Annotated in this window: 44 protein-coding genes, 2 tRNA genes, 1 other RNA gene and 2 pseudogenes (2 of these 49 running past the window's edge); 20 read left to right on the top strand and 29 right to left on the bottom strand. The window is 58.6% G+C overall.

Going from position 1 to position 57,671, the window contains the following annotated elements; translation table 11 throughout:
• From ACLH0J_RS08705 to ACLH0J_RS08655, 11 genes and pseudogenes are all read left to right on the top strand, one after another.
• Window positions 1-2,378, top strand: partial view of a sensor histidine kinase gene (locus tag ACLH0J_RS08705; protein WP_411391637.1) — the 3' portion only. Its footprint begins 577 nt before the window's first position; 2,378 of the gene's 2,955 nt are visible here — the last part of the coding sequence; the start codon falls outside the window, past its left edge; it ends in the stop codon at window positions 2,376-2,378.
• Window positions 2,379-2,400: 22 nt separating this feature from the next.
• The gene (locus ACLH0J_RS08700; protein WP_411391636.1) at window positions 2,401-3,831 is read left to right on the top strand and encodes a sigma-54-dependent transcriptional regulator; all 1,431 of its coding nucleotides are present in this window, start codon (window positions 2,401-2,403) and stop codon (window positions 3,829-3,831) included.
• Between the two features lie 697 nt (window positions 3,832-4,528).
• Entirely contained in the window at window positions 4,529-5,932 is a 1,404-nt protein-coding gene (locus ACLH0J_RS08695; protein ID WP_411391635.1) for a polynucleotide adenylyltransferase PcnB, read from the top strand.
• A gap of 2 nt (window positions 5,933-5,934) precedes the next feature.
• Window positions 5,935-6,429 (top strand): 2-amino-4-hydroxy-6-hydroxymethyldihydropteridine diphosphokinase, encoded by a 495-nt coding sequence (gene folK / locus ACLH0J_RS08690; RefSeq protein ID WP_411391634.1) that lies wholly within the window; start codon window positions 5,935-5,937, stop codon window positions 6,427-6,429.
• 214 nt (window positions 6,430-6,643) lie between these two features.
• Complete coding sequence (panB, locus tag ACLH0J_RS08685; protein ID WP_411391633.1) at window positions 6,644-7,444, top strand: 3-methyl-2-oxobutanoate hydroxymethyltransferase; 801 nt, start codon at window positions 6,644-6,646, stop codon at window positions 7,442-7,444.
• Window positions 7,441-8,292, top strand: a complete 852-nt coding sequence (panC, locus tag ACLH0J_RS08680) for a pantoate--beta-alanine ligase (protein WP_411391632.1) — start codon at window positions 7,441-7,443, stop codon at window positions 8,290-8,292. Before panB ends, panC begins: the two co-directional genes overlap by 4 nt.
• A 212-nt stretch (window positions 8,293-8,504) precedes the next feature.
• Window positions 8,505-10,169, top strand: a complete 1,665-nt coding sequence (gene pgi / locus ACLH0J_RS08675; protein WP_411391631.1) for a glucose-6-phosphate isomerase — start codon at window positions 8,505-8,507, stop codon at window positions 10,167-10,169.
• 105 nt (window positions 10,170-10,274) lie between these two features.
• A complete protein-coding gene (acs, locus tag ACLH0J_RS08670) occupies window positions 10,275-12,212 on the top strand; it encodes an acetate--CoA ligase (RefSeq protein ID WP_411391630.1) in 1,938 nt (645 codons plus the stop codon).
• A 17-nt stretch (window positions 12,213-12,229) separates the two neighbouring features.
• The gene (locus ACLH0J_RS08665) at window positions 12,230-13,117 is read left to right on the top strand and encodes an oxygenase MpaB family protein (RefSeq protein WP_411391629.1); all 888 of its coding nucleotides are present in this window, start codon (window positions 12,230-12,232) and stop codon (window positions 13,115-13,117) included.
• A gap of 7 nt (window positions 13,118-13,124) precedes the next feature.
• Window positions 13,125-13,880 (top strand): annotated as a pseudogene (locus ACLH0J_RS08660) (class I SAM-dependent rRNA methyltransferase); the annotation flags it as partial.
• An 89-nt stretch (window positions 13,881-13,969) separates the two neighbouring features.
• The gene (locus tag ACLH0J_RS08655; protein WP_411391628.1) at window positions 13,970-16,900 is read left to right on the top strand and encodes a DUF748 domain-containing protein; all 2,931 of its coding nucleotides are present in this window, start codon (window positions 13,970-13,972) and stop codon (window positions 16,898-16,900) included.
• 147 nt (window positions 16,901-17,047) lie between these two features.
• On the opposite strand, the gene ACLH0J_RS08650 is transcribed toward ACLH0J_RS08655, so the two are convergent.
• From ACLH0J_RS08650 to rlmE, 17 genes and pseudogenes are all read right to left on the bottom strand, one after another.
• Complete coding sequence (locus ACLH0J_RS08650; protein ID WP_411391627.1) at window positions 17,048-17,665, bottom strand: BON domain-containing protein; 618 nt, start codon at window positions 17,663-17,665, stop codon at window positions 17,048-17,050.
• A gap of 313 nt (window positions 17,666-17,978) precedes the next feature.
• Window positions 17,979-18,783, bottom strand: a pseudogene (locus ACLH0J_RS08645) (reverse transcriptase domain-containing protein).
• Between the two features lie 480 nt (window positions 18,784-19,263).
• Window positions 19,264-21,369, bottom strand: a complete 2,106-nt coding sequence (gene pnp, locus ACLH0J_RS08640) for a polyribonucleotide nucleotidyltransferase (protein WP_010562683.1) — start codon at window positions 21,367-21,369, stop codon at window positions 19,264-19,266.
• Window positions 21,370-21,563: 194 nt separating this feature from the next.
• Complete coding sequence (gene rpsO, locus ACLH0J_RS08635; protein WP_003176135.1) at window positions 21,564-21,833, bottom strand: 30S ribosomal protein S15; 270 nt, start codon at window positions 21,831-21,833, stop codon at window positions 21,564-21,566.
• Between the two features lie 115 nt (window positions 21,834-21,948).
• Window positions 21,949-22,866, bottom strand: a complete 918-nt coding sequence (gene truB / locus ACLH0J_RS08630) for a tRNA pseudouridine(55) synthase TruB (RefSeq protein ID WP_014719950.1) — start codon at window positions 22,864-22,866, stop codon at window positions 21,949-21,951.
• A 3-nt stretch (window positions 22,867-22,869) separates the two neighbouring features.
• The gene (gene rbfA, locus ACLH0J_RS08625; RefSeq protein WP_411391626.1) at window positions 22,870-23,265 is read right to left on the bottom strand and encodes a 30S ribosome-binding factor RbfA; all 396 of its coding nucleotides are present in this window, start codon (window positions 23,263-23,265) and stop codon (window positions 22,870-22,872) included.
• A 159-nt stretch (window positions 23,266-23,424) separates the two neighbouring features.
• Complete coding sequence (gene infB / locus ACLH0J_RS08620; RefSeq protein WP_411391625.1) at window positions 23,425-25,950, bottom strand: translation initiation factor IF-2; 2,526 nt, start codon at window positions 25,948-25,950, stop codon at window positions 23,425-23,427.
• Window positions 25,951-25,977: 27 nt separating this feature from the next.
• On the bottom strand, window positions 25,978-27,459 hold the full coding sequence (nusA, locus tag ACLH0J_RS08615; RefSeq protein ID WP_008057419.1) for a transcription termination factor NusA: 1,482 nt from the start codon (window positions 27,457-27,459) through the stop codon (window positions 25,978-25,980).
• A 47-nt stretch (window positions 27,460-27,506) separates the two neighbouring features.
• On the bottom strand, window positions 27,507-27,965 hold the full coding sequence (gene rimP, locus ACLH0J_RS08610; protein ID WP_411391624.1) for a ribosome maturation factor RimP: 459 nt from the start codon (window positions 27,963-27,965) through the stop codon (window positions 27,507-27,509).
• Window positions 27,966-28,105: 140 nt separating this feature from the next.
• A tRNA-Met gene (locus tag ACLH0J_RS08605) sits at window positions 28,106-28,182 on the bottom strand.
• Between the two features lie 96 nt (window positions 28,183-28,278).
• A tRNA-Leu gene (locus ACLH0J_RS08600) sits at window positions 28,279-28,364 on the bottom strand.
• A gap of 21 nt (window positions 28,365-28,385) precedes the next feature.
• Window positions 28,386-28,769 carry a preprotein translocase subunit SecG gene (secG, locus tag ACLH0J_RS08595; RefSeq protein WP_411391623.1) on the bottom strand — a complete coding sequence of 128 codons (384 nt, stop codon included), beginning with the start codon at window positions 28,767-28,769 and terminating at the stop codon, window positions 28,386-28,388.
• 4 nt (window positions 28,770-28,773) lie between these two features.
• Complete coding sequence (gene tpiA, locus ACLH0J_RS08590) at window positions 28,774-29,529, bottom strand: triose-phosphate isomerase (RefSeq protein WP_411391622.1); 756 nt, start codon at window positions 29,527-29,529, stop codon at window positions 28,774-28,776.
• A 66-nt stretch (window positions 29,530-29,595) separates the two neighbouring features.
• Complete coding sequence (glmM, locus tag ACLH0J_RS08585; RefSeq protein ID WP_411391621.1) at window positions 29,596-30,933, bottom strand: phosphoglucosamine mutase; 1,338 nt, start codon at window positions 30,931-30,933, stop codon at window positions 29,596-29,598.
• Between the two features lie 16 nt (window positions 30,934-30,949).
• Window positions 30,950-31,801, bottom strand: coding sequence for a dihydropteroate synthase (gene folP, locus ACLH0J_RS08580; RefSeq protein ID WP_411391620.1), 852 nt, complete (start codon window positions 31,799-31,801; stop codon window positions 30,950-30,952).
• An 8-nt stretch (window positions 31,802-31,809) separates the two neighbouring features.
• Window positions 31,810-33,720, bottom strand: a complete 1,911-nt coding sequence (gene ftsH, locus ACLH0J_RS08575) for an ATP-dependent zinc metalloprotease FtsH (protein WP_010562674.1) — start codon at window positions 33,718-33,720, stop codon at window positions 31,810-31,812.
• A gap of 200 nt (window positions 33,721-33,920) precedes the next feature.
• Window positions 33,921-34,571 carry a 23S rRNA (uridine(2552)-2'-O)-methyltransferase RlmE gene (gene rlmE, locus ACLH0J_RS08570; protein WP_017847417.1) on the bottom strand — a complete coding sequence of 217 codons (651 nt, stop codon included), beginning with the start codon at window positions 34,569-34,571 and terminating at the stop codon, window positions 33,921-33,923.
• 105 nt (window positions 34,572-34,676) lie between these two features.
• Here rlmE and ACLH0J_RS08565 point away from each other — a divergent pair, with 105 nt between their 5' ends.
• Window positions 34,677-34,985, top strand: a complete 309-nt coding sequence (locus ACLH0J_RS08565) for a YhbY family RNA-binding protein (RefSeq protein ID WP_411391619.1) — start codon at window positions 34,677-34,679, stop codon at window positions 34,983-34,985.
• A gap of 9 nt (window positions 34,986-34,994) precedes the next feature.
• On the opposite strand, the gene ACLH0J_RS08560 is transcribed toward ACLH0J_RS08565, so the two are convergent.
• From ACLH0J_RS08560 to grpE, 8 genes are all read right to left on the bottom strand, one after another.
• Entirely contained in the window at window positions 34,995-35,399 is a 405-nt protein-coding gene (locus ACLH0J_RS08560) for an MFS transporter (RefSeq protein ID WP_411391618.1), read from the bottom strand.
• A gap of 28 nt (window positions 35,400-35,427) precedes the next feature.
• Window positions 35,428-35,904 (bottom strand): transcription elongation factor GreA, encoded by a 477-nt coding sequence (gene greA, locus ACLH0J_RS08555; RefSeq protein WP_411391617.1) that lies wholly within the window; start codon window positions 35,902-35,904, stop codon window positions 35,428-35,430.
• Window positions 35,901-39,122 (bottom strand): carbamoyl-phosphate synthase large subunit, encoded by a 3,222-nt coding sequence (gene carB / locus ACLH0J_RS08550; protein WP_411391616.1) that lies wholly within the window; start codon window positions 39,120-39,122, stop codon window positions 35,901-35,903. The genes greA and carB overlap by 4 nt, the downstream gene beginning before the upstream one ends.
• 105 nt (window positions 39,123-39,227) lie before the next feature.
• Window positions 39,228-40,364: a glutamine-hydrolyzing carbamoyl-phosphate synthase small subunit gene (gene carA / locus ACLH0J_RS08545; protein WP_411391615.1), complete on the bottom strand. Its 1,137-nt coding sequence runs from the start codon at window positions 40,362-40,364 to the stop codon at window positions 39,228-39,230.
• A gap of 259 nt (window positions 40,365-40,623) precedes the next feature.
• Window positions 40,624-41,430, bottom strand: a complete 807-nt coding sequence (gene dapB, locus ACLH0J_RS08540; RefSeq protein ID WP_411391614.1) for a 4-hydroxy-tetrahydrodipicolinate reductase — start codon at window positions 41,428-41,430, stop codon at window positions 40,624-40,626.
• A 10-nt stretch (window positions 41,431-41,440) separates the two neighbouring features.
• Window positions 41,441-42,565, bottom strand: coding sequence for a molecular chaperone DnaJ (gene dnaJ / locus ACLH0J_RS08535; protein WP_411391613.1), 1,125 nt, complete (start codon window positions 42,563-42,565; stop codon window positions 41,441-41,443).
• Between the two features lie 316 nt (window positions 42,566-42,881).
• Window positions 42,882-44,798: a molecular chaperone DnaK gene (gene dnaK / locus ACLH0J_RS08530; RefSeq protein ID WP_411391612.1), complete on the bottom strand. Its 1,917-nt coding sequence runs from the start codon at window positions 44,796-44,798 to the stop codon at window positions 42,882-42,884.
• A gap of 102 nt (window positions 44,799-44,900) precedes the next feature.
• Entirely contained in the window at window positions 44,901-45,461 is a 561-nt protein-coding gene (gene grpE / locus ACLH0J_RS08525; protein ID WP_321366165.1) for a nucleotide exchange factor GrpE, read from the bottom strand.
• Window positions 45,462-45,715: 254 nt separating this feature from the next.
• On the opposite strand from grpE, the gene recN reads away from it, so the two are divergent.
• On the top strand, window positions 45,716-47,389 hold the full coding sequence (gene recN, locus ACLH0J_RS08520; protein ID WP_411391611.1) for a DNA repair protein RecN: 1,674 nt from the start codon (window positions 45,716-45,718) through the stop codon (window positions 47,387-47,389).
• An 86-nt stretch (window positions 47,390-47,475) separates the two neighbouring features.
• Here the strand turns inward: recN and fur are convergent, their stop codons facing one another.
• On the bottom strand, window positions 47,476-47,880 hold the full coding sequence (gene fur, locus ACLH0J_RS08515) for a ferric iron uptake transcriptional regulator (RefSeq protein WP_010562662.1): 405 nt from the start codon (window positions 47,878-47,880) through the stop codon (window positions 47,476-47,478).
• Window positions 47,881-47,978: 98 nt separating this feature from the next.
• Between fur and ACLH0J_RS08510 the strand changes: the two genes are divergently transcribed.
• A complete protein-coding gene (locus ACLH0J_RS08510) occupies window positions 47,979-48,506 on the top strand; it encodes an outer membrane protein assembly factor BamE (RefSeq protein WP_411391610.1) in 528 nt (175 codons plus the stop codon).
• A gap of 63 nt (window positions 48,507-48,569) precedes the next feature.
• Here the strand turns inward: ACLH0J_RS08510 and ACLH0J_RS08505 are convergent, their stop codons facing one another.
• Both ACLH0J_RS08505 and ACLH0J_RS08500 read right to left on the bottom strand, forming a co-directional pair.
• Window positions 48,570-48,872 (bottom strand): RnfH family protein, encoded by a 303-nt coding sequence (locus ACLH0J_RS08505; RefSeq protein WP_411391609.1) that lies wholly within the window; start codon window positions 48,870-48,872, stop codon window positions 48,570-48,572.
• Window positions 48,865-49,299: a type II toxin-antitoxin system RatA family toxin gene (locus tag ACLH0J_RS08500; RefSeq protein ID WP_321375120.1), complete on the bottom strand. Its 435-nt coding sequence runs from the start codon at window positions 49,297-49,299 to the stop codon at window positions 48,865-48,867. The genes ACLH0J_RS08505 and ACLH0J_RS08500 overlap by 8 nt, the downstream gene beginning before the upstream one ends.
• A gap of 168 nt (window positions 49,300-49,467) precedes the next feature.
• On the opposite strand from ACLH0J_RS08500, the gene smpB reads away from it, so the two are divergent.
• The gene (gene smpB / locus ACLH0J_RS08495; RefSeq protein WP_048724498.1) at window positions 49,468-49,950 is read left to right on the top strand and encodes an SsrA-binding protein SmpB; all 483 of its coding nucleotides are present in this window, start codon (window positions 49,468-49,470) and stop codon (window positions 49,948-49,950) included.
• A gap of 34 nt (window positions 49,951-49,984) precedes the next feature.
• Here smpB and ACLH0J_RS08490 read toward each other — a convergent pair whose 3' ends face one another.
• Entirely contained in the window at window positions 49,985-50,752 is a 768-nt protein-coding gene (locus ACLH0J_RS08490; RefSeq protein WP_411391608.1) for an FCD domain-containing protein, read from the bottom strand.
• A gap of 260 nt (window positions 50,753-51,012) precedes the next feature.
• On the opposite strand from ACLH0J_RS08490, the gene ACLH0J_RS08485 reads away from it, so the two are divergent.
• From ACLH0J_RS08485 to ACLH0J_RS08465, 5 genes are all read left to right on the top strand, one after another.
• Window positions 51,013-52,707: a lactate permease LctP family transporter gene (locus tag ACLH0J_RS08485; RefSeq protein ID WP_411391607.1), complete on the top strand. Its 1,695-nt coding sequence runs from the start codon at window positions 51,013-51,015 to the stop codon at window positions 52,705-52,707.
• A 117-nt stretch (window positions 52,708-52,824) separates the two neighbouring features.
• Window positions 52,825-55,635: an FAD-binding and (Fe-S)-binding domain-containing protein gene (locus ACLH0J_RS08480; RefSeq protein ID WP_411391606.1), complete on the top strand. Its 2,811-nt coding sequence runs from the start codon at window positions 52,825-52,827 to the stop codon at window positions 55,633-55,635.
• 137 nt (window positions 55,636-55,772) lie between these two features.
• Window positions 55,773-56,054, top strand: a complete 282-nt coding sequence (locus ACLH0J_RS08475; RefSeq protein ID WP_411391605.1) for a hypothetical protein — start codon at window positions 55,773-55,775, stop codon at window positions 56,052-56,054.
• Between the two features lie 102 nt (window positions 56,055-56,156).
• Window positions 56,157-56,550: a transfer-messenger RNA gene (gene ssrA, locus ACLH0J_RS08470) on the top strand.
• Window positions 56,551-56,723: 173 nt separating this feature from the next.
• On the top strand, window positions 56,724-57,671 hold the 5' portion of the coding sequence (locus ACLH0J_RS08465) for a tyrosine-type recombinase/integrase (RefSeq protein WP_023109106.1). Its footprint extends 258 nt past the window's final position; the window shows 948 of its 1,206 coding nt (coding positions 1-948); its start codon is at window positions 56,724-56,726; the stop codon falls past the right edge of the window.

Below are 57,671 nucleotides of genomic sequence, written 5' to 3'. Positions count from 1 at the left end.
CGGTGATCAAGCTGATCGCCATCGGTGGCGTCGGCTTCTATGCGCTTTATGGCGTATTCGATGGCCCGCAACAGTTGGAACTGTGGTTACTGCAAAACCAGACTGCCCTTGCCGCGCTGCACACGCCGCTGCAGGAAGGCCCATGGCGCACGCTGCTGCTGGTGTTCTTCGCCTCGGCCATCGTGATGCCGCACATGTACCACATGACGTTCACCGAGAACCTCAACCCGCGCTCGCTGGTCAGCGCCAGTTGGGGCTTGCCGCTGTTCCTGCTGTTGATGAGCCTGGCGGTGCCGCTGATCCTCTGGGCCGGCCTCAAGTTAGGCGCCACCACCAACCCCGAATACTTCACCCTCGGCGTCGGCATTGCCGCCAACAGCCCGGCCCTGGCGCTGCTGGCCTATGTCGGTGGTTTGTCGGCAGCCAGCGGCTTGATCATCGTCACGACACTGGCCCTGTCGGGCATGGCGCTCAATCACCTAGTGCTACCGCTGTACCAGCCACCCGCCGAAGGCAATATCTACCGCTGGCTGAAATGGACCCGCCGCGCGCTGATCGTCGCGATCATCATGGCTGGCTACGGGTTCTACCTGCTGCTGGGCGCCGGGCAAGACCTGGCCAACCTGGGGATCGTCGCGTTTGTCGCCACCTTGCAGTTCCTGCCGGGCGTGTTGTCGGTGCTGTACTGGCCGACTGCCAATCGCCGCGGCTTTATCGCAGGGCTGCTGGCCGGGATCCTCGTGTGGCTGGTCACCATGTTGCTGCCGTTGGTCGGTAACCTGCAGGGTTTCTACATCCCTCTGCTGAACATGATCTACGTACTCGACGACACCAGTTGGCACATGGCCGCGATTGCGTCGCTGGCCGCCAACGTACTGATGTTCACCCTGATCTCGCTGTTCACCAACGCCAGCCCCGAAGAGACCAGCGCTGCGGAAGCGTGCGCGGTGGATAACGTGCGTCGCCCGCAACGCCGCGAGCTGCACGCCGCCTCGCCTCAGGAGTTCGCCACGCAACTGGCCAAGCCCCTGGGCGCCAAGGCCGCGCAAAAGGAAGTCGAACAAGCGCTGCGCGATCTCTATCTGCCGTTCGACGAGCGCCGGCCCTACGCCCTGCGCCGCCTGCGCGACCGAATCGAAGCCAATCTGTCCGGCCTGATGGGCCCCAGCGTGTCCCAGGACATGGTGGAAACGTTCCTGCCCTACAAGGCCAGCGGCGAAAACTACGTCACCGAAGACATCCATTTCATCGAGAGCCGGCTGGAGGATTATCACTCACGCCTCACCGGCCTCGCCGCCGAACTCGACGCCCTGCGCCGCTACCACCGCCAGACGCTTCAGGAGCTACCGATGGGTGTGTGTTCCCTGGCCAAGGATCAGGAAATTCTGATGTGGAACAAGGCCATGGAAGAACTCACCGGCATCGCCGCTCAGCGAGTGGTGGGTTCACGCCTGAATACCCTCGCCGATCCATGGAAAGAACTGCTGCAGGGTTTTATCAACCTGCCCGATGAGCACTTGCACAAGCAGCACCTGGCCCTCGACGGCCAGACCCGCTGGCTCAACCTGCACAAAGCGGCGATCGACGAACCCCTGGCCCCCGGTAATAGCGGCCTGGTGTTGCTGGTCGAAGACCTGACCGAAACCCAGATGCTAGAAGACAAGCTGGTGCATTCCGAGCGCCTGGCCAGTATTGGTCGCCTGGCCGCCGGCGTGGCCCATGAAATCGGCAACCCGATCACCGGTATCGCCTGCCTGGCGCAGAACCTGCGCGAAGAGCGCGAGGAAGACGGCGAAATCACCGAGATCAGCGGGCAGATCCTTGAACAGACCAAGCGCGTGTCGCGCATCGTGCAGTCGCTGATGAGCTTCGCCCACGCCGGCGCCCATCAGAACCATGACGAAGCGGTGTGCCTGGCTGAAGTCGCGCAGGATGCCATTGGGCTGCTGGCCTTGAACCGGCGCAATTTCGAAGTACAGTTCTTCAACCTGTGCGATCCGGACCACTGGGTCGACGGTGACTCCCAACGCTTGGCGCAGGTGTTGATCAACCTGCTGTCGAACGCCCGCGACGCCTCCCCGCCGCACAGTGCGGTACGCGTCAAGAGCGAGGCTTTCGAGCACACGGTCGACCTGATCGTGGAGGACGAAGGCAGCGGCATTCCACAGAACATCAAGGACCGTTTGTTCGAACCCTTCTTCACCACCAAGGACCCCGGTGAAGGCACCGGTCTGGGCCTTGCACTGGTCTATTCCATCGTTGAAGAGCATTATGGACAAATCACCATCGACAGCCCGGCTGACACAGAAAGCCAACGCGGCACCCGTATTCGGGTGACCTTGCCGCGTCATGTCGAAGCGACGTCCGCTGTGAACTGAGACCGTCGAGAGAATTGAATCAATGCCGCACATTTTGATCGTCGAAGACGAAACCATTATCCGCTCTGCCTTGCGTCGCCTGCTTGAACGTAATCAGTACCAGGTCAGCGAAGCCGGCTCGGTGCAGGAAGCCCAAGAGCGTTTCAGCATTCCCACGTTCGACCTGATTGTCAGCGACCTGCGTCTGCCGGGCGCGCCAGGCACTGAGCTGATCAAGCTTGGCCAAGGCACCCCGGTGCTGATCATGACCAGCTACGCCAGCCTGCGCTCGGCAGTGGACTCCATGAAGATGGGCGCGGTGGACTACATCGCCAAGCCGTTCGACCACGATGAGATGCTCCAGGCCGTGGCCCGCATCCTGCGTGACCGTCAGTCGGCCAGCAGCGCGCCAGCCGAACAACGCCCCAGCGCAAAGGGCGCCGACAAGCCGGGCGTCGACAACAGCAATGGCGAAATCGGCATCATCGGCTCCTGCCCACCGATGCAGGACCTGTACAGCAAGATCCGCAAAGTGGCGCCCACCGACTCCAATGTCTTGATCCAGGGCGAGTCAGGCACCGGCAAGGAACTGGTCGCCCGCGCCCTGCACAACCTGTCCAAGCGCGCCAAGGCACCGATGATCTCGGTGAACTGCGCAGCGATCCCCGAATCCTTGATCGAGTCCGAACTGTTCGGTCACGAGAAAGGCGCGTTCACCGGCGCCAGTGCCGGACGGGCAGGCCTGGTGGAAGCGGCGGACGGCGGTACATTGTTCCTCGATGAAATCGGCGAACTGCCATTGGAAGCCCAGGCGCGCTTGCTGCGCGTGCTTCAGGAAGGTGAAATTCGCCGCGTCGGTTCGGTGCAGTCGCAAAAGGTCGACGTGCGCCTGATCGCGGCCACCCACCGCGACCTGAAGAGCCTGGCCAAGATCGGTCAATTCCGCGAAGACTTGTATTACCGCCTGCACGTGATCGCCCTGAAACTGCCGGCCCTGCGTGAGCGTGGTGCCGACGTCAACGAGATCGCCAATGCGTTCCTGCTGCGCCAGAGCGCCCGCATCAACCGTACCGACCTGAAGTTTGCCCCCGACGCCGAGCAGGCGATTCGGCATTACTCGTGGCCGGGCAACGTGCGGGAGCTGGAGAATGCGGTCGAGCGTGCGGTGATCCTGTCGGAGAGCCCGGAAATTTCCGCCGAGCTGCTGGGCATCGATATCGAACTCAGTGACCTTGAGGACGACGACTTCATCGGCCTCGCCCCGCAACAGGGCGGCGCCAGCAATACCAGCCATGAGCCGACCGAGGATTTGTCACTGGAAGATTACTTCCAGCACTTTGTCCTTGAGCACCAGGACCACATGACCGAGACCGAACTGGCACGCAAACTGGGCGTAAGCCGTAAATGCCTGTGGGAACGCCGCCAGCGCCTGGGCATTCCACGGCGCAAGACCGGAGTGGCCAGCGAGAGTTGAGGGCGCGCCCCCAGAGGTAACACCCTCAAACGTGAAAAAACTGTTACCGCTGATTTTTCGCGTAACAAAAGCCGGGGCTTACGGTAACGAAGCCCCGGCTTTTTTTGGCCCTTCAAACAGCCGAAATCGCCTCAACCCCCTGATTTTGCTGGGCGGCGCAAAAGTTGGCACGCACCCTGCTATATGCTTAGTACAAAAACAATAACAAGCTTTGTACAAGACAATAAAAATAAGACGAATCGACTCACGCACAATAAAAACAACACGGCGGAGGCGCAGCTAACTGATTCTTTTGGAGAGGCGTTGCATTTGGGGCTTGCCCCGCAACCAGGCCGAGAACAACAAAAACTGCCCTAAGGCAGAGCCTGAACTGGTTGGATCGTAGATCAGCAACACAGCGACCAAAGCAATCCGTTTGCTCTTGACTCCCGATTGGGAGTGTCATGAAGGTCACACTTCGTGGCGAGGGCGATCAACAAAAACAAGAAGCCCGAAACCAATAATAAAAATAGAGCACGCAACTACTTCTGGGGGAGCTTCGGCTTCCCTTGTAGTTTCCGGTATTTGACGTTTTGAGGCTTATGGCGCAAGGCCTGAAGCTTGTTCCTACACCATCCCCCGACTAAATGCTAGAATCCCGGCCCATCATGCGGTCATTCTTCGTTATGGCCGAACATTCCTTCAAACAGTGCATCCCATGCTGAAGAAGTTGTTCCAGTCATTCCGTTCTCCCTTGCGTCGAACGCAACAAAAACGCAGCACGCCTGAAGTGCTCAACAGCAGCCAACATTCGCTGCAACGCGCTCAGTTCAGCCGTTATGCGGTGAACATCGTCGAACGTTTGCAGAACGCCGGCTACCAGGCCTACCTGGTGGGCGGGTGTGTACGTGACATGCTGCTCAACATCACACCCAAGGACTTCGACGTCGCCACCAGTGCGACGCCCGAGCAAGTGCGCGCCGAGTTTCGCAATGCGCGCATCATCGGTCGCCGCTTCAAGCTCGTGCACATCCACTTTGGCCGCGAAATCATCGAGGTTGCGACCTTCCGCGCCGGCCACCCGCAAAACGATGAAGAGGAAGACACCAATCAGTCTTCCCGCAACGAAAGCGGACGCATCCTGCGTGACAATGTCTATGGCACCCTGGAGGAAGACGCGCAGCGCCGCGACTTCACCGTCAATGCGCTGTATTACGACCCGGTCAGCGAGCGCATCCTCGATTACGCCAACGGCGTACACGATATCCGTAACAACCTGATCCGCCTGATCGGCGACCCAACTCAGCGCTACCAGGAAGACCCGGTGCGCATGCTGCGGGCCGTGCGCTTCGCCGCCAAGCTCAACTTCGGTATCGAAAGGCACACCGCCGCGCCGATTCGCGAGTTGGCGCCGATGCTGCGGGAAATCCCCTCGGCACGCCTATTCGAAGAAGTGCTCAAGCTGTTCCTCTCGGGCTATGCGGCCGATACCTTTGAAATGCTCGTCGACCTGCAGTTGTTCGATCCATTGTTCCCGGCCAGCGCCGAGGCATTGGAATACAACCCGACGTATACCCACACCCTTATCAGCGAAGCGTTGATCAACACCGACCTGCGCATCAAGCAGAACAAGCCGGTGACCCCAGCGTTCCTGTTCGCCGCCCTGCTGTGGCCGGCGTTGCCCAAACGCGTACTGCGCCTGCAAGACCGTGGCATGCCGCCGATTCCGGCCATGCAGGAAGCCGCTCACGAGTTGATCGCCGAGCAGTGCCAGCGCATCGCTATTCCGAAACGCTTCACCCTGCCGATCCGCGAGATCTGGGACATGCAGGAGCGCCTGCCGCGTCGCAGCGGCAAGCGCGCCGATCTGTTGCTGGACAACCCGCGCTTCCGTGCTGGCTACGACTTCCTGCTGCTGCGTGAAAGCGCTGGCGAGCAGACCGACGGCCTGGGCGAATGGTGGACCGACTACCAGGACGCCAATGACAGCGAGCGCCGCGAGATGATTCGTGAACTCGGCAGCAAAGGCGATGGCGTCGGCGAAGGCCCCAAGAAGCGTCGTCGCAGCGGGAGCAAACGCAAGCGCAGCGCCGCCGATGCCTCGGGCGCTGCAGGCGAATAAACGTGGAACGCATTTACATCGGCATGGGCAGCAACCTGGCTGCCCCGGAGCAACAATTGCGCAGTGCCATCGAGGCGCTGGCGCAATTGCCAGGCACCACCGTTGCCGGGGTCTCGGCCTTCTATCAAAGCGACTCCCTGCTCCCTGGCCAACCGCGCTACACCAATGCGGTCGCGGCCCTGGACAGCAGCCTGGCGCCGCTGGAATTGCTGGATGCACTGCAAGGCATCGAAAACGATCAGGGTCGCAAGCGACTTGAACGTTGGGGGCCGCGCACCCTGGACCTGGACATCCTGCTGTTCGGCGATCGCCGGATCGATGAGCCGCGCCTCAAGGTGCCGCATTACCAGATGCATCTGCGGGCCTTTGTGCTGTACCCCCTGGCTGAGCTGGCACCGACCCTACGACTACCCGATGGCCAGCCCCTCAGTGACCTGCTGGCGGCGTGCCCGTTTGTCGGCCTGGAGCGCCTTCTCACTGCTGAATCGCATCAGTAACAGCGGTAACACCCCACTCGTAACAACGCGGTAACACATCCAATTGACTTCCCGTGCCCTCCTCACGACTATAGGCGTCCCGCTGCCGCCAACGCGGCGCTAAAGGGCGCAATCCAGGCCTTATAAGCACTGCTCTCAAGACAGTGCGCCTGTATAAACGAAGACTCACGCGCGTTACTCGCTGTTTCCAAGCGCCTGAACGAGGACCCTTTTCATGCCAGACATTACCCTGACCACCTTGCAGAGCCTCAAGCTCAAAGGTGAAAAAATCGCCATGCTGACCTGCTATGACGCCACCTTCGCCCACGCCAGTTGCCAGGCCGGGGTTGAAGTGTTGCTGGTGGGCGACTCCCTGGGCATGGTTCTTCAAGGGAATGACAGCACCCTGCCCGTCACCACCGATGAACTCGCCTACCATACCGCCAGCGTCAAACGCGGCAACGATGGTGCCTTTATCATCGCCGACCTGCCGTTCATGGGTTACGCCACCGTCGAACAGACCTTTCAGAACGCCGGTAAATTGATGCAAGCCGGAGCGCACATGGTCAAGGTCGAAGGGGCCGCCTGGCTCGCCGAGTCGATCCGCATGCTGGCTGAACGCGGTGTGCCGGTGTGCGCACACATGGGCTTGACGCCGCAGTCGGTGAACATCCTTGGCGGCTATAAAGTCCAAGGCCGCAACGAAGCCCAGGCGCGCCAGATGCGTGCCGATGCCATCGCCCTCGAACAAGCCGGCGCGGCAATGATCCTGCTCGAATGCGTGCCCAGCGAACTGGCCGCGGAAATCACCCATGCGGTCAAAGTGCCCGTGATCGGCATTGGTGCCGGGTCGGCCACCGACGGCCAGGTCCTGGTGCTGCACGACATGCTCGGCCTGTCGATGACCGGTCGCGTGCCCAAGTTCGTGAAGAACTTCATGGCCGGCCAGGACAGCATCCACGCCGCGTTGAGCGCATACGTCGCCGAAGTCAAAGGCGTGACCTTCCCTGGCGCCGAACACGGATTTTCTGCATGAACACCGTAAAAACCGTACGTGAACTGCGGGCCGCCGTCACCCATGCCCGCAGCGCCGGCAAACGCATCGGCTTTGTGCCCACCATGGGCAACCTGCACAGCGGCCACGCTACCCTGGTGGCCAAAGCGGCCCAGCAGGCGGACTTCGTGGTTGCCAGCATCTTCGTCAACCCGCTGCAGTTCGGCGCAGGCGAAGACCTCGACAAGTACCCGCGGACCCTCGCCGCCGACCAGGAAAAACTCCTGCAGGCCGGCTGCAACCTGCTGTTTGCGCCCACCGTCGAAGAGATGTACCCCGGCGCAATGGCAGGCCAGACCCGCGTCAGCGTCCCTCAGTTATCCGAAGGCCTGTGCGGCGCCAGCCGTCCCGGGCATTTTGATGGCGTCGCCACGGTGGTCACCAAACTGTTCAACATGGTCCAGCCGGACATGGCCGTATTCGGCCAGAAGGATTACCAGCAACTGGCGGTGATTCGCGCCATGGTGCATGACCTGAACATGCCGATCCAGATCATCGGTGAACCCACCGTCCGCGCCGAGGACGGCCTCGCGCTGTCATCGCGCAACGGTTATCTCACCGAGGAGCAACGCGCGATCGCGCCCGTGCTCTACCGCAGCCTGAGTCAGATTGCCGCCGCCATCAAAGGCGGCGACCGCGACTTCGCCAAGCTGCGCGCCGAACAGGTCCAGCAGATCGAAGCCGCCGGGTTGCGCCTGGATTACCTCGAAGTGCGCCAAGGCGTAAACCTGCGCCCGGCCACGGCCGAGGACCGCGATGTGGTCATCTTGGTTGCCGCCTATCTGGGCGCAACACGCCTGATCGACAACCTGCATTTGAACCTCGCCTGACCCCCGCCCGTTGCCCAGCCTGATGCGCCGGTATAAAAAAGTACCGGCCACAGCGCAGACAAAGCCAAGACATATCGACACGCTAGGTTTAATGTATTCGCCCTGCGCTATGGTTAGCGCTGTCCGGAACCCATTGCTTGATGAAAGACTGGATGTTTCGGGCTTTGAAGTGTCCTAAAGGCAGTCCCCGTAATAAAAGGAAACCCGCAGCGATGGCGTACTACCGCACCCCTCATGACGTTACCGCTCTGCCCGCCTGGCAAGCGCTCAATCAACATCGCCAAGCCATGCAGGATTTCAGCATGCGCGAAGCGTTCACTGCCGATCCTCAGCGTTTTTCCCAATTCACCTTGAGCAGCTGCGGACTTTTCCTCGATTACTCGAAAAACCTGATCACTCGTGAAACCCGCGACCTGCTCGTGGGCCTGGCCAAGGAAGTCGACCTTAAAGCCGCGATCGACGCGCTGTATGCCGGCGAACCCGTGAACTCCTCCGAAGGTCGCCCTGCCCTGCACACCGCCCTGCGCCGTCCGGTAGGCGACAAGCTGTCGGTCAACGGCGTGAACATCATGCCGGACGTCCACAAGGTGTTGAACCAGATCACCGACCTCGTGGGCCGCATCCACGACGGCCTGTGGCGCGGCTACACCGAGAAGCCGATCACCGACGTGGTGAACATCGGCATCGGTGGCTCGTTCCTCGGCCCGGAGCTGGTCTCCGAAGCGCTGTTGGCCTATGCCCATAAAGGCGTGCGCTGCCACTACCTGGCGAATATCGACGGCAGCGAGTTCCACGAACTGACCATGAAGCTGCGCGCCGAGACCACACTGTTCATCGTCTCGTCGAAATCCTTCAACACCCTCGAAACCCTGAAAAACGCCCAGGCCGCCCGCGCCTGGTACCTGGCCCAGGGTGGCTCGGAAGCCGAGCTGTACCGTCACTTCATCGCCGTATCGAGCAACAACGCGGCAGCCGTGGCCTTCGGCATCCGCGAAGAAAATATCTTCCCGATGTGGGACTGGGTCGGCGGTCGTTACTCGCTGTGGTCGGCCATCGGCTTGCCCATCGCCCTAGCCATCGGCATGTCCAACTTCAAGGAACTGCTGTCCGGTGCCTACACCATGGACCAGCATTTCCAGAACGCGCCGTTTGAGCAGAACATGCCGGTTCTGCTCGGCCTGCTGGGCGTGTGGTACGGCAACTTTTGGGGCGCGCAGAGCCACGCGATCCTGCCGTACGACCACTACCTGCGTAACATCACCAAACACTTGCAACAGTTGGACATGGAATCCAACGGCAAGAGCGTGCGCCAGGACGGCACGCCCGTGTCCACCGATACCGGCCCGGTGATCTGGGGCGGCGTGGGCTGCAACGGTCAGCACGCGTATCACCAGTTGCTGCACCAAGGGACCCAACTGATCCCGGCCGACTTCATCGTGCCGATCGTCAGCTTCAACCCGGTGTCCGACCACCATCAGTGGCTGTACGCCAACTGCCTGTCCCAGAGCCAGGCGCTGATGCTCGGCAAGACCCGTGGCGAAGCCGAAAGCGAACTGCGCGACAAAGGCCTGCCGGAAGACGAAGTGCAGAAGCTGGCACCGCACAAGGTCATCCCGGGCAACCGTCCAAGCAACACCCTCGTGGTCGAGCGCATCAGCCCGCGTCGTCTGGGCGCACTGGTGGCCATGTATGAGCACAAGGTGTTCGTACAGAGCGTGATCTGGGGCATCAATGCCTTCGACCAATGGGGCGTTGAGCTGGGCAAAGAGCTGGGCAAGGGCGTCTACAACCGCCTGACCGGCGCCGAAGAGACCTCGGCCGAGGATGCTTCGACCCAGGGCCTGATCAACTACTTCCGCGGTCGTCACCGCGGCTGATCCAGGTACAGCAAGGCCAACGTCCGTTTGGACGTTGGCCTTGAACCCTCCCCCTACTGCGTGCATCTTTATGACTTGTCCCGAAAACAAGAATAAGGACCGCTCATGTTCGATATCAGCAGATTTCCCATCGCCGATGCCGTCCGCAGGGCTGCGCAACTCAGTCAAGAGGACTACCAGCGCCTCTATCGCCAATCCATCGAACAGCCGGACACCTTCTGGGCTGAACAGGCCAAGCGCTTTCTCGACTGGATAACACCGTGGCACACCGTCCAGCAGTCAGACATCAACACCGGCGCCGCCCAATGGTTTGCCGGCGGCCAATTGAACGTCAGCTACAACTGCATCGACCGTCACCTGGCGCAACGCGCCGATCAGCCGGCCTTCATCTGGGAAGGCGATGATCCGACAAAGTCCGCCAAAATCACCTACCGCCAACTGCACCAGAACGTCTGCCGTCTGGCCAATGTTCTGAAAAGCCGTGGCGTGAAAAAAGGCGACCGCGTGTGCATCTACATGCCGATGATCCCGGAAGCGGCCTACGCCATGCTGGCCTGCACACGGATTGGCGCGGTGCATTCGGTGGTGTTCGGCGGGTTCTCGCCGGACGCCCTGCGCGACCGGATCCTGGATGCCGACTGCCGCACCGTGATCACGGCCGACGAAGGCGTGCGCGGCGGCAAGGCCGTGGCACTCAAGCAGAATGTCGACAAAGCCTTGGCCAGTTGCCCGAACGTCAGCACCGTGGTGGTGGTTGAACGCACCGGCGCGGCCGTGAACTGGAACGAGGACCGCGACCTCAACTATCAACAGGCGCTGAAGGCAGCCAGCGATAATTGCCCACCCGAACCGATGGACGCAGAAGACCCGCTATTCATCCTCTACACTTCCGGCAGCACCGGCAAACCCAAGGGCGTGCTGCACACCACTGGCGGCTACCTGCTGCAAGCGGCGATGACCTTCAAGTACGTGCTCGACTACCGCGACGGCGAGGTGTTCTGGTGCACCGCCGACGTGGGTTGGGTCACGGGCCACAGTTACATCGTGTACGGCCCACTGGCCAACGGTGCGACCTCGTTGATATTCGAGGGCGTGCCGAGTTACCCGGACAGCTCGCGCTTCTGGCAGGTCATCGACAAGCACAAGGTCAACATCTTCTACACCGCGCCAACCGCCTTGCGCGCCTTGATGCGTGAAGGCCACGGCCCGCTGGAGAATACGTCGCGCGCCAGCCTGCGCCTGCTCGGCAGCGTCGGTGAGCCGATCAACCCCGAAGCCTGGGACTGGTACTTCAACGCGGTCGGAGAACAACGCTGCCCGATCGTGGATACCTGGTGGCAGACCGAAACCGGCGGCATCATGCTCAGCCCGCTGGTCAGCGCCCAGCGGATCAAGCCCGGTTGCGCGACCCAACCGATGTTTGGCGTACAACCCGTGCTGCTGGATGAGCACGGCAAGGCGTTCAGCGGCGCCGGCAGCGGCGTATTGGCGATCAAAGCCAGTTGGCCGGGACAGATCCGCAGTGTCTATGGCGATCCGCAGCGCATGATCGACACTTATTTCAAACCCTATCCCGGCTACTACTTCACCGGTGACGGCGCGCGTCGTGATGAAGACGGCGATTACTGGATCACCGGGCGCATCGACGATGTTATCAACGTGTCCGGCCACCGTATCGGCACCGCCGAGGTGGAAAGCGCGCTGGTGCTGCATGATCAGGTCGCCGAAGCCGCCGTGGTGGGTTATCCCCATGACGTCAAAGGCCAGGGCATCTATGCGTTCGTCACGCCCATGAATGGGGTCGAGCCCAGCGGTGCACTGAAAAAGCACCTGCTGGCGTTGGTCAGCCAGGAAATCGGCAGCTTTGCCAAGCCGGAACTGATCCAATGGGCACCGGCCTTGCCGAAAACCCGCTCCGGTAAGATCATGCGGCGGATTCTGCGCAAGATCGCCTGCAACGAACTGGACAGCCTCGGCGACACCTCGACGCTGGCCGACCCGAGCGTGGTCGATGGCCTGATCGACAAACGCCTTAACCGCTAGGAACCCCTCAAGTCGCCATGGAATTTATCCGCAGCCGTATCGAAACCCAGCTGATGAGCCTCACTGGCCTGTCACTGGGCCAGTTGGACCTGGAAAACCCCAAGGGCGACCCTGGCCTGTTCGGGCCGGACTCGATCAGTTGGCAGGTCCATGGCGATTTCAGCAGCATGCTCATCGGCGGCATCAGCGCCTTGATGCTGCAAGCCCTGCATCCACTGGCCCTTGCCGGTGTGTGGGACCACTCGAATTTTCGCCAGGACATGCTTGGGCGTCTGCGGCGCACCTCGCAGTTCATCTCCGGCACCACCTTCGGCTCACGCAAGGATGCCGACTGGCTGATCGAAAAAGTGCGCACCATTCACCTGCAAGTGGTGGGTCATGCGCGGGATGGCCGACCTTACGCGGCCAGCGATCCGGAGTTGCTGACCTGGGTGCATGTGGCGGAGGTGAGCCATTTCCTCGCGGCCCACCTGCGCTATCGCAACCCGCACCTCTCGGGACAGGACCAGGATCGTTACTACAGCGAGATCGCCCTGGTCGCCGAGAGGCTTGGCGCGCGGCATGTTCCGCGTTCACGGCAGGAAGTATCGGATTACCTGGAACGGATTCGTCCGCAACTGCTGTGCGACGAGCGCAGCCGTGAGGTGCTGCGCCTGCTGCTCAACGCGCCCGCCCCCAGCCCCATGGCCAAGCCGTTCGGCGCCCTGATGATGCAAGCCGCAATTGACCTGCTGCCCGAGTGGGCCTGCACCCTGCTTGAGCAACACCAGAGCCCGCTGCAACGCCAGATCATCCGCGCCGGGGTCAAGCGCAGTGCCCCATTGCTGCGTTGGGCGATGCGCAATGGCTCGGTGCAACGCGCCCATCGGCGGATGGGGCTGATGTTGGCGGTGGTCCATAACTGATAAACTCCGCGCCCGTGGCAACTCGCGAATCGACCGCGAAGACACGGTGTACCGCGCCGAACCGGCGGCGCTGGAGGACATGGTCGGTCACGAATGGGGCCTCAACTACCGCGTACGTGGGCGACACGCCGGGCAAGACCCTCTGTTGTTCCTCGACCTGCGCAACACCCGTGGCTGGGTCAAGGATCACAGTGCCGGCAAAAGCGTGCTGAACCTGTTCGCCTATACCTGCGGCGTGGGCCTGAGCGCGGCCGCCGGCGGTGCGCGCGAGGTGTGCAACCTGGACTTTGCCGAAGGCAACCTGGCGGTCGGTCGTGAGAACGGCTTACTCAATCCGCAATTGCCCGCCATGGATTTTGTGCAGTCCGATTATTTCCCGGCCATTCGCCAACTGGCCGGCCTGCCGATCAGCCAGCGACGCGGGCAAAAACTGCCGAGCTATCCCCGCCTGGAACAACGTCAATACGACCTAGTGCTGCTCGACCCGCCCGCTTGGGCCAAGAGCGCCTTTGGCACCGTCGACCTGTTACGTGACTATCAGAGCCTGCTCAAGCCGGCATTGCTGGCAACCGCCGATGGCGGCGTCCTGATCTGCTGTAACAACCTGGCAAAAGTGAGCATGGATGATTGGCGCGAGCAGGTGCTGCGATGCGCCGAGAAAGCCGGGCGATCGGTACGCGACTGGCAGATCATGGCGCCCGGTGCCGATTTCCCCTCGCAAGACCGACAGCCTCCGCTGAAGACACTGATCCTGCAGTTATAGGACTTATCTCAAAAGGACTGGCTCTTCGGAACCGAAAACCCGTGCCATACTCCAAGGCACTCCTATTCGACATAGATGGCGCCGCCCCCATGCCCAAAGGATTGATTCGCGCCGCTGGCGCCCTGCTGACCGCCCTTGCACTGTATAGCTTGCTGGGTTTTCTGATTCTGCCGGGCATTGCCCTTCGTATTGCCAACCAACAACTGGCCAACTACGCCACGCTGCCGGCGCGGATCGAGCGCATCGAGCTCAACCCGTTCAGCCTGGAGGTCACGGCATGGGGCCTGAAGATCGGCGAACCCGGCAAGGAACAAGTAGCATTCGAGCGCCTCTACGCCAACCTGCAGATCGACAGCCTGTGGACCCGCGCGCTGCACCTGGCTGATGTGCAATTGGACAAGCCCAAGACCGAGCTGCTGTTCGACAAGTCCGGCCAGTTGAATCTGGCACAGTTGTTCAAGCTGCCGCCTAGCGAGCCAACCCCGACCAATCCCGATGCCAAGCCGTTCCCGTTGCGCATCGACAGCATCAAGCTGGCGGGCGGTTACGTGCACTTCGAAGACTTGCGCCCCAGCGAACCGATCGAATTCCTCTACGACAAACTCGATTTCGAGCTGAAAAACCTCAGCACGTTGCCTGAGGACAATGCCGACATGACCCTGGTGGCTGCGGGCCCCGAAGGTGGGCAAATCGACTGGAAAGGCAATTTCAGCCTGGTGCCGATCACCTCCCAAGGTACGTTGAAGGTCACCGACGGCAAGATGAAAGCCTGGTGGCCGTATGTGCGTGACGCACTGCCGCTGGTGCTTGAAGACGGTGTACTCAACTTCAGTACCGAATATAAATTCAGCCTGGCCAAAGAGACCGAGCTGAACCTGACCAACACCGCTGCCAGCATCGCACCGTTTGCGGTCAAGGCACCGGATGGCCGTCCACTGGTGCGCCTGGAGCGCCTGGACGTCAGCGAGACCACGGTAGACCTTGCTAAACAACAGGTCGTGATCGGCAAGATCCGCAGCAACAAACTGGAAACCTGGGCAGCCCGGGAAGCGGACGGTCAACTGGACTGGCAAAAACTGTTCGCCAGCCAACCGAGCAAACCGGCCAAGGCGCCCGAACCCGCCAAGGCACCGGCCACCGCCGATTCGCCAAAAGCGGATCCGGTCGCGCCGAGCAAACCCTGGCAGGTGCTGCTCAAGGATGTGCAACTGCGCAATTATCAGGTGCACCTGGCCGACCGCCAGGCCAAACCGGCCGTGGCACTGGAGCTGGGTCCGCTGAATGTCGATGTGCAGAACTTCGACAGTCTCAACCAGAGCCCCTTTACCCTGAAGGTCGACAGCGGCCTGGGCAAGCAGGGCAAGATCCAGGCTACTGGCGAGGTCAACCTCAACCCGGTCAGCGCCAAGCTGAAGGTGAACACCCAGGATATCGACCTGCGGGTCGCCCAGTCCTACATCAGCCCGTTCATTCGCCTGGAACTGCGTAGCGGCATGCTCGGCAGCAACCTGGATGTGAACCTGAAAAGCGCTGATCCCCTGAAGCTGCAGGTCACTGGCCGTGCTCAGGTTGACCAACTGCATACCCTGGACACCCTCAAGACCCGCGACTTCCTCAAGTGGCAGCGTCTGGTGCTGGAAGGCGTGAACTACCAGCACGGCGAAAGCCTGTCGATCGACAAGGTCAACCTGCTGCAGCCCTACGTGCGCTTCATGATCAACGATGACCGCACCACCAACGTTGACGACCTGCTGATTCCACAGCCGGCGAACAGCGGCGCCAAGTCAGCGCCGAAACCGGCCAGCAAAGAAAAGCCTTTGGGTATTCATATAGGGAAAATTGCGATCAACGACGGTTCGGCCAACTTTGCCGACTTCAGCCTCACGCCCAATTTCGCCACCGCAATTCAACAGCTCAACGGGCAGATCGGCACCATTGACAGCCGCCAGGCCAAACCGGCCAGCGTCGACATCAAGGGTAAGGTGGACCGCTACGCACCCGTCACCATCAAAGGCAACGTAAACCCGTTCGACCCGATGGCGGCGCTGGACATCGCCACCAGTTTCAAACGCGTCGAACTGACCACCCTCACACCTTACTCGGGCAAATTCGCCGGCTTCCGTATCCGTAAGGGCCGCCTGAACCTCGACTTGCATTACGTGATCACCAAGGGCCAGTTGAAGGCCGAAAACAAAGTGGTGATCGAGCAACTGCAACTTGGTGAGAAAGTCGACAGCGCCGATGCTGTTGATTTGCCGATTCGCCTGGCCATTGCACTCCTTAAAGACAGCGATGGCAGGATCTCCATTGAACTGCCGGTGACCGGCGACTTGAACAACCCACAATTCAGCGTGATGCCGATTGTGTGGCAGACCCTGCGTAACCTGGTGGTACGCGCGGCGACGGCACCGTTCAAATTCATCGGCGGATTGATTACCGGGGGCGGTTCGGAAGACCTGGGTAACGTGTCGTTCGCCGCCGGCTCGAGTGAATTGAGCAAAGAGGCCGAGGGCGCGCTGGACAATCTGGCCAAGGCGCTGAAGGAACGCCCGACTCTGCGCCTGGAAATCGAAGGCACAGCGGCGGCCAGCAGTGACGGCCCCTTCCTGGCCCAGGAGCGACTGGAACGGGAATACCAGTACAACTACTACAAGATGCTGCAGCGTCGCGGCGAGAAGGTTCCGGCCCAGGCTTCCCTGCTGGAAGTCCCGGAAAGCGAGAAACCCCCACTGCTCGAAGGTATCTACCGCACTCGCTTGAAACAGCAGCCACCGGCGGAATGGAAAGACCTCAGTCGCGATGAGCGCACGGCGAAGCTCAAGGACGGTGTGATCAAGTTCTGGAGCAGCAGCGATGTCCTGCTGCGCCAACTGGGTCAGGACCGCGCCAGTACCATCAAGGATTACCTGGTAGACAAAGGGCAACTGGAAGATGACCGGGTGTACTTCATCGACGCCAATCTGGGCCAGGCCGAGAAAGACGGTCGAGTGATCACGCAGATGCATCTGGATGCCGAGTGACCGTCCACAATAGAACAGGCCCCGACACGAATGCCGGGGCCTGTAATGACCACATCCCTGTGGCCGGTCGCATGAACCCGTGAGGTGCATTGAGTGGATATCTGACTCACTCGTTGCCGCCGCCTAGTTCAGACGATTGATCAAGCATTACTCTGCTTTCAGGCCATCGGCCGATACAGCTTTCACGCCTTTGATTTTCTTGGTGATCGCTACAGCCGTGGTTTTCTGAGCTTCGGTCACTGCGACGCTCGACGACAGGGAAACTACGCCCTTGTTGGTTTCGACTTTGATGTCGGTACCAGGAATACCTTTCTCGGTGACCAGGTCAGCTTTCACTTTGGTGGTGATCCAAGTGTCGCTGGTTGCGCCTTTGGCATCAGCGGCTGCGCTCTTGGTTTTGTCGATATTGTCTGCCTTGGTAGCACCACCGGCCAGCAGGCCATCAGCCGAAACGGCAGTCACGCCTTTGATTTTCTTGGTGATCGCTACAGCGGTCGCTTTCTGCGAATCAGAGATGGCAACAGTCGACGACAGGGAAACCACACCTTTGTTGGTCTCAACCTTGATGTCCGAACCTGGAATGCCTTTTTCGGTCAGCAGGTCAGCTTTGACTTTGGTGGTGATCCAGGTGTCGGAAGTGGACTCCTTGACCTTAGTCACTTCGCCAGCAGCCAGTGTCATCGGCGCTTGAGAAGTTTGAGCAAAAGCAACGTTGGTCATAGCCAGCGTCAGAGCGGTAGCAGCAGCGAGAGCGAACTTCTTCATACGAGTAACTCCTGTTGTATTAAAAGTCTGCAGCGTGTGGACCTTGATGCTGCAGCGTTAACAGGGATGTTGCAGGCAGTGTGCCAACTCCAATTTTTGACAAAAATTCTTTAAAAACAACAACTTAAAAAATTTCCATTTTTTCGTAATCGTGCAACTTGCATGAAGCGGGTCGTGCCTGCATGCAAGTTGCGGCTTTTGAAATTGGATTAAGCGACTGATTTTTCGGGATTTTCCTGCGCATAGAGTAGGAGGCGGATTCACATCCGCCGTCCTCTCACACCACCGCACATACGGTTCCGTATACGGCGGTTCAGGTTATGCGGCTAAGCCGGTTGACCGTATCCAGTATTGAGACCAGCCCAAGGCCATCCCACAGCTTCTTCGGCAGGGCCTGATTCATATGTGGCGCTCCCGAGTTCCACCATGGGCCTCGGCCATTGACGGCTGATCTCCACGCACGTTCTTCATCTAGCCCAAGACGCATAAGGTTACGAGCCCTCGTTGAGGGACGCTTCCATTGCCTCCACAGGGTGCAGCGAAGCTTATGACGCACCCACGCACCAACGGTGCCCCGCAGCCACATGACTGCGAGCGGTTTCGATGGCTTGATGGGCGCTTCTGCCCGGACGAAAGCCGTAGCTGTAGTCCGAGAACAGGGGGTCGAAGATCGGCGTGAGTTGTTGCAGCAGGGCTTGCTGGATCAGGCGATCCACGACACTGGGAATCCCCAGCTGCCTTGTTCCGCCTTGCGGTTTGGGAATTTCAACCGCGCGCACTGCTTGGGGATGGTACTCACCGGCCAGCAATCTGGCTTTGAGGGTTGGCCAATACTGTTTCACGTAGCCTGCCAAGTCCGCGACCGTCATGCCATCGGCACCCGGCGCGCCCTTGTTGCTGACCACGCGTTGATATGCACGCTTGAGGTTGGCCGGTGCAAGCACCCGCTCCATCAACGTGTTCGGCTCCGCGTTCGCCCACGTCACAGACGCCGTCAAATCCTCTGCGCTGTCAGCCGTCATCCTCGGATTCTGTCCGGGACTCGGAGTAACAGTCTTCTCTGGGAGAAATTTCTGCATTTCGGTATTCAACGAGACGGTGACGCCTACTGGCGGCATAACCTGTTCGGCCCCTGGTGACGGGGTTATTCGTCACTTACTACGGCCTCGGCTGACTTCTGCACGCTCATCCCGTCGCCTCACGACGCTCGGTAGCGCAATGGCAAACGTGCAGATCTCCCAGGGTAATTCGCGCGACCTTCCTGCTTATGCCTGTCAGATATACGTCGCAGCATTCCGTGCAAGTATTGGGGTTTGGCAGTTTGGGCTACCTTACCCCGCTGCGCCGCCTCATCCGCTTCCTGTTCGTCAGGCCAGCATTTTGCCTCGGGCTTCCTTCAGATTCGCAGTCACCCACGACACCCTTGCCTCTGGCTAACACTTCCCCTTACCGGGTGTGTAGAGGACTTTCACCTCCAAGTCACCAGCGAGGCCACCATAGCCAAGCTGGTTGCGCTTGCGCGCAACGCGCCATGCCTGGCGCACCCATAAAAAAAGGACTCCGAAGAGTCCCTTTTTCAGCGTGAAGCCTGCGGGTAATTAAACGCCCGAAGCCTTGGCGGCGGCTACGTCCTTGATAGACAGCTTGATACGGCCGCGGTTGTCCACGTCCAGTACCAGCACTTCCACTTCCTGGCCTTCCTTCAGAATGTCGGTCACTTTCTCAACACGAGCGTCGCTCAGCATGGAGATGTGAACCAGACCGTCTTTGCCCGGCAGGATGTTGACGAATGCGCCGAAGTCGACGATGCGCTCAACCTTACCGACGTAGATCTTGCCGATCTCGGCTTCGGCGGTGATGCCCAGAACGCGCTGACGCGCCGCTTCTGCAGCTTCCTTGGTTTCGCCGAAGATCTTGATCGAACCGTCGTCTTCGATATCGATCGAAGCCTTGGTCTCTTCACAGATCGCACGGATGGTCGCGCCGCCTTTACCGATAACATCACGGATTTTGTCGGTGTCGATTTTCATCGCGATCATGGTCGGAGCATTTTCCGACAGCTCGGTACGGGACTGACCGATGATCTGGTTCATCTGACCGAGGATGTTCAGGCGCGCTTCCAGGGCTTGGCCCAGGGCGATTTCCATGATCTCTTCGGTGATGCCCTTGATCTTGATGTCCATCTGCAGCGCGGTCACACCTTTGGCGGTACCGGCTACTTTGAAGTCCATGTCGCCCAGGTGGTCTTCGTCACCCAGGATGTCGGTCAGGACGGCGAACTTCTCGCCTTCTTTAACCAGGCCCATGGCGATACCGGCAACCGGCGCCTTCATCGGCACACCAGCGTCCATCAGAGCCAGGGAAGCACCGCAGACCGAAGCCATGGAGCTGGAACCGTTGGACTCGGTGATTTCCGATACGACACGGATGGTGTACGGGAACACGTCGGCAGCGGGCAGCATGGCCTGAACCGAACGACGGGCCAGACGGCCGTGACCGATTTCGCGACGACCGGCGCCACCCATGCGACCACACTCGCCCACCGAGAACGGAGGGAAGTTGTAGTGCAGCATGAACGGGTCTTTTTTCTCGCCTTCCAGGGTGTCCAGCAGTTGTGCATCACGGGCGGTACCCAGTGTTGCGACGACCAGAGCCTGGGTTTCACCACGGGTGAACAGTGCCGAGCCGTGAGTCTTTGGCAGAACGCCGACTTCGATGTTCAGCGGACGCACGGTGCGGGTGTCGCGACCGTCGATACGTGGTTTGCCGTTAACGATGTTTTCGCGAACGGTGCGGTATTCGATTTCGCCGAATGCTGCTTTGACGTCGCTGGCAGAAGGCTGGCCTTCTTCGCCGGACAGCTTGGCAACGACCTGATCCTTCAACTCGCCCAGGCGAGCGTAACGGTCGGCCTTGACGGTGATGGTGTAGGCCTGGGAGATCGCTTCGCCGAACTCGGCACGGATCGCGCCCAGCAGTTCGGTGGCTTCGGCTTGAGGAGCCCAAGCCCAGGTTGGCTTGGCGGCTTCGGCAGCCAGTTCTTTAACGGCGTTGATCACGACCTGGAACTCGTCGTGAGCGAACAGTACCGCGCCCAGCATCTGGTCTTCGGTCAGCTCTTTGGCTTCCGATTCAACCATCAGCACGGCTTCCGAGGTACCGGCGACGACCATGTCCAGGCTCGAAGCTTTCAGTTGCTCGTAAGTCGGGTTCAGCAGGTAGCCGGTGCTTTCGTGGAAAGCCACGCGAGCAGCGCCGATCGGGCCATCGAAAGGAATACCGGAGATGGCCAGGGCAGCCGAGGTACCGATCATCGCAGCGATGTCCGGATCGGTCTTCTTGCTGGTGGAAACGACGGTGCAGACAACCTGCACTTCGTTCATGAAACCTTCTGGGAACAGCGGACGGATCGGACGGTCGATCAGTCGGGAAGTCAGGGTTTCTTTCTCGGAAGGACGGCCTTCGCGCTTGAAGAAACCGCCAGGGATCTTACCGGCAGCGTAAGTCTTTTCCTGGTAGTGAACAGACAGAGGGAAAAAACCCTTGCCTGGATCGGCTTGCTTGGCACCTACAACGGTCACCAATACGGTGACGTCGTCGTCAACGGTAACCAGCACTGCGCCGGAAGCTTGACGGGCGATACGGCCTGTCTCGAGGGTAACGGTCGACTGACCGAACTGGAATTTTTTGATAACCGGGTTCACGGTGTCCTACCTTCTTTGTGGCTCTTGGGGAACTTGTCTTCTTGCGAAATTCTTGGGCAATGTCGGGAATCGGCCCAACCCTGTCCAGGGGTAAAACGTGTATCCAGATAAAACTTGAGGCTGGGAGCCTGCCATGGGCCAGCGGGAATCCCACTGACACACGGCAGACAACCAACCTCTAGCGCAATCGCTGATTAGCGACGCAGGCCCAGGCGACCGATCAGAGCCTGATAACGACCCAGATCCTTGCCTTTCAGGTAGTCCAGCAGCTTACGGCGCTGGTTTACCATGCGGATCAGACCACGACGGGAGTGGTGATCTTTACCGTTGGCCTTGAAGTGACCTTGCAGCTTGTTGATGTTGTGGGTCAGCAGTGCAACTTGCACTTCTGGCGAACCAGTGTCACCAACAGCTTGCTGATAGTCAGCTACGATTTGTGCTTTTTCTTGAACGTCGAGAGCCATGAGGCAATCCTTTTTTCAGGAAACCACCCATAAGGCAGTTTCAACAGGCCAGGGACAAATCCCTGTATCTAAAAATGAGAAGTGACCATGCCTGTTAACAGCCACCCTCGTTCGGTCATTCTGACCGAATCAGTCGACGCGGCGCGATGCGCCCGTCTTCGCTCACTTCACCGATACCGATAAAGCGACCGTTATGATCCTGTACCCGCACCATGCCGAATTTCGGCGCATCCGGGGCACGTACCGGCTGGCCGTTGAGCCAGTAGAACGCGCTATGCTCCGAGAAGTGCAGCAATGGCCAATCCAGCAAACCGCTGTCCGATGGCATCAGGAAGCGATCAACCGCTTCGTTGCCGCCTTCAGCGTGCACCGCTTCCAACTCTTCCAGCGTGACCGTCTGGGCCAGGCTGAAGGGTCCGGCCTGGGTACGTCGCAGCTCTGCAACGTATGCGCCGCAACCGAGCTTTTCACCAATATCTTCCACCAGGGTACGGATATAGGTGCCTTTGCTGCAGTCCACGGCCAAGCGGGCGGTGTCGCCTTCACAGGCGAGCAATTCCAAGCGCGCAATAGTAACAGAACGCGGTTCGCGCTCCACTACTTCGCCCGCACGTGCCAGCTTGTAAAGTGGCTGCCCATCCCGCTTGAGCGCCGAGTACATCGGCGGTATCTGACTGATTTGCCCACGAAAAGCGGGTAAAGCAGCCTCGATATCAGCACGACCAACGGTCACGTCGCGAACCTGCAAAACATCACCTTCCGCATCGGCCGTGGTGGTGGTTTTGCCCAGTTGCATGAGGGTTTCGTAACCCTTGTCGGAATCGAGCAAGTATTGCGAGAACTTGGTGGCCTCGCCAAAGCACAACGGCAACACGCCGGTGGCCAGCGGGTCGAGGCTGCCGGTGTGCCCGGCCTTCTCGGCATTGAGCAGCCAGCGAACCTTCTGCAAGGCCGCATTGGAGGTAAAGCCAATGGGCTTGTCGAGCAGAATGATGCCGCTGACGTTGCGACGGATACGTTTGACCTGAGCCACCGCTTACTCCTTGGCGTCTTCAGGTGGGGACGGGTGCTGATTATCCTCAGCTACGGCGCGCTCGATCAGTGCCGACAAGTGCGCCCCACGCACGACGCTTTCGTCGTAGTGGAAGTGCAACTGAGGCACGCTGCGCAGCTTCATTTCGCGGGCCAACTGCATGCGCAGGAAACCTGCGGCCGAGTTGAGCACCTTGATGCTTTGCGCGATTTCTTCGCTGCTGTCCTCACCCATCACCGTGATGAAGATCTTGGCGTGACCCACGTCACGGCTCACTTCAACGGCGGTGATGGTGACCAGGCCAACACGAGGGTCTTTGACTTCGCGGCGGATCAGTTGGGCCAGCTCGCGCTGCATCTGATCGCCGATACGCTGGGTACGGCTGTATTCTTTTGCCATGTCTTGTTACCTGTTACTGCCACACGGTGAAACCCGTGGGGTCTGAAAGCGGCAAACGCCCGGCCTGACAAAAGCCAGACCGGGCGTTGCGTTTAGAGTCCGGACGCTGCGCGGGGCATTTGCATGCCCACACACGGCGTGGCTCCTGAAGTGCGCGAGTTAGAGGCTGCGAGCAACCTGAACCTTCTCGAAGACTTCGATCTTGTCGCCAACCTTGACGTCGTTGTAGCTCTTGACGCCGATACCGCATTCCATGCCAGCACGTACTTCGGAAGCGTCATCCTTGAAGCGGCGCAGGGATTCCAGCTCGCCTTCAAAGATAACGATGTCTTCACGCAGTACACGGATCGGACGGTTACGGTGAACGGTGCCTTCGATAACCATGCAGCCGGCGATCGCGCCGAATTTCGGCGAGCGGAACACGTCACGCACCTCGGCGATACCCAGGATGTTCTCCCGGACGTCGCTGCCAAGCATGCCGGTAAGGGCTTTCTTGACGTCTTCGATGATGTCGTAGATGACGTTGTAGTAACGCATGTCCAGACCTTCCTGCTCGACGATCTTGCGAGCGCCAGCATCGGCACGCACGTTGAAGCCGAACAGTACAGCGTTGGAAGCCAGTGCCAGGTTGGCGTCGGACTCGGTGATACCACCGACACCGCCACCAACAACGCGCACTTGCACTTCGTCGTTACCCAGGCCGTTCAAGGCGCCGTTCAACGCTTCGAGGGAGCCACGGACGTCAGATTTGAGGACGATGTTAAGCGTCTTCTTCTCTTCCTGGCCCATGTTCTCGAAGATGTTTTCCAGTTTGCCGGCGTGAGCACGAGCCAATTTGACTTCGCGGAATTTGCCTTGACGGAACAGAGCCACTTCACGGGCTTTCTTCTCGTCGGCAACCACGCTCATCTCGTCGCCAGCGTCCGGGGTACCGTCCAGGCCGAGAATCTCGACAGGAATGGACGGACCGGCTTCCTTGATGGACTTGCCGTTTTCGTCGAGCATGGCACGTACACGGCCGTAGTTCGAACCGACCAGCACCATGTCGCCTTGGCGCAGGGTACCGTCTTGAACCAGAACGGTCGCCACCGGGCCACGGCCCTTGTCGAGGCGGGACTCAACCACAACACCACGGCCAGGAGCCGACGGGGTAGCGGTCAGTTCCAGGACTTCGGCTTGCAACAGAACGGCTTCAAGCAGTTCGTCAACGCCGGTACCCATCTTCGCGGAGACCGGTACGAATGGAGTGTCGCCACCCCATTCTTCGGAGGTCACGCCGTGAACCGACAGTTCGCTACGGATGCGATCGAGATCGGCGCCCGGCTTGTCGATCTTGTTCACCGCAACCACCAACGGTACGCCAGCTGCCTTGGCATGCTGAACGGCTTCGATGGTTTGTGGCATCACGCCGTCGTCCGCTGCAACCACCAGGATCACGATGTCGGTCGCCTTGGCACCACGGGCACGCATCGCGGTAAACGCGGCGTGACCAGGGGTGTCGAGGAACGTCACCATGCCGCGGTCGGTTTCAACGTGGTAAGCGCCGATGTGCTGGGTGATACCGCCGGCTTCGCCTGCAGCTACCTTGGCACGACGGATGTAGTCGAGCAGGGACGTTTTACCGTGGTCAACGTGGCCCATTACGGTCACGACCGGAGCACGGGAAACCGCCTCGCCTTCAAACTTCAGGGACTCGGCCAGGGAATCTTCCAGGGCGGTGTCGCTGACCAGGGTCACTTTGTGGCCCAGCTCTTCAGCAACCAGTTGGGCAGTTTCCTGATCCAGTACCTGGTTGATGGTGGCCGGAGTGCCCAGCTTGAACATGAACTTGATGATTTCAGCAGCCTTGACCGACATCTGCTGGGCCAGATCGCCCACAGTGATGGTCTCGCCGATCTTCACTTCACGCACGACAGGGCCGGTTGGGCTCTGGAAACCGTGGGCGTTGCGTTTTTTCAGCTTGGCCTTGCCGCGACCGCCACGACGGAAGCTGTCGCTTTCTTCGTCGGTAGTCCGCGGAGCAACGCGTGGAGCAGGCGCTTTCTCTTTGACCGAAGCACGATGCGGAGCGTTTTTACGCTCGCCATCGCCACCACCGCCACGACGATTGGCATCGTCGGCACGTGGTTTGTCCGGACGGCGAGGTTCGTCACGCTTGCGAGCATCCGCCGCAGGAGCTGGTGCAGCGGCAACCGGAGCGGCCTCACGCACAGCTTCAACAGGAGCGCTAGGCGCGGCGACCGCTTCAGTGGCAGCAGGTTGCGCAGCAGCAGGCTGGCGACGCGCTTCTTCTTCGGCGCGACGCTTGGCTTCTTCTTCAGCCTTCTGACGAGCAGCATTTTCTACTGCGCGACGTTCTTCCAGTTCGCGTTTACGCTCGGCTTCGATTTCTTCCGGGCTGCGCTGCACGAAGACTTTCTTCTTGCGCACTTCAACGCTGATGCTCTTGCTACCAGCAACACGCAGGGTGCTGGTGGTTTTGCGCTGCAATGTAATCTTGCGCGGTTCTTCCACTTTCGCCTTGTGGCTGCTCTTCAAGTGAGTCAGCAAAGACTGCTTCTCACTATCGCTCACACCTTCATCGGCGGCGGTGTGCGGCAGACCTGCCTCACGCATCTGCTGCAACAGGCGCTCTACCGGTGTTTTGACCTCATCGGCCAGTTGTTTCACCGTGACTTGCGTCATGCACTTCTCTCCTCAGGCCGCGCCTAATTACTCGAACCAATGGGCTCGGGCGGCCATGATCAACTTGCCGGCACGATCATCGTCAATGCCGTCGATGTCGAGCAGATCGTCAATAGACTGCTCGGCCAGGTCTTCGCGGGTAATTACGCCGCGCACCGCCAGTTCCATCGCCAAATCCTTGTCCATACCCTCAAGCGAGAGCAGGTCTTCGGCCGGATGGGCGTCTGCCAGCTTTTCCTCAGTAGCGATGGCTTTAGTCAACAAACGATCCTTGGCCCGAGCGCGAAGCTCGTTGACGGTGTCTTCGTCAAAGCCGTCGATGTTGAGCATTTCTTCCAACGGTACGTAGGCAATCTCTTCCAGGCTGGTGAAGCCTTCATCTACCAGCACCTGTGCCAGATCTTCGTCGACTTCCAGCTCGTCGATGAAGTTGCGCAGGATGTCACCGGTTTCAGCTTGCTGCTTAGCCTGGATGTCCGATTCGGTCATTACGTTCAGGGTCCAGCCGGTCAGTTGGCTGGCCAGACGCACGTTCTGACCACCACGACCAATGGCCTGAGCCAGATTGTCTGCGCCAACGGCGATGTCCATGGCATGGGCATCTTCGTCAACGATAATTGCCGCCACTTCAGCCGGCGACATGGCGTTGATCACGAACTGCGCCGGGTTATCGTCCCACAGGACGATATCCACACGTTCACCGCCCAATTCGCCCGACACTGCCTGGACGCGCGAACCGCGCATACCGATGCAAGCGCCCTGTGGGTCGATGCGTTTGTCCTTGGAACGGACCGCGATCTTGGCGCGCGAACCCGGGTCGCGGGACGCAGCCATGACTTCGATCAGGCCTTCGGCGATTTCCGGCACTTCGATGCGGAACAGTTCGATCAGCATTTCCGGCGCGGTACGCGACAGGATCAGTTGAGGACCGCGGTTCTCGGTGCGGATTTCCTTGAGCAGCGCACGCAGACGCACACCGACACGGAAGGTTTCGCGAGAAATGATGTCTTCGCGGGCCAGCAACGCTTCGGCGTTGTTGCCCAGGTCAACGATCACATTGTCGCGGGTAACTTTTTTCACGGTGCCGGAGATGATTTCACCCAGGCGCTCGCGATAGGCGTCAACGACTTGAGCGCGTTCAGCTTCACGAACTTTCTGCACGATGACCTGCTTGGCGGTCTGCGCAGCAATACGGCCAAACTCGATCGACTCGATTTTTTCTTCGACAACATCACCGACCTTGGCGCCAGGGTGCGTTTCAGCAACCTTGCTCGGCCAGGTTTCGATGGCTGGATCATCAAGATCGGCTTCTTCTACAACCGTCCAGCGACGGAAAGTCTCATAGGCACCGGTGTGGCGATTGATTTCCACACGCAGATCAACTTCGTCTTCAAAACGCTTTTTGGTAGCAGTGGCCAGGGCCAACTCCAGCGCTTCAAAAATCACGTTTGCCGGTACGCCCTTTTCATTGGATACCGACTCAACAACCAGCAGTACTTCTTTGCTCATCGTACGCCTCGCCTTTCGCAAGCCATTGGATCCGCGGGATCCGCGTCTCAGTCAAAACTGGGAATAATGTTGGCCTTGTCGATCGTATCGATCGGCAACAGGAATTCATGGTCTTCTACCTGCACCACGACATCCTGCTCTTCTACACCGCGCAGAAGGCCCTGAAAGTTGCGTCGCCCTTCGAACGGGGATCGCAGCTTGATCTTCACTTGTTCACCGGCAAATTTTGCAAACTGATCAATAGTGAACAGTGGGCGTTCCATGCCTGGCGAGGAAACTTCGAGGGTGTATTCAACGGCGATCGGATCTTCAACATCCAGGACACCGCTGACCTGACGGCTGACAATGGCGCAATCGTCCACCAGCACACCGCCCTCTTTATCAATATAAACGCGCAACATTGAGTGGCGACCTTGAGCCGAAAACTCAACACCCCAGCATTCATAGCCTAGGGCCACGACCACCGGGGCCAGCAAGGCCTGCAACTCTTCTAGCTTGCTCGACACCTGAACCCCCTCGTGCATGTATGTGCATGCTGTGCAAAATAAAAAAATGGGCTAAACGCCCATCCTTGAAACGCCGTCGAACAGCGGCGTTGAAAGTGTCCAGCTAACAAAAAGCCCCTTAAAAGGGGCTCCGCTAAAACTGGTTGCGGGGGCCGGATTTGAACCGACGACCTTCGGGTTATGAGCCCGACGAGCTACCAGACTGCTCCACCCCGCGACAAAGCTGGGGCGGAAGTATACGACCGATCCCTTACAGGGTCAATGTAACCTTCCACCTACAAGAAAGCCCGCAACAGCGGGCTCTCCTGATAATTGGTACCGAGAAGGGGACTCGAACCCCTACACCCTATGGGCACAACCACCTCAAGGTTGCGTGTCTACCAATTCCACCACCTCGGCAATACAGCGTTTACAATCTTCTTACTTCTGCTCTTGAGCTGGACGTACGTCAGTCGCTGGAGTAGCCGACTTTTGCTCTTGAAGCACCGGGACATCATCAGAAGCCGGTTTTGCTTTTGGTACTTCTAACACCGCAGGGTTTGGCAAACCTACTTGAGTCAGCACATGAGCTTTCTCTTTAGCAAAGTAACCTAACCCCAAGCTGGTTATGAAGAAACCGGCGGCAAGTATAGCAGTAAACTTACTAAGAAAGGTAGAGGAACCTTGGCTTCCGAATACAGTATTTGAAGCACCTGCACCGAAAGACGCACCAGCATCCGCACCTTTACCCTGTTGCAACAAAACCAAGGCAACTACGCCCAGGGCAGCCAACAGATGAAAAACGACTACGACTGTTTCCAGCATTTTTTCAGTTTCCCGCGGCGCGACAAATCGCACCGAACTCATCTGCATTCAGGGAAGCTCCACCAATGAGCCCCCCATCGATATCCGGCATGCCGAACAGTTCGACCGCATTGGCCGCCTTCACGCTGCCGCCGTATAGAAGACGCACACCTTGTGCGACCTCAGAATTCTCTGCCGCCAACTGAGCGCGGATTGCTGCATGCACATCCTGCGCCTGTTGCGGTGTTGCAGTCAGCCCGGTACCAATGGCCCAGACCGGCTCGTAAGCGATGACTGCCTTCGCAAAGGCACCAACACCTAACTCCTCGATGATGCTGCCCAACTGACGCGAGACAACTTCAAGAGTTTTGCCCGACTCACGCTGCTCAAGGGTCTCCCCTATACACAACACTGGAATCAAGCCGCAAGCCTGTGATGCTGCGAACTTGCGGTTGAGTGTCCCGTCACGCTCGCCCATCAACAAACGGCGCTCGGAGTGCCCGACAAGCACATAGGAACAACCCGCATCAACCAACTGACTTGGCGAAATCTCACCTGTCAGCGCACCTTGCATGGGTTCCATCGCGGAGTTCTGCGCGCCGATCTGAATCGACTTACCTTTCAAGCCATCAACCACTTGGCTGATATGCAAGCAAGATGGAAAAACCGCGACATCGATACCGCTCGGCAAGGCCAAGTGACGGAGGCCATTGATCAGCTCAGCGACACTGGCGCAGGTACCGTGCATCTTCCAGTTACCAGCTACCATAGTGCGACGCATGCTGTACCTCGTCGGTCAAAGTGGGCGCAGATGTTACCCAACCACATCACCACTGGCAAGCCGAATTCAGGCGCAAACTTCAGTTACCAGTTTTGCCAGGTCTTCGGCATGGCCGCGAACCTGAGTTTCATCGTCGCCTTCAACCATGACACGCACCAAAGGCTCTGTGCCTGACTTGCGCAGTAATACACGCCCACGCCCCGCCATTGCGAGGGTCGCACGCTCACAGGCCTCTTTGACAGCAGGGTGCTCGATAGGATTATCACCACCTGAAAAACGTACGTTAAGCAATACTTGAGGGCATTTGCGCAGCGCCTGACGCGCCTGGGCCAGGCTTTCGTCACGACGACGCAGGGCCAAGAGCACCTGCAACGCGGCAATGATCGCATCACCGGTAGTGGTGTGCTGGAAGCAAACGATATGCCCGGAGTTCTCGCCACCCACCTGCCAGTTGCGCTCGAGCAGTTCGGCGATTACATAGCGGTCACCGACATTGGCGCGCACGAAAGGAATGCCCAGGTCTGCCAGGGCCAATTCAAGCCCAAGATTGCTCATCAGCGTCCCGACAACACCACCTTGCAGCTTGTTACGTTCGTGCAGGTCACGAGCAATGATGAACAACAGATCATCACCATCGACCACAGTACCGGTGTGATCCACCATTAGAACGCGATCGCCGTCGCCATCGAAGGCAATCCCCAGATCCGCATGCTCGGCTAGGACCGCCGCCTGCAATTGGCCCATATGGGTAGAACCGCAGTTGTCATTGATGTTCAACCCGTTAGGCTGGGCCGACAGCACCGTCACGTCCGCACCCAACTCTTTAAATACGCTTGGGGCCACTTTGTAGGTTGCGCCATGAGCGCAGTCGACAACGATTTTCAAACCGGCAAAATTGGTACTGCTCGGCACGCTACTCTTGCAGAATTCGATATAACGGCCAGGCGCGTCGTTGATTCGCGACACTTTACCCAGCTTGCTGGACTCAACCACCGTCATCGGCGCATCCAACAACTCTTCGATCATCAACTCGATCTCGTCCGGCAGCTTGGTACCCTGCCCTGAGAAGAACTTGATGCCATTGTCATCATGGGGGTTATGAGACGCACTGATCACAATACCGGCCTCAGCGTGGAAGGTACGCGTCAGGTACGCAATAGCCGGCGTTGGCATTGGCCCCAGGAGCATGACGTCGGCACCTGCGGCGGACAAGCCAGCCTCCAGCGCGGACTCAAACATGTACCCCGAAATTCGGGTGTCCTTGCCCACCAGAATGCGGCATGCCCCCATACTGCGGAAGGCCATACCTGCCGCCCAGCCCAGCTTGAGCATGAAATCAGGAGTAATTGGATATTCGCCGACACGACCACGGATACCGTCGGTACCAAAGTATTTTTTAGTCATAAGTGCTCCCTCATTCTTATTCGGCTAATTCTACAGCGGCAATCATACGCACCACATCCACGGTCTCGGCAACGTCATGCACGCGCAATATACGCGCGCCCTTAGTCACGGCAAGCGCCGCGAGTGCAAGACCACCGTATAGCCGCTCTCCCACAGGACGACTTAGGGCCTGCCCTATCATGCTTTTGCGCGAAACGCCGACCAACAAGGGTCGACCCAGGGCATGCAGAGCCCCCATGTGCTTGAACAGGCTCAGATTGTGCTGCAGTGTTTTGGCAAAGCCAAACCCTGGATCAAGAATGATTTTTTCAGCCGCAATCCCCACCGAGGCACATTGAGCGATCCGCTCAGCAAGAAAATCGCCCACCTCGCCAACCAGGTCGTCATAGCGCGGATTGTCCTGCATATTGCCGGGCTCGCCTCGCATATGCATCAGGCAGACCGGCAGACCGGTGGCCGCCGCCGCATCCAGAGCACCCTCACGCTGCAGCGAGCGAACATCGTTGATGAGCCCTGCGCCCAGGCGGGCGGTTTCACGCATCACCGACGGAGTCGACGTATCGACAGAAATGATCACATCCAGTTCACGAGCGATGCGCTCGACAATCTGCGCAACGCGCTCAAGCTCTTCAAGTGGAGAAACAGCGCGAGCACCAGGCCGGGTGGATTCCCCACCCACATCTATCAGCGTTGCTCCTGCCGCAGCCATCGCTTCGGCATGACGCAACGCGGCGTCGGACTGACTGAAGCAGCCACCATCGGAAAAGGAGTCGGGGGTTACATTAAGAATGCCCATGACATGCGTATGGGCCAAATCAAGGACCCGGTTGCCGCAAAGCAACCGGGTAGATAACGCCGTGGAAGTCATTTCAAACCTTAGTGGTCAGCTGCCGGGCCGCCGATCGGGGTTTCAGGACGTTCATTCTGAACCACCGGAGGTGTACCAGAGGTACCCGAACCACCTTCCCAGTCACGAGGCTCACGCGGCGTACGACCAGCCATGATGTCGTCAATCTGGTCGGCATCAATGGTCTCATACTTCATCAGCGCATCAGCCATGGCATCCAATTTGTCGCGATTATCCGTCAGGATCTGCTTGGCGGTGCCGTAGCACTGATCAATGATGCTGCGCACCTCGGAGTCGATCAACTTGGCTGTCTCACCAGAGAAGCTGGCGTTTTGACCGCCACCACCACGACCCAGGAACACTTCACCTTCTTCCTCGGCATACATCAAAGGACCGAGTTTTTCCGATAAGCCCCACTTGGTCACCATGTTCCGTGCAATCTGGCTGGCACGCATGATGTCGTTGGAGGCACCCGTAGTCACGCCATCGAAACCCAGGGTCATTTCTTCAGCAATTCGGCCGCCGTATAGCGAGCAGATCTGGCTGATCAGCGCACGCTTAGAGAGACTGTAACGATCCTCTTCCGGCAGGAACATGGTGACGCCCAACGCTCGACCACGAGGGATGATCGACACCTTGTAAACCGGGTCATGCTCAGGCACGACTCGACCCACGATTGCGTGACCGGCTTCGTGATACGCAGTGTTCTGCTTCTCTTTCTCGGACATGACCATGGACTTGCGCTCAGCGCCCATCATGATCTTGTCTTTTGCCAGCTCAAACTCTTTCATCTCAACGATACGCTTGCCGGTACGCGCCGCGAACAACGAAGCCTCGTTCACCAGATTCGCCAGGTCAGCACCCGAGAACCCCGGAGTACCACGAGCAATCACGGCCGGAGCCACGTCGTCCCCCATGGGCACTTTGCGCATGTGTACTTTCAGGATCTGTTCACGACCACGAATGTCCGGCAAGCCGACGACGACCTGACGGTCGAACCGGCCCGGACGCAGCAATGCAGGGTCAAGCACGTCTGGACGGTTGGTAGCAGCGATGACGATGATGCCGTCATTCATCTCGAAACCATCCATTTCGACCAGCAACTGGTTAAGGGTCTGCTCACGCTCATCATGACCACCCCCCATGCCAGCACCACGATGGCGACCAACGGCGTCGATTTCATCGATAAAGATAATGCATGGCGCATGCTTCTTGGCTTGCTCGAACATGTCGCGAACACGGCTGGCACCGACACCGACGAACATTTCGACGAAGTCAGAACCGGAAATGGTGAAGAAAGGCACTTTGGCTTCACCGGCGATCGCCTTGGCGAGCAAGGTTTTACCGGTACCCGGAGGGCCGACCATCAGTACGCCGCGCGGAATGCGACCGCCCAGACGCTGGAATTTACCCGGATCGCGCAGGAACTCGACCAACTCCCCCACTTCTTCCTTGGCTTCGTCGCAACCGGCAACATCAGCCAATGTGGTTTTCACTTGATCCTCAGAGAGCAGGCGCGCCTTGCTCTTACCGAAGCTCATCGGCCCACCCTTGCCTCCCGCACCACCTTGCATCTGGCGCATGAAGAACATGAATACGGCGATAATCACCAGGATCGGGAAGCTCGCCACCAGGAGTTGAGTCCAGATGCTCTGCTGCTCGGGCTGCTTGCCTTCGACAACCACGTGGTTATCCACCAGGTCGCCAATCAGACCGTTGTCCTGGATTGCCGGACGAATGGTCTTGAAGCTGTCGCCATCGTTGCGTTTGCCGGTGATCACGTAGCCATCAACCGCTACGCGCTCGACCTTGCCATCCTTAACTTGCTGGATGAAGTCGGAATAGTTGAGGGTCTGCGGCTCGTTAGGGCTGGAGAAGTTGTTCATCACCGTCACCAGGACAGCCGCGATGATCAACCACAGGATCAGATTCTTTGCCATATCGTTCAATTAACTACCCTCTGAAGCAAGCTCCGCTATTGGCGCGCGCTTCGCATGATATTCACCGGCCTAACTTACTACATTACCTACAACTCTGGCAGGCGCCGTCTGTAACCCTTTGTGAAACTTTGACTACACAATATTCGTAAAGCTTCGTGACGAAAGCGATATAAAAAAACCTATCGACCCCCTTCAAACCCTCAAAGACGCTCATCGCTCGCTGCGCCTTCAATCCCGCGGAAGCCTCGTGCCAACAGGTATTGCTCACGGGACCGGTCTCTGGATGAGTCCGGTTTGCGCATTTGTACCTTGTCGAACAGCTTGCGGATGTTCTTGTGGTACTCGTCGAAGCCCTCACCCTGGAAGACTTTGACCAGGAAATCACCACCTGGGCGCAATACCCGTCCCGCCAGATCCAGCGCCAACTCGCACAAGAACATGGCTCGCGGCATATCAACAGCCGGTAATCCACTCATATTGGGGGCCATGTCGGAAATCACAAGGTCCACCTGCGAATTTCCCACAGCCTGCAGGATCTCAGCTAACACTGCATCCTGGGTAAAGTCACCATGGACGAAGGTCACATCCGGGATGCTGTCCATCTCCAGGATGTCGGAAGCGATCAACCGGCCTTGCCCACCAATCAGACGACTGGCCACCTGAGACCAACCACCAGGGGCCGCGCCCAAGTCGATCACGCTCATGCCGGGACGGAACAATTTATCCTTGTCCTGGAGCTCCAGCAGCTTGTAGCTGGCCCGGGAGCGATAGCCGTCCTTTTGCGCCTTTTTGACGTAAGGATCGTTGAAATGCTCTTGCAGCCACTTAAGGCTAGTTTTGGAACGGGCCACGGGCCACCTCGAAAATAAAACGGGTCGTGATTAACTGGGCGGTCCCGGACTCGCTCGGGTAAACTGGCCGCCGCTTTTTACAAGATCAGACGCAGGGGTCAGATTATGCCGCTCACTCAAGAGCAGAAGAAACAGTACAAATCCATTGGCCACCATCTGAAACCAGTTTTGATTGTGGCAGACAACGGTTTGACTGAAGGTGTGTTAGCCGAATTTGAACGCGCACTGAACGATCATGAACTGATCAAGATCAAGGTCAACATCCTTGACCGTGAAGCGCGCCTGGCCGCCATTGCAGAATTGTGCAAGGTGGGCAAAGCGGACCTGGTCCAAGTCATCGGCAAGATGGCGTTGCTGTATCGCAAGAACTTCAACGTCAATAAGCAACTGTCGAACGTTCATCGTTTCAAATAACAGCAAGGGTCACGGGCGTGCTTCGCGCGCCCCGCCACTCCATCCCGGCGCAGGCTGTATAACCAACACCAGGCCGGAAAACCCTAGTACAAGATAGCTGAATAGCTGCCAGCGCAACGCTTCCGGCAGCCAGACATGCACGATGCAATACATCGCACATGCATACAGCGCCATCAACAGCAGTTGCCCACGAATATCCCGCAACAAACTCCCCAAGCCTTCAGCCTTGACCAGCACCAACGCTTGAAGCGTTACGCACGCCGCCGAAAACCCCACCAGCAGCGCACTCAGCAATCCATCAATCTCATCGATCAGTAACGGGGCCAGGCCAATCAGGCCCAGCACCGGTAACACACCAATGTGCAACAACCACAGACCACCAACCCAAAGCATCTGGGAGAGCTGCCAGAGCATGGCGCCCGCATGAAGCGGGCGCCTTCTTTCAGACATGACGAACTTCAACAATCTCATACTCGATAACGCCACCGGGCGTTTTCACCGCGACCACATCACCCTCTTCCTTGGCAATCAAGGCGCGGGCCAGTGGCGAACCGACGGAGATCTTACCGAGCTTGAAGTCAGCCTCGTCCTCACCAACGATGTGGTACACCACGCTTTCGTCAGTCTCGACGTTGGCGATTTCCACCGTAGTGCCGAAAATCACTTTGCCGGTGTGCGGGATAGTCGTGATGTCGATGATGACCGCATTCTGCATACGGCCTTCGATGTCACGGATCCGCGCCTCGACCATACCCTGCTGCTCACGGGCAGCGTGGTATTCGGCGTTTTCCTTCAAATCACCCAGCTCGCGGGCCGTACCGATGTCCTGGCTCAGCTTTGGACGTACGACCTTGGTCAGATGGGCGTGCTCCTCTTCCAGGGCCTTGGCGCCCCGGACGGTCATTGGGTATTTGATCATGCCTTCAATCCTGCGTGTAGATCCTGCAAGCGACGTACGGTCTTTTCCGGACCGAACTTGAGCGCTTCACAGATGGCTTCGCCAGCAGCAATGGTCGTGGTGCAGTAGATCTTGTGCTGCAAGGCGTTACGACGAATGGAGTAAGAGTCCGCGATCGACTGGCGACCTTCGGTGGTGTTGATGATCAGAGTAACTTCGTCATTCTTGATCATGTCGACCACATGCGGACGGCCTTCCGTCACCTTGTTCACGCGACGCACTTTCAGACCCGCCGCCTCAATCAGCTTGGCGGTCCCAGCAGTGGCCACGATCTCGAAGCCCAAGTTGATCAGATCACGGGCCACACCTGCAACCAGCGGTTTGTCATCATCACGAACGCTGATAAACGCAGTACCACCGGTCGGCAGCACTTCGCTGGCACCCATCTGAGCCTTGGCGAACGCTTCACCGAAGGTATCGCCCACACCCATCACTTCACCGGTGGACTTCATCTCAGGGCCCAGAATCGGGTCCACGCCAGGGAATTTGGCGAATGGGAACACCGCCTCTTTCACGCTGTAGAAGTTCGGAATGATTTCCTTGGTGAAGCCGATTTCCTTCAACGTCTTACCGGCCATCACGCGGGCAGCGATCATCGCCAGGGAAACACCGATGCACTTGGACACGAACGGCACGGTACGCGAGGCGCGCGGGTTGACTTCGATGACGTAGATGTCTTCGCCTTGCAGCGCCAACTGTACGTTCATCAGGCCGACCACACCCAGTTCCAGGGCCATTTTCTTGACCTGTTCGCGCATCTCGTTCTGGATGTGCAGCGGCAGCGAGTAAGGCGGCAGCGAGCATGCGGAGTCACCGGAGTGAACGCCAGCCTGTTCGATGTGTTGCATGATCGCGCCGATGACCACGTCGGTACCGTCGCAAACCGCATCCACGTCCATCTCGATGGCGCAGTTGAGGAAGTGGTCCAGCAGCACCGGGCTGTCGTTGGACACTTTCACCGCATCACGCAGGTAACGCTTGAGTTCTTCTTCTTCGTAGACGATTTCCATCGCCCGGCCGCCCAGCACGTAGGACGGACGCACCACCAACGGGTAACCGATCTTGGCGGCGGCACGAATGGCTTCGTCTTCGCTGCGCACAGTGGCGTTTGGCGGCTGGCGCAGGTTCAGGCGCTCGACCATTTGCTGGAAGCGCTCACGGTCTTCGGCACGGTCGATAGCGTCAGGGCTGGTACCGATGATCGGCACGCCAGCGGCTTCCAGGGCACGCGCCAGTTTCAGCGGGGTTTGGCCGCCGTACTGGACGATCACACCTTTAGGCTTCTCGACGCGCACGATTTCCAGCACGTCTTCCAGGGTTACTGGCTCGAAGTACAGACGGTCGGAGGTGTCGTAGTCGGTGGACACGGTTTCCGGGTTGCAGTTGACCATGATGGTCTCGTACCCGTCTTCGCGCAGGGCGAGGGCGGCGTGTACGCAGCAGTAGTCGAACTCGATACCCTGGCCGATACGGTTCGGCCCGCCACCCAGGATCATGATCTTGTCGCGACCCGACGGCGCGGCTTCGCACTCTTCCTCGTAAGTGGAGTACAGGTAGGCGGTGTCGGTGGAGAACTCTGCGGCGCAGGTATCAACACGCTTGTAGACCGGGAAAATTTCCAGCTTGTGGCGATGAGTCCGCAGGTTCTTCTCGGTCACACCCAGCAGCTTGGCCAAGCGCTGGTCAGAGAAGCCTTTGCGCTTGAGGCGGAACATCATGTCGCGGTCGATGCTGGCCAGACCTAGGGTCTTGACCTTCTCTTCTTCTTTGATCAGATCTTCGATCTGTACCAGGAACCACGGGTCGATCATGTTCATGCCGAAGATATCTTCAACGGTCATGCCCGCACGGAAGGCGTCGGCCACGTACCAGATACGCTCGGCGCCCGGCACGGTCAGCTCACGCTTGAGCACGCTCATGCTTTCCGGATTGCTCAGGTCGAGCTTCTCGTCCAGGCCGCAAACGCCAACTTCGAGGCCGCGCAGCGCTTTCTGCAGAGATTCCTGGAAGGTCCGGCCAATAGCCATGACTTCGCCGACCGACTTCATCTGGGTGGTCAGGCGCGCGTCAGCCTTGGGAAACTTCTCGAAGGCGAAACGTGGCAGTTTGGTTACGACGTAGTCGATGGACGGCTCGAAGGACGCCGGGGTCTTGCCGCCGGTGATGTCGTTCGACAGTTCGTCCAGGGTGTAACCCACGGCCAGCTTGGCCGCGACCTTGGCGATCGGAAAACCGGTGGCTTTCGAGGCCAGGGCCGACGAACGGGATACCCGCGGGTTCATTTCGATCACGACCATGCGGCCAGTGGTCGGGCAGATGCCGAACTGTACGTTGGAACCGCCAGTCTCCACGCCGATTTCGCGCAGTACCGCCAGGGAGGCGTTACGCAGGATTTGGTATTCCTTGTCAGTCAGGGTCTGTGCAGGAGCAACGGTGATCGAGTCACCGGTGTGCACGCCCATCGGGTCGAAGTTCTCGATGGAGCAGACGATGATGCAGTTGTCCTTCTTATCGCGGACAACCTCCATCTCATATTCTTTCCAGCCGATCAGGGATTCGTCGATCAGCAGCTCTTTGGTCGGCGACAGGTCCAGACCACGGGCGCAGATTTCTTCGAACTCTTCACGGTTGTAAGCGATACCACCACCGGTGCCGCCCATGGTGAAGGACGGACGGATGATGCACGGAAAGCCCAGTGTCTCGAGGACCGCGTTGGCTTCTTCCATGCTGTGGGCGATACCGGAACGCGGGCACGCCAGGCCGATGGATTTCATGGCCTTGTCGAAGCGCGAACGGTCTTCGGCCTTGTCGATGGTGTCGGCATTGGCACCGATCATCTCAACGCCGAATTTTTCCAGGATGCCTTCGCGCTCCAGGTCCAGGGCGCAGTTCAGGGCGGTCTGGCCACCCATGGTCGGCAGCAGGGCGTCCGGACGCTCTTTCTCGATGATCTTGGCAACGGTCTGCCACTTGATCGGCTCGATGTAGGTGGCGTCGGCCATGGCCGGGTCAGTCATGATGGTGGCCGGGTTGGAGTTCACCAGGATGACGCGGTAGCCCTCTTCGCGCAGGGCCTTGCAAGCCTGGGCGCCGGAGTAGTCGAATTCGCAGGCCTGGCCGATAACGATCGGGCCAGCGCCGAGAATCAGGATGCTTTTTATGTCTGTACGTTTTGGCATGGGTTTGTCACTCAAATCCGCAGGTCAGTCGGCAAGCCGTCTTGAACAATCTTTGAAGAGCCGGCGGGGGCCACCGAGAGTCGGGGCCGCCCGCAGGCCACTCAGTCAGCGTCGCTTGGCCATCTCATTGATGAAACGGTCGAACAGCGGCGCTACGTCGTTCGGGCCCGGGCTGGCCTCAGGGTGGCCCTGGAAGCTGAACGCGCTTTTGTCGGTACGCTCGATGCCCTGCAAGGAACCGTCGAACAGCGACTTGTGAGTCGCGCGGACGTTGGCCGGCAAGGTCACTTCATCCACCGCGAAACCGTGGTTCTGACTGGTAATCATCACCACACCAGTGTCCAGGTCCTGCACCGGGTGGTTGGCGCCATGGTGGCCGTGCCCCATTTTCAGGGTCTTGGCACCGGAGGCCAGGGCCAGAAGTTGGTGACCGAGGCAGATACCGAATACCGGGATTTCGGTTTCCAGCACTTCCTTGATCGCCTTGATGGCGTAGTCGCATGGCTCCGGGTCACCCGGGCCGTTGGACAGGAACACACCGTCCGGCTGCAGGGCCAGTACATCGCTAGCCGGGGTTTGTGCCGGCACCACGGTCACACGGCAGCCGCGCTCGACCAGCATGCGCAGAATGTTGTACTTGATGCCGTAGTCGTAGGCGACTACGTGGTACGGCAGGTCAGCCGCGTCGATGGTCGCGTGACTGTCGGTCTTCAAGTCCCAGACAGTGGAGCGCCACTCGTACTGCTCCTTGACGCTGACAACTTTCGCCAGGTCCATGCCTTTCAGGCCAGGGAAACCTTGCGCTGCGGCAATCGCGGCCTCTTCGGAAATATTGTCACCGGCCATGATGCAGCCGTTCTGCGAACCTTTTTCACGCAGGATGCGCGTGAGGCGACGCGTGTCGATACCGGCGATCGCCACAACATTGTTGGCTTTCAGGTAGTCGGACAGCGATAGGGTGTTACGCCAGTTGCTCGCCACCAATGGTAGATCACGAATGACCAGGCCAGCCGACCAGACACGATCAGACTCGACGTCTTCCGGTGTAGTACCGGTGTTGCCGATGTGTGGGTAAGTCAGGGTAACGATCTGTTGGGCGTAGGAAGGATCGGTAAGGATTTCCTGATAGCCGGTCATGGCAGTGTTAAACACCACCTCTCCAACGGTTTGACCGTCGGCTCCAATGGCTTCGCCGCGAAAAATGCTGCCATCAGCAAGGGCGAGTATGGCTGGCTTAGTCAAGAAGACCTCCCGTAAATAAAGCCTGAAAGGGCGATCGCAGGTTGTAAAAAAGCGGAGTGACGTATGGACACGTCACCCCGCTTCTTCACTGAATTATTCTGCGCGCTTTTAGTGGACACACTAAAGCTGTAGCTTACAGAAAAAGGCTGTTTTGGTCCACCGCTAATGAGCCTTAAAGGCAGGAGAATGCGACAGGACGTCGCTTAGCGGGTAAAAACGGGGCCTTAGGATAATCCCGAGACCCCATTTTAGCTACTGTTTAGTGCAGATCCAGCACATCGCGCATGTCATACAGACCAGGCGCTCGACCATCCAACCAAAGCGCAGCACGTACCGCCCCCTTGGCGAATGTCATACGACTGGAGGCTTTGTGCGTGATTTCCAGGCGCTCACCTTCGGTGGCAAACAGCACGGTGTGATCACCCACGACGTCGCCACCTCGAATCGTGGCAAAGCCGATTGTGTCGCGCGCACGCGCACCGGTATGCCCTTCGCGACCGTACACAGCCACTTTAGACAAATCACGCCCCAGCGCATCGGCGATGGCTTCACCCATGCGCAGAGCCGTGCCCGACGGAGCATCGATCTTGTGACGATGATGCGTCTCGATGATTTCGATATCCGCCTCATCACCCAGCACCCGCGCAGCGAGATCCAGCAACTTGAGCGACAGGTTGACACCGACACTGAAGTTGGCGGCGAACACGATGGGAATATCCTTGCCCGCCTCGACCAGCAACTGCTTTTGCTCAGCACTCAAGCCCGTGGTACCGATCACCATGGCCTTTCCGGCCTTGCGGCAGAAGGCGAGGTTTTTCAGCATCACGCCTGGCAGAGTGAAGTCGATCAACACATCAAACTCATCAGCCACCTGTTCCAGGCTGCTCGACAACGACACACCGATACGCCCCAGCGAAGCCAGTTCACCAGCATCCGCACCAACCAAGGTGCTGCCCGGGCGCACGATCGCCGCAGTGAGCCCGGAGGCCGGAGAACGCTGCTGCACAGCCTCGACCAGCGTCTTGCCCATGCGCCCGGCAGCGCCCATTACGGCTATACGTCGCATATTCAACTCCTCACAGGTCGCCGAAGAAGCGCTTCACGCCATCGAAGAAACCGGTAGTTTTCGGCGAATGGGAGTCGTCGCCCTCCAGCGAACTGCGGAACTCCTCAAGCAGTTCGCGTTGGCGACGGCCCAGGTTGACTGGCGTTTCCACCGTGACACGGCACATCAGGTCGCCCGCACCGCCACCACGCACCGGCGCAACGCCTTTGCCACGGATACGGAACTGCTTACCGGTCTGCGTCCCCTCAGGGATCTTGAGCTTGACCCGACCATCCAGGGTCGGAATATCCAGCTCGCCACCCAGGGCCGCGTCGACAAAGCTGATCGGCACTTCGCAGAACAGGTGCTTGCCATCACGCTGGAAGATCGCGTGCTCGCGCACATTGATCACCACGTACAAGTCACCCGTCGGACCACCCTGGGTCCCCGCCTCGCCTTCGCCCGACAGACGAATGCGATCACCGGTATCCACGCCCGCCGGCACTTTGACCGACAGGGTTTTGTACTCTTCGACACGCCCTTCACCGTGGCAGGAGTCGCAAGGATCGGAAATGATCTTGCCCTGGCCATGGCAACGCGGGCAGGTCTGCTGCACCGAGAAGAAGCCCTGCTGCATGCGGACCTGACCGATACCACCGCAGGTTGGGCAGGTGATCGGCGAGGAGCCTTTCTTGGCGCCCGAACCGTCGCACGGCTTGCAATTGACCAGCGTCGGCACACGGATGTTGACGCTGGTACCGCGCACAGCTTCTTCCAGGTTCAGTTCCAAGGTGTAGCGCAGGTCGCTGCCCCGTTGGGCACCACCACGCTGACCACCACGACCACCGCCAAAGAAGTCGCTGAATACGTCACCGAAAATATCGGAGAAGTTCTGACCACCAAAACCGGCACCACCGCCACCCATGCTCGGGTCGACGCCCGCATGACCATACTGGTCATAGGCCGCACGCTTGTTGGGATCACACAGGCACTCGTAGGCCTCGTTGGCCTCTTTGAACATTTCTTCGGATTCTTTGTTATCCGGATTACGGTCCGGGTGGTGCTTCATCGCCAGGCGACGGTAAGCCTTTTTCAGCTCCACCTCGGTGGAACTACGCTCCACACCCAATACTTCGTAATAGTCACGCTTTGCCATAAGTCTTTGCACTCTTAAGGACGTTCAGCCAGACCCTCCTGAGCCTTGCCAAACTCGTTGAGCCCCAATACAGGCCCGGACCCAACTCACGTCAATTCAACGATCCTGGTCATTACTGCTTTCAGCCGAGACCCAGCCAAAAACGCGGTGATTATCAGTCAGGAAGCAGGAGCATTCCCGATCACACCGCCAGCATCCGAGCGTTGTCGCATGCTGTAAAAATTCGCATACCCCAGACACGCCAACGCGGGAGCAAGCTCCCGCGCGGCGACATCCTACCAGTCACCGCTTGATAGCGGTCAACCGGTCGAGCAGATTACTTCTGCTCTTTGACTTCTTCGAACTCGGCATCGACAACGTCGTCATGCTTGGCTTCAGGCTCTGCCTGATGCGCGGCACCGTCAGCTGGTTGACCTTGTTCGGCGTACATTTTCTGAGCGACCGGCGCGGAGACTTTCGACAGTTCCTCGACCTTGGCTTCGATGGCAGCCTTGTCGTCGCCTTTAACAGCAGCTTCCAGGGCAACCACAGCAGCTTCGATCGCAGCCTTCTCTTCGGCAGTCACCTTGTCGCCAGCTTCAGCGACCATTTTGCGCGTCGAGTGAACCAGTGCGTCGCCCTGGTTACGGGCAGCAGCCAACTCTTCAAACTTCTTATCAGCATCAGCGTTGGCTTCAGCATCACGGATCATCTGCTGGATTTCTTCATCCGACAGACCCGAGTTAGCCTTGATCACGATGGACTGAGCCTTGCCGGTGGCCTTATCCTTGGCGCCTACGTGCAAGATACCGTTGGCATCGATGTCGAAGGTCACTTCGATTTGCGGTACGCCACGTGGTGCTGGCGGGATCTCGGCCAGGTCGAACTTGCCCAAGGACTTGTTCTGAGCAGCTTGCTTACGCTCACCTTGCAGTACGTGAATAGTCACAGCGCCCTGGTTGTCATCGGCAGTCGAGAATACTTGCGACTTCTTGGTAGGAATCGTGGTGTTTTTCTCGATCAGCGCAGTCATCACGCCGCCCATCGTTTCGATACCCAGGGTCAGAGGGCTGACGTCCAGCAGCAACACGTCTTTCACGTCGCCTGCCAGTACGGCACCCTGAATGGCAGCACCCATGGCAACCGCTTCGTCCGGGTTCACGTCTTTACGTGCTTCTTTACCGAAGAACTCGGTCACCAACTTCTGAACCAGTGGCATACGGGTCTGACCGCCGACCAGGATCACGTCGTTGATCGCGCCAACATCGATACCGGAGTCTTTCAGCGCGATACGGCAAGGCTCGATGGTGCGCTGAACCAGGTCCTCAACCAGCGCTTCCAGCTTGGCGCGCGAGATTTTCACGTTCAAGTGCTTAGGACCGGTAGCGTCTGCAGTGATGTACGGCAGGTTAACGTCGGTCGACTGAGCCGAAGACAGCTCGATCTTGGCTTTCTCAGCAGCTTCTTTCAGACGCTGCATGGCCAGCGGGTCACCCTTGAGGTTCATGCCGCTTTCTTTCTTGAACTCGTCAACGAGGTAGTCGATCAGACGGATGTCGAAGTCTTCACCACCCAGGAAGGTGTCACCGTTGGTGGCCAACACTTCGAACTGGTGCTCGCCGTCAACTTCAGCGATCTCGATCACGGAAACGTCGAAGGTACCGCCACCCAGGTCATAAACGATAACGGTGTGGTCGCCCTTGGCTTTGTCCATACCGTAGGCCAGAGCGGCTGCGGTTGGTTCGTTGATGATACGTTTTACGTCCAGGCCCGCGATGCGGCCGGCGTCTTTGGTCGCCTGGCGCTGGCTGTCGTTGAAGTAGGCCGGAACGGTGATCACCGCTTCAGTCACAGCTTCACCGAGGTAGTCTTCGGCGGTTTTCTTCATCTTTTTCAAGATTTCAGCCGAGATTTGTGGCGGCGACATTTTCTGGCCATTTACTTCAACCCAGGCGTCACCGTTGTCGGCCTTGGCGATTTTGTAAGGGACCATCTTGATATCTTTTTGTACGACTTCTTCTTCAAACTTACGACCAATCAGACGCTTTACCGCGTACAGAGTATTGTGCGGGTTGGTCACAGCCTGACGCTTGGCCGACTGGCCGACGAGAATCTCACCATCGTTGGCATATGCAATGATCGACGGCGTAGTACGCGCGCCTTCGGCGTTCTCAATGACTTTTGCAACGCCGTTTTCCAGCACAGAGACGCACGAGTTGGTGGTCCCCAGGTCGATACCGATAATTTTGCCCATGATTTACTCTCCCGAAACTTGAATTTGGATGCCGCAGCAGTGGTGGCTAACTGCGGTAGCACTTAAACGCTTGACTTATAGATGGGGGCCTTGCAACGAATTTCAAGCCTGCTCATCGATCGAAGGTGAAACCGGTGCTGGAGCCTTGCTCACCACCACCATCGCCGGGCGCAACAAGCGACCGTTGAGTTGATAACCCTTCTGGAACACTTTCAACACGCTGTTAGGCTCAAGATCATGGCTTTCCTGCATGGCCATGGCCTGATGGTGCTCTGCACGGAACGGCTCGCCGCCTTGCGGATCGATCGCCTCCAACTGATAACGCTTCAGAGTGTCCTGGAACATTTTCAGGGTCAGCTCAATCCCTTCACGCATTGGCCGAATGTTTTCGTCGTCCGGGCTGGACAACTCAAGGCCACGCTCCAAGCTATCGATGATCGGCAGCAGATCACCGGCAAATTTTTCCAGCGCGAATTTATGGGCCTTCTCAACATCCTGCTCGGCACGGCGGCGGACGTTCTGCAGATCGGCGGCAACACGCAAAGACTGGTCCTGCGCAGCGGCCAATTGCTCTTCAAGCACTTGCACGCGGGTCGCCAGTTCATCACCGGCAGCCGAATTGGCGTCTGGAGTTTGCGTATCCTGCGTCTGTTCGTCAGCCATAGATTTCTCCTTTCAAAATCATGCGCGAACTCAACTCGCGCTTCTGTTCCCGTATATGGGGCCACAATTTCAAGCTTCAAGGGCGCGGGCGTCACCAAAAGTCTTTCCTATGACCAGGATCAATTCCTGCCTATTCATTCCTTGTTGCGCTAAAAAGATCGACCGATCAAGCAAATCGAGCTAAGCATCAGGATTGTCAGCGCCGAACAAAACACTGTATAAATAACCAGACCTAAAGCCTGGGAGCGGCCTTCATGCTCGTGCACCTGTCCGTACACAACTACGCCATCGTTGAACACCTGGATCTCGAACTGGATCGCGGGATGAGCGTAATCACAGGCGAAACCGGCGCCGGCAAGTCGATCATGCTTGACGCGCTGGGCCTGACCCTTGGCGACCGCGCCGACAGCGGCGTAGTGCGCCCCGGCGCGGACAAGGCCGACATCCTGGCAACGTTCGACCTGGCGGATATTCCCGAAGCCGAAGCCTGGCTGGCCGAGCGCGACCTGAATAATGACGGGCCGTGCATCCTGCGCCGGGTAATCACCGCCGAAGGGCGCTCCCGCGGCTATATCAACGGTACGCCCTGCCCGCTTGGCGACCTGAAAGCCCTGGGTGAGCTGCTGATCGATATCCACAGCCAGCATGAACACCAGTCCCTGCTGAAAACCGACACTCCCCGTCGTCTGCTCGATGAGTACGCCGGCGCCACCGACCTTGCCCGCCAGGTTCAGCTTGCCGCTCAGCGCTGGCGCCAGACCCGCCAGGAGCTGGAGCGACTCTCCAACTCCGGCGACGAGCAACGCGCTCGCCACCAACTGCTCAGCTATCAACTTGAAGAGCTGGAAAGCCTGGCCCTTGGAGAAACAGAGCTGGAGCAATTGGAACAGGAACACAAGAACCTCACCAATGCCGAAACCCTGCTGAGCATCTGTCGCCAGGTGGTGGAACAATGCAGCGAGAGTGATTCCGGCAATGTGCTTAACGCCCTCACAGCCAGCCTCAACCGGCTGTCCAGTGTAAACAACGCTTCGGGATCACTGAGTGAAGCCACCACCCTGTTGACCAGCGCGCAGATCCAGGTGGAAGAAGCCGTTGGCGAGCTGAATCGTTTTCTCGACCACTTCGACGCCGACCCCTCACGACTGCAGGAAATAGAAGAACGCTTGGACACTATCTATACCCTGGCGCGCAAACACCGAATTCAGCCCACCGAAGTGGCAACGATGCAGCAAAAGCTGTTGGATGAAATCGAAACCCTGAACGCAAATGACGAATCCATCGAGCGGTTAGGTGCTGAACTCGCCTCCTTCGCCCGTCATTATCAGGAGAAAGCCTGCGAACTGAGTGACCTTCGCCAGCAAGCGGCCGCGAGCCTGGCGAGTGCCGTGGAACTGGAGATTCAGCGCCTGGGCATGCCAGGCGGGCGCTTCACCATTGAGCTGCATGCCAACGCCAGCAATGAACTGCAACCCCATGGCCTGGAGCACGTAGAACTGCTGGTCAGTGCCAACCCTGGGCAACCGCTCAAGGCACTGGCAAAAGTGGCCTCCGGCGGTGAACTGTCGCGAATCAGCCTGGCGATCCAAGTAATTACCGCCCAAACCTCTCGGGTACCTACGCTGGTATTCGATGAAGTGGACGTGGGTATTGGCGGGCCGACAGCAGAGATTGTCGGCCAATTGCTACGCCGCCTCGGGGAACGCGGTCAGGTGCTGACGGTGACTCACTTACCGCAAGTGGCCGCACAAGGCCACCAGCATTTATTTGTACATAAAGTAAGAGGTAGCGATGCGACGCATACAGCCGTATCCAAGCTGAGCAGGTCGGAACGCGTGGAAGAAGTGGCACGGATGCTCGGCGGTATCGATTTGACCAAAGAGTCTCTGGCCCATGCGAAGAAAATGGTGGTGGCGACAAAGGCCTGAGTTGAGAATTTTCCTATCTGTAGAAAGCATGAAGGCGACCCTAGGGTCGCCTTCGATCGTTCCGCAGCATTAATCTGCGTCGCTTTTTACTTTTTCTTACGGATGTACAGCACAAGATTATGGTCAACCAAATCGAATCCATGCTCCTCAGCGATTTCATGCTGGAGCTTTTCGATCGCAGGGCTGGTGAACTCGATAACCTCATTGGTATCCAGATCCACCATGTGGTCGTGATGACCACCATCCGCCAGTTCAAACACTGCATGACCGCCGTCGAAATTATGACGAACCACCAGCCCTGCGGCTTCAAACTGCGTCAGCACGCGGTAAACCGTGGCTAGGCCGACATCCTCGTTAGACTCCATCAGCGCCTTGTAAACATCCTCGGCACTCATGTGGCGCTGCTCAGCAGAATCGAGCATTTGTAGAATCTTGACTCGTGGCAGAGTCACTTTAAGACCTGCCTTGCGTAGTTCGCTATTTTCAACCATGGTTAGCTTTCTCGCGGATGCTGCTTCGCAGCTTCTCTTAATACGGGTATGATCGGCGTTTACGTTGTCCCAGCCAAGATAGTGGAAGTCGCCCACCGATGCAAAACACCAAGCTCTTGCTAACCAGTTTCACCTTTGTGGGACTGCTCGCACTCGCCGGTTGTTCATTCCCCGGGGTTTACAAAATCGACATCCAACAGGGCAATGTCGTCACGCAGAACATGATAGACCAGTTACGCCCGGGAATGACCCGACGGCAAGTACGGTTTATCATGGGTAATCCTCTGCTGACCGACACCTTCCATGCCGATCGCTGGGATTACCTCTACAGCATCCAGCCTGGTGGGGGTGAACGCCAGCAGGAGCGAGTCAGCGTCATTTTCAATGGCAATGACCAGCTCGTCAGCTTGTCCGGTGATTTCATGCCCGGTGTAAGCCGCGATGAAGCCTTGCTCGGCAAGGACAACGGCACCAGCGTGACTGCACCTGCACAGGAAAACGAAAAGCCCAAGTCCGAAGTGCCGGCCAAGCCTGGCTCCTTGCTCGACAAGATCCAGAGAGACGTCGACGACGTGAAAACTGTTCCCATCCCGACGCCGCAGCCTCTGGACACCAGTCCGCAGTAAGCACGCAGCGCCCAATAAAAAACCCGGCATGCCGGGTTTTTTATTGCCTGCGATTTGGCAAGCTTATGAATTCTGTTGCCGCGCCCTAGCCGCCTTGGCCGCACGCAACCTGCGCACCTCTTTAGGATCTGCCAGCAAGGGCCGGTAGATCTCAATACGGTCCCCCGACTGCACGGCCCGCACTTCAGGGGCCGTGATCACCTTACCGAATATCCCCAAGGGACAATCAGCCAGATTCAGCTCAGGAAATTGCGCAGCGATCCCTGACATTTGCACCGCCTCCCGCAAGCTGATACCCACAGGCACCGCCACCGCCAGTAAAACCTGCCGATCCGGGGCGGCATACACCACCTCAATCTCAACCATGCAGTTGCTTGGCTCGCTGGCAAAACGCATCTACCAGGGTATTGGCCGCCTGATTGAATAAAGGCCCCAACGTCGCTCGCACAATCGGCCCAGCGTAATCGAACGAAAGATCGAGACTGATCTTACAAGCCTTGTCGGTCAACGCCTTGAATATCCAGACGCCATGCAATTGGGTAAACGGCCCTTCCTGTAGATTCATTTCGATGGATTTCCCAGGCACCAACACATTGCGCGTGACAAAGTGCTGGCTAAGCCCCCCCTTCGCCACGCCAACACTGGCGACCATATGCTCATCACTGCCTTCCAGCACCTCGGCCGTTGAGCACCAAGGCAAGAACTCCGGGTAACGCGCCACGTCGTTGACCAGGTCATAGAGCGCCTGTGCCGGATAGGGCAACAGCGCCGAACGTTGAATATGCGTCGTCATGTGTACGTCATTTCCACAGCTAAGCAGCGAATATCGCGAAAGAACAGCCCGATTCGCGAAAGAAAAAAAACAAAGAACTGCCGGCATTGTCCGGGATTCGCTCAACACGCTCAAGCACGCAGGTTGACCGTAGCCGACACGCTCGCAACTCCCTATAATGCCGCCCCTATGGCTAAACAAAAGAAACACCCCACAGGGACCATCGCGCAAAATAAAAAGGCGCGACACGATTACTTCATCGAACATCGGTTCGAGGCTGGTCTGGTCCTGGCCGGCTGGGAAGTAAAGAGTCTGCGTGCCAGCAAGCTGCAACTGGTCGACAGCTATGTGCTGCTCAAGGACGGCGAGGCTTGGCTGCTCGGCAGTCATATCACTCCGCTGACCACCGCGAGCACCCATGTGATTGCCGACCCGGTGCGCACGCGCAAGCTGCTGCTCAACGCTCGCGAACTCGACAAGCTCGCCGCTGCCGTACAGCAGAAGGGCTATGCCTGCATCTGCCTGTCTTGGTATTGGAGCAAGCACCTGGTCAAGTGCGAGATTGCACTGGGCAAGGGCAAGAAGGAATACGACAAGCGTGATACCGAGCGCGAACGTGATTCCGATCGGGAACTGCATCGCGCTGTGCGCAACAAGGGTAAGGAAGAGTAACCCTTGTAACCGTGTAGCCCTGGGCCGCCCTCGGCTACATCCCTTGACGCCGCTGCGCACGCGCAACGCGCTGAACCTCCTGACGCACCTCTTCCAACACTTCCTGCACATACAGCAGGTGGCGTGTTGAAACTTCTCGCGCCTGCTCGGCGCGCCCTTCGATAATCGCCAGGTACAAATCCCGGTGCTGACTGATCAGCATGTCGCGGGTTTCCGTGCGCTGCTGGTACATGCCGCCGATGTTGGTCACCACGTTACGCTTGAGCAGATCGAACAGGCCGCGAATGGTGTGCAGCAACACCGCGTTATGGCTGGCCTCGGCAATCGCCAGGTGAAACCGCGCATCCGCAGCCCCTTCCTCCACCCGACTCACCTCATCATCGCGGGTGTAGCAATCCTGAAGCGCTTCGAATGCAGCCGTCAGCCGCTCACGATCCACCTCAGTCGCACGCAACGCCGCGTAGTACGCACAAGACGCTTCAAGGGTCTGACGAAACTCCAGCAGATCACGCTGCGCTTCCGGGTTGTTTTCCAACAAATGCAGCAGCGGATCACTGAAAGTCGACCCCAAGGACTCTACTACATAATTGCCGCCGCCCTGGCGACTGACGAGCAACCCTTTGGCCGCCAGTTTCTGGATCGCTTCGCGTAACGAAGGGCGCGACACGCCAAACTGCTCCGCCAAAGCCCGCTCAGCCGGCAAGCGCTCGCCCGACTTCAGCGTGCCCTCAAGGATCATGCCCTCAAGCTGCTCGACAATATCGTCAGACAAACGGCGCTGACGCACCTGATCAAACGCCATAACTCACTCTCCACGATCCCGGCCACTCGCCGGGCCCTCTATTCTGGCCTATCGACGCGCTTGCGACACCTATCAGAACACCTTCGATTCACCCGATCAGCACTGACCTATCGCCTGCCTAGACCAAAGTTTCGCGAGCGGCAAATTGACACACCACCCCGAAGGCTTTTAACCTAGCCGACAGCGATTGTAAATTGGTATTACCAATTATCCAAATCGACTCGCAGTGCCTGACCAACAACAATTAGGGGCCACCCCATATGCAAACCTGGCAACAGCTCTATAGCCCGCTCGGCAGCCTCGGCCTGTCCGCACTGGCCGCCGTTATTCCGATCGTATTCTTCTTCCTGGCTCTGGCGGTATTTCGCCTTAAAGGCCATGTGGCGGGGAGCATTACCCTGGCGCTGTCGATTCTGGTGGCGATCTTCGCCTTCCAGATGCCGGTAGACATGGCGCTGGCCGCTGCCGGCTACGGCTTCGCCTATGGCCTGTGGCCTATCGCGTGGATCATCGTTGCGGCGGTGTTCCTCTACAAACTGACGGTCAAGAGCGGCCAGTTCGAGATTATCCGCAGCTCAGTCCTGTCCATCACCGACGACCAACGCCTGCAAGTGCTACTGATCGGCTTCTGCTTCGGCGCATTCCTGGAAGGTGCTGCCGGTTTCGGTGCCCCCGTTGCAATCACCGCCGCACTGCTGGTAGGCCTGGGCTTCAACCCGCTCTATGCCGCCGGCCTGTGCTTGATTGCCAACACCGCCCCCGTAGCCTTCGGCGCGCTGGGGATTCCGATCATCGTTGCGGGCCAGGTGACCGGCATTGATGCGTTCAAGATCGGCGCCATGACTGGCCGCCAACTGCCTTTGCTGTCGCTGTTCGTGCCATTTTGGCTGGTGTTCATGATGGACGGCCTGCGCGGCGTGCGCGAAACCTGGCCAGCGGCGCTGGTTGCGGGCTTGAGCTTTGCCGTCACCCAGTACTTCACCTCTAACTTCATCGGCCCGGAATTGCCGGACATCACCTCGGCCCTCGCGGCCCTGGTGTCCTTGACCCTGTTCCTGAAAGTCTGGCAACCCAAGCGTACCGCTGGCGCGCAGATTGCCGGTGCCACCTCCAGCGCAGCGGTAACCGCCAGCGCCGGCGGCTTTGGCTTGCCACGCAGCACGGTAGCCTCGCCCTACAGCCTGGGCCAGATCATCAAGGCCTGGTCACCGTTCCTGATCCTCACCGTACTGGTGACCATCTGGACCCTCAAGCCATTCAAGGCGATGTTCGCCGCGGGCGGCTCGATGTATGGCTGGGTGTTCAACTTTGCGATCCCGCATCTGGATCAACTGGTGATCAAGGTCGCGCCAATCGTGACCAATCCCACTGCGATTCCGGCCGTGTTCAAGCTCGACCCGATCTCAGCGACCGGCACGGCGATTTTCTTCTCCGCACTGATTTCGATGCTGATCCTCAAAATCGACATCAAAACTGGTCTTACCACTTTAAAAGAGACGCTCTACGAGTTGCGCTGGCCGATCCTGTCCATCGGCATGGTGTTGGCATTTGCCTTCGTCACCAACTACTCCGGCATGTCCTCGACCATGGCACTGGTATTGGCCGGCACCGGCGCAGCCTTCCCGTTCTTCTCGCCGTTCCTCGGCTGGCTGGGGGTTTTCCTGACGGGCTCCGACACCTCATCCAACGCTCTGTTCAGCTCGCTGCAAGCCACCACCGCCCACCAGATCGGCGTCAACGACACCTTGCTGGTCGCGGCGAATACCAGCGGCGGCGTCACCGGCAAGATGATCTCGCCGCAATCGATCGCTGTGGCCTGCGCCGCCACCGGCCTGGTGGGCAAGGAATCCGACCTGTTCCGCTTCACCCTCAAGCACAGCCTGTTCTTCGCCACGATCGTCGGGCTGATCACCTTGGCTCAAGCCTACTGGTTCACCGGTATGCTGGTGCACTAAGGCCACAGAGTAGTAAGGGACGCCGAGCAGAGATTTCGGCGTCCGCTCTCCACGAACAGTACTGGCTTACGGCACCCATGGTCCGAAGGACCTTGTGGTGCCGATCCTGGAGGACCCATGAGTCTGCCTGCCGCTTTCCTTGCTGACGTCACACAGCTGATCCCGAAAGATCGACGCTTTGACGACCCCCTTTCCACACTCGCATTCGGCACCGACGCCAGTTTTTACCGACTGATCCCACAGCTAGTGATCCGCGTGGAGTCGGAAGACGAAGTGGTCGCACTGCTGCAACTGGCCCAACGAGACCGCGTGCCGGTGACATTCCGTGCGGCCGGCACCAGCCTGTCCGGGCAAGCCATCAGTGATTCGGTGCTGATCGTACTGGGGGACAACTGGAACGGCCGCGAGATTCGCGGGCAAGGCACGCAGATTCGCCTACAACCAGGGGTGATCGGCGCTCAGGCCAATGCCTGGCTGGCACCGTTCGGACGCAAGATCGGACCGGATCCGGCGTCGATCAATGCCTGCAAGATCGGCGGCATCGTCGCCAACAATGCCAGCGGCATGTGCTGCGGTACGGCGCAGAACACCTACCACACGCTCGCGGGCATTCGCCTGGTGCTGGCCGACGGCAGCCGCCTCGACACCGAAGATGCAGCCAGCGTCGCGGCATTCCGTGATCAACATGACGCGCTGCTTGAGAGCCTGGCGACCCTCGGCAGAGAGACGCGGGCAAACGCCGAATTGGCTGCAAAGATTCGCCACAAATACCGTCTGAAAAATACCACCGGCCTGTCACTCAACGCCCTGGTGGATTTCGATGAGCCGCTGGATATCCTGAGCCACTTATTAGTAGGTTCAGAAGGCACCCTGGGCTTTATCAGCGCGGTGACCTACGACACCGTGATCGACCACCCGAATAAAGCGTCGGCATTGATTGTATTCCCCGATGTCGAGACCTGCTGCAATGCAGTGACAGTGCTCAAAAACCAACCGGTCTCGGCCGTTGAGCTGCTGGATCGGCGCAGCATGCGTTCGGTACAGAACAAACCCGGCATGCCTGCTTTCGTACAGCACTTATCGGAAAATGCCTGCGCACTGCTGATTGAATCCCGCGCAGCATCATCCTCACTGCTGCATGAGCAATTGGCCCTGATCATGGCGTCCCTGGCCTGCTTTCCGGTAGAGAAACAAGTCGACTTCACCGAAGACCCGTTGGAAAACGCACGCCTGTGGGCAATCCGCAAAGACACCTTCCCCGCCGTCGGCGCCGTGCGCAAAACCGGTACCACGGTAATCATCGAAGACGTGACCTTCCCGGTCGAGCAACTGGCGATCGGCGTGAACCGTTTGATTGAACTGTTCGACAAACACCACTACGACGAGGCGATCCTTTTCGGACATGCGCTGGAAGGCAATCTGCACTTCGTGTTCACTCAGGGCTTCAACAGTGCTCAAGAAGTCGCCCGCTACCAAGCGTTCATGGATGACGTTGCGCAACTGGTAGCGGTCGAGTTCGGTGGTTCGCTGAAGGCCGAACACGGTACGGGCCGCAACATGGCGCCTTTCGTCGAGTTGGAATGGGGCAGTGATGCCTATCAGTTGATGTGGCAGCTCAAGCGCCTGCTCGACCCTAACGGCATCCTCAATCCCGATGTGGTGCTCAGCGAAGACCCGCAAATCCACCTCAAGCACCTCAAACCCCTGCCCGCCGCCGACGAGCTTGTGGATAAGTGCATCGAGTGCGGATTCTGCGAGCCTGTGTGTCCCTCCAAAGGCCTGACCCTGAGCCCGCGCCAGCGCATCGTGATCTGGCGCGACATCCAGGCGAAGAAGCGCGCCGGCATTGACACCACCGAACTGGAGGCTGCCTATCAGTACCAGGGCATCGACACATGCGCGGCCACTGGCCTCTGCGCTCAACGCTGCCCCGTGGGAATCAATACCGGCGACCTGGTGAAAAAGCTGCGTAGCCTGGATGCCAGCCGTACGAAAACCGCCGAATGGCTCGCCACTCATTTCGCCACCGCAATGCAAGGCGCGCGCTTTACGCTGCATGTCGCCAATGGAGCGCGCATGCTGCTCGGCGCCCCTCGCCTGACAAAACTCTCGGCCACCGTGACCAGACTGTCCAAGGGGCAGATCCCGCAGTGGACCGATGCCATGCCGCAGCCGGAAAAAGCCATCCGCTTCAGCCCGCCCGAGACCGATGAACGGCCCCGTGTGGTCTACCTGGCGGCTTGCGTCTCACGCGCCATGGGCCCGGCGGCCGGTGATAAAGAGCAGATGTCGCTGTACGACAAAACCCGCGGCCTGCTGGAAAAAGCCGGTTACCAAGTCGTGTTCCCCGACAACCAGGATAGCCTGTGCTGTGGTCAGCCTTTCGCGTCCAAAGGCTATACCGAACAGGCCGAGCATAAACGCCAGGAACTGATCGGTGCGCTGCTCCACGCCAGTCGTGGTGGACTCGACCCCATCTACTGCGACACCAGCCCCTGCACCCTGCGCCTGGTACAAGACCTCGGCGACACGCGCCTGGACCTTTACGACCCCGTGCGTTTTATCCGCACACACTTGATGGACCGTCTCGACTTCACTCCGCAGGACGCGCCGATCGCCGTGCACGTGACCTGCAGCACCCAACACCTGGGAGAAAGCCAGGCATTGATCGACCTTGCCCGACGTTGCTCGAACACCGTAGTGATCCCGGAAGGTATCCATTGCTGTGGTTTTGCCGGTGACAAAGGCTTCACCACGCCGGAACTCAATGCCCACTCACTGCGTTCTCTCAAGGATGCGGTGCAATATTGCAGCGAAGGTATCTCCACCAGCCGCACCTGCGAGATCGGCCTGACCCAGTATGGCGGCATTGATTACCATGGACTGGTATACCTCGTGGACCGCGTCACCCAGGCCAGGGCGCATTAACCCCGGAAAATAAACAGAACCCCTGCACGCCGGCGTAGTCATCTGCATAGGCCTCGACAAACGAGGCTCCACTGTGATGTCGCTGGCAGCCGTTCAACGCCAGCAGCGTCGAGCCCTGTTGTGCAAGGAGATACCCTATGAAGCGTTCCGCTCTTGCTGGCTTGTTCATTACCGCTGCGATGCTGGCCTCCCCTGTTTTCGCGGCGGGCGAGCCCGATCTGTGCAAAATCAACCTGGACAAAATCAACAACGGCCAAGCCCTGCTCGCGACCGATACCAGCGGCAAAAGAGGCGAAATCGATACAGCCGTCTCCCAAGCGAAAGCCGCTCACGCTGCGGGTGATGACAAGCGATGCATCGAAATCACCTCCAAGGCCCTGCAAGACCTGCAGAACAGTGACAAAGGCGGCAACCAGTAACACGCCGTCATGCAAGGCCAACCTTCGGATTGGCCTTCCGTAAGCGTTTGGCGTACACTGCACAGGCTTGTCACTCACTATGAAACAACGAGTTACAAGCACGGGGCCGTTTAGGATTCGACGCCGGTCGCGAAACTTTAGGTGCATGCCGAGTTGGTAACAGAACTCGTAAATCCACTGTTGCAACTTTCTATAGTTGCCAATGACGAAACCTACGGGGAATACGCTCTCGCTGCGTAAGCAGCCTTAGCCCTTCCCTCCTGGTACCTTCGGGTCCAGCAATCATCAGGGGATGTCTGTAAACCCAAAGTGATTGTCATATAGAACAGAATCGCCGTGCAGTATGTTGTGGACGAATCGGCTAAAACTTACACAACTCGCCCAAAGCACCCTGCCCGTCGGGTCGCTGAGGGTTAACTTAATAGACACGGCTACGCATGTAGTACCGACAGCGGAGTACTGGCGGACGGGGGTTCAAATCCCCCCGGCTCCACCATTTAGTCTTCCCAGGAAGACCCAGAAAAGCCGTAAAGCCTAGAGAAATCAAAGCTTTACGGCTTTTTTCTTGCCCGCGTTTTCCCACCTGATCCCAGGGCATCCCACAGTTGACGGGGGCATATATGGGGGCATAAAACGCTCATCAGCTCGCTCGGAGAGGATGTGCCCCCAATGCCCCTGAAAGACACCAACTGCCGCAACGCTAAGCCCCAGGACAAGCCCTATCGGCTATACGACGAACAGGGTCTGTACCTTGAAGTGCAGCCCAACGGAGGCCGTTACTGGCGCTTGAAATACCGTTTTTTGGGAAAGGAAAAACGCCTGGCTCTTGGTGTTTACCCTGAGGTCGGCTTGCAGGAAGCTCGGCGCAAACGTGATGACGCTCGCGTCCAACTTGCCAGCGGCCAAGATCCTTCGCTGCAAAGACGCATGGCCAAGGTGGTCAGCCAACTTGATCACCAGCACACTTTTGAATCGGTTGCCACGCAGTGGCTCAATATTCGCGAATCCTCCTGGGACCCGGAGTACACCCGGACTGTACGGCAGCGCCTTGAGCTCAATGCCTTCCCCTGGCTGGGAAAACTCCCGATTAGCAGCATCAGCACGCCCATGCTGGTCGAAAACCTCCAGCGCATTATCAAGCGCGGCGCTCGCGAGACGGCGCGTCGTGTTGCCCAGATCTACAAACAGATTTTTGAGTTCGCCGAAGCTGCCGGCATCACCCCGCCCAACCAGATAGGGAATCTCTCACGGACGCTCCCAGCCAAGCGGGTGAAACACTTTGCTGCCGTGACCGATCCTGAAAAACTCGGGGCACTGCTCAAAGCACTGGATAGCTACACGGGAACAATGCCTGTTTGTTGTGCACTCAAACTGGCCCCATTGCTGTTCTGCCGGCCCGGTGACCTGCGCCACATGGAGTGGTCGGAGGTCAATCTGGATGCGGGCGAGTGGTTGATTCCCGGCCACAAGATGAAAGGGCTCACTGCCACCAAACAGGATCGGCCGGATCATTTGGTTCCTCTCAGCCAACAAGCAATCGCGGTTCTGCGCGAGCTGAAACCACTCACCGGCAGACATCGGTACGCCTTCCCCTCGGCACGAGGAGGCGACCGGCCG

It is taken from the genome of Pseudomonas sp. MPB23, assembly GCF_046605395.1.
Lineage (GTDB): Bacteria > Pseudomonadota > Gammaproteobacteria > Pseudomonadales > Pseudomonadaceae > Aquipseudomonas.
The sequence above is the reverse complement of the archived record's forward strand: the minus strand, read 5'-3'. Positions and strand labels throughout refer to the sequence as shown.

Excerpts from the sequence above, each read along its gene's own strand:
- ACLH0J_RS08505 (WP_411391609.1), bottom strand. The coding sequence starts at position 48,872 with ATGGTTGAGATTGAGGTGGTGTATGCCGCCCCGGATCGGCAGGTTTTA.
- ftsH (WP_010562674.1), bottom strand. The coding sequence starts at position 33,720 with ATGGCAAAGAATCTGATCCTGTGGTTGATCATCGCGGCTGTCCTGGTG.
- rpsO (WP_003176135.1), bottom strand. The coding sequence starts at position 21,833 with ATGGCTCTCGACGTTCAAGAAAAAGCACAAATCGTAGCTGACTATCAG.
- ACLH0J_RS08490 (WP_411391608.1), bottom strand. The coding sequence starts at position 50,752 with ATGGCGTTTGATCAGGTGCGTCAGCGCCGTTTGTCTGACGATATTGTC.
- ACLH0J_RS08510 (WP_411391610.1), top strand. The coding sequence starts at position 47,979 with ATGCAAAACACCAAGCTCTTGCTAACCAGTTTCACCTTTGTGGGACTG.
- acs (WP_411391630.1), top strand. The coding sequence starts at position 10,275 with ATGTTCGATATCAGCAGATTTCCCATCGCCGATGCCGTCCGCAGGGCT.
- carB (WP_411391616.1), bottom strand. The coding sequence starts at position 39,122 with ATGCCAAAACGTACAGACATAAAAAGCATCCTGATTCTCGGCGCTGGC.
- ACLH0J_RS08485 (WP_411391607.1), top strand. The coding sequence starts at position 51,013 with ATGCAAACCTGGCAACAGCTCTATAGCCCGCTCGGCAGCCTCGGCCTG.
- greA (WP_411391617.1), bottom strand. The coding sequence starts at position 35,904 with ATGATCAAATACCCAATGACCGTCCGGGGCGCCAAGGCCCTGGAAGAG.
- ACLH0J_RS08475 (WP_411391605.1), top strand. The coding sequence starts at position 55,773 with ATGAAGCGTTCCGCTCTTGCTGGCTTGTTCATTACCGCTGCGATGCTG.
- panB (WP_411391633.1), top strand. The coding sequence starts at position 6,644 with ATGCCAGACATTACCCTGACCACCTTGCAGAGCCTCAAGCTCAAAGGT.
- dnaK (WP_411391612.1), bottom strand. The coding sequence starts at position 44,798 with ATGGGCAAAATTATCGGTATCGACCTGGGGACCACCAACTCGTGCGTC.
- secG (WP_411391623.1), bottom strand. The coding sequence starts at position 28,769 with ATGCTGGAAACAGTCGTAGTCGTTTTTCATCTGTTGGCTGCCCTGGGC.
- ACLH0J_RS08650 (WP_411391627.1), bottom strand. The coding sequence starts at position 17,665 with ATGAAGAAGTTCGCTCTCGCTGCTGCTACCGCTCTGACGCTGGCTATG.
- smpB (WP_048724498.1), top strand. The coding sequence starts at position 49,468 with ATGGCTAAACAAAAGAAACACCCCACAGGGACCATCGCGCAAAATAAA.
- fur (WP_010562662.1), bottom strand. The coding sequence starts at position 47,880 with ATGGTTGAAAATAGCGAACTACGCAAGGCAGGTCTTAAAGTGACTCTG.
- folP (WP_411391620.1), bottom strand. The coding sequence starts at position 31,801 with ATGACTTCCACGGCGTTATCTACCCGGTTGCTTTGCGGCAACCGGGTC.
- ACLH0J_RS08560 (WP_411391618.1), bottom strand. The coding sequence starts at position 35,399 with ATGCTCTGGCAGCTCTCCCAGATGCTTTGGGTTGGTGGTCTGTGGTTG.
- dapB (WP_411391614.1), bottom strand. The coding sequence starts at position 41,430 with ATGCGACGTATAGCCGTAATGGGCGCTGCCGGGCGCATGGGCAAGACG.
- rbfA (WP_411391626.1), bottom strand. The coding sequence starts at position 23,265 with ATGGCAAAAGAATACAGCCGTACCCAGCGTATCGGCGATCAGATGCAG.
- recN (WP_411391611.1), top strand. The coding sequence starts at position 45,716 with ATGCTCGTGCACCTGTCCGTACACAACTACGCCATCGTTGAACACCTG.
- ACLH0J_RS08655 (WP_411391628.1), top strand. The coding sequence starts at position 13,970 with ATGCCCAAAGGATTGATTCGCGCCGCTGGCGCCCTGCTGACCGCCCTT.
- ACLH0J_RS08565 (WP_411391619.1), top strand. The coding sequence starts at position 34,677 with ATGCCGCTCACTCAAGAGCAGAAGAAACAGTACAAATCCATTGGCCAC.
- grpE (WP_321366165.1), bottom strand. The coding sequence starts at position 45,461 with ATGGCTGACGAACAGACGCAGGATACGCAAACTCCAGACGCCAATTCG.
- ACLH0J_RS08500 (WP_321375120.1), bottom strand. The coding sequence starts at position 49,299 with ATGACGACGCATATTCAACGTTCGGCGCTGTTGCCCTATCCGGCACAG.
- glmM (WP_411391621.1), bottom strand. The coding sequence starts at position 30,933 with ATGACTAAAAAATACTTTGGTACCGACGGTATCCGTGGTCGTGTCGGC.
- dnaJ (WP_411391613.1), bottom strand. The coding sequence starts at position 42,565 with ATGGCAAAGCGTGACTATTACGAAGTATTGGGTGTGGAGCGTAGTTCC.
- ACLH0J_RS08700 (WP_411391636.1), top strand. The coding sequence starts at position 2,401 with ATGCCGCACATTTTGATCGTCGAAGACGAAACCATTATCCGCTCTGCC.
- ACLH0J_RS08480 (WP_411391606.1), top strand. The coding sequence starts at position 52,825 with ATGAGTCTGCCTGCCGCTTTCCTTGCTGACGTCACACAGCTGATCCCG.
- ACLH0J_RS08665 (WP_411391629.1), top strand. The coding sequence starts at position 12,230 with ATGGAATTTATCCGCAGCCGTATCGAAACCCAGCTGATGAGCCTCACT.
- ACLH0J_RS08695 (WP_411391635.1), top strand. The coding sequence starts at position 4,529 with ATGCTGAAGAAGTTGTTCCAGTCATTCCGTTCTCCCTTGCGTCGAACG.
- tpiA (WP_411391622.1), bottom strand. The coding sequence starts at position 29,529 with ATGCGTCGCACTATGGTAGCTGGTAACTGGAAGATGCACGGTACCTGC.
- infB (WP_411391625.1), bottom strand. The coding sequence starts at position 25,950 with ATGACGCAAGTCACGGTGAAACAACTGGCCGATGAGGTCAAAACACCG.
- panC (WP_411391632.1), top strand. The coding sequence starts at position 7,441 with ATGAACACCGTAAAAACCGTACGTGAACTGCGGGCCGCCGTCACCCAT.
- pgi (WP_411391631.1), top strand. The coding sequence starts at position 8,505 with ATGGCGTACTACCGCACCCCTCATGACGTTACCGCTCTGCCCGCCTGG.
- nusA (WP_008057419.1), bottom strand. The coding sequence starts at position 27,459 with ATGAGCAAAGAAGTACTGCTGGTTGTTGAGTCGGTATCCAATGAAAAG.